Below are 56,923 nucleotides of genomic sequence, written 5' to 3' on the forward strand. Positions count from 1 at the left end.
CGGCCCGCGCCGAACATCTACACCGTCTCGGCTGATCCCTATGTCATCGCCTACAATAAGCTGTTGCTGCCGGAAGCGCAGTGGCCGAAGACGGTCGGCGACATTGTCAAGCTGGTGAAGGACAATCCGGGCCAGTTCGACCGCAAGATCGCCACCGGGCAGCCGATGGCCAGCGCGGCCAGCCAGAACATGATGGCCCACTACGTCAATGCGGTCGGCGAGGAGCGCGCGCTGGCGGAGTTCGCGGCCCTCGGACCGATCTCCGACCTGTACCGCTCGGCCGGCCCGATCATGGAGAAGATCACCACCGGCGAGTATCTCATCGGCTACCGTCTGTCGGGCATCCAGCTGTTCCCGCTGATCGCCGACCCAACCCGCGCCAGCGTGCTCGGCTGGGCATTCCCGGCCGACGGCACGCTCATGCTGATGCGCCACATCGCCATGGCAAAGACGGTCAAGAACCGCAATTCGACCCGGCTGCTGATCGACTTCATCCTGTCGCGCGACGGGCAGGTGGCCCTGGCTTCCGGCGGCCTGATGCCCTACCGCAGCGATGTGAACCTGCCGGACGGGCCGAACGGCTACACCTACCAGAAGATCGCCCAGCAGATCGGCGAGAAGAACATCATCCGCACCACCTTCGAGCCCCGGCTGCTGCGCCCGCCGCAGGAGCTGGTCGACAAGGTGAACGCCGCCTACAAGGTCCAGGGCTGAGCGGCGGGGCCCGGTCGTCATGGCACAGGTTCGACCGGTGGGCGCCGGCTATAGCGAGGCGCCAGGCCTCGGCACGCATCGCGACATGCCGGGGGCCCGGCTCTGGCGCTTCTGGCGCAACCGGCTGCCGCTGGCGGTGCGCTGGGCGATCGCCCTGTTCCTGCTGGCGCTGCTGATCTCCCCGATGCTGCCGCTGCTGTACCAGGCCCTCATCGACCGTCCGCTCTATGAGGACGGCCAGGTTTGGACGCTGCAGAACTTCCGGGAGCTCGTCTCCGACCCCAACTTCCAGTCGGCCTGCGTCAACACGCTGTGGTTCGCAATCCTCGGCACCGCGATCTCGACCACGACCGGCTTCATCGTGGCCCTGGGGCTGGAGCGGTTCGACCTGCCGTTCCGCCGCGCGCTGAAGATCCTGTTCCTGTCGCCGATCTTCATCTCGGCGCTGATCCTGGCTTTCTCCTGGTCGATGCTGTACGGGCCCAGCGGCTATGCCGCGATCCTGCTCAAGGCGTCGCTCGGGATCAGCCTGCCGAACCTCAACTCGCTGGTCGGGATGAGCGTGCTGGCCGGGGTGTCTGCGGCGCCGATCAGCTACCTGTTCTTCGCCGCGGCGATGCGGAACATCCCGCCGACGCTCGAGGACGCGGCGCGGACGGCCGGCGCCTCGCCGCTGCGGGCGGTGCTCGGCGTTGTCCTGCCGCTGATGCGGCCGTCGCTGATCTACTGCATCCTGCTCAACCTCGTCATGAAGTTCGACCAGCTCGCCGTGCCGCTGGTGGTGGGCGAGCCGGCGCGGATCAAGGTGCTGGCGACCTATCTCTACGAGAAGGGGCTGCAGACCCAGTCCGACTACGGCATCGTCAGCGCCACGGCGGTGGTGATGCTGGTCGTGGTCCAGGTCGTGATCGCCCTGCAGAAATACACGCTGGGCGACGTCCGCCGCTACACCACGATCGGCGGCCGCAGCATGAAGCGCGGCATGATCCGGCTGGGCGCCGCCGGCTGGGCCGTGTCCGGCGCGCTCCTCGTCTACACGCTGCTGACCACCGGCATCCCCAGCGCCTTCCTGATCCTGCGTTCCTTCTGCTCCTTCATGTCGCCGCTGATCCCGATCAGCCAGGTGCTGACGTTGGACAATTTCCGGCTGGTGCTGGGCTACGACGCCTATGTCCGCAGCATCATCAACACCATCATCATCGCCACGGTCGGCGGCTTCGGCGCCCTGGTCCTGACCTTCGCCTCCAGCGTCGTCGCCTACCGCTCGCCGCCGCTGCTGCGCCGGGTGGTCGAGCAGACGGCCTTCATCCCGCGCGCCATCCCCGGCATGGTGGTCGGCATCGGCATCTTCTACGCGGCGGTGATCCTGCCTGGCGGCGGCTATCTGCGCGGCAGCCTGGCGATCCTGATGATCGCCTTCACCATCCGCTACTTCTCGGGCGGCTTCGCCGTGCTGGGGCCGTCCTTCCACCAGATCGGCCAGGATCTCGAACGTGCGGTCCGGGTGGCGGGCGGGGGCGAGATGCGCTCGATCCGGGCCGTCACCATCCCGCTGCTGCGCCCGGCGCTGGTGGGCTGCTTCCTGCTGTACTTCGTGCAGTTCTTCAAGGAATACGCGGCCGCATCCTTCCTGTTCGGGCCTGACACGGCCGTTGTCGGCACCACGATGCTGCAGCTCGACCTGATGGGTAATCTCGGCCCCGTCGCCGCGCTGTCGGTCATCGTCCTGGCGCTGACGCTGCCGATCGCGGTGCTCGTCTATGCCAAGGATTGAAGGGGGCCAGGGATTGAACGCGATCACCCAGATGGATATCGCCGTCGGCCTCTCCGGCATCAGCAAATCGTTCGGCAGCCTGACGGTGCTGGACGACGTCACCCTGACGGTCAAGGAAGGTTCGTTCACCTCGCTGCTCGGTCCCAGCGGCTGCGGCAAGACCACGCTGCTCAACATTATCGGCGGCCTCGACCGGCCGACCGCCGGCGAGATCCGGTTCGGCAGCGACCCGATCTATTCCGACCGGCAGGGGATCAACGTCCCGACCGAGCACCGCAACATCGGCTATGTGTTCCAGAGCTACGCGCTGTGGCCGCACATGACGGTGCTGCAGAATGTCGGCTACGCGCTGAAGATCCGCCGTGCGCCGGCCGCCGAGCGCCAGCAGCGGTCGCGCGAGATGCTGGAGAAGCTGGAGCTCGACGCGCTCGCCGACCGCTACCCCTTCCAGCTGTCGGGCGGCCAGCAGCAGCGCGTCGCCATCGCCCGCTCCCTGGTCTACCGCCCGCGCCTGCTGCTGCTGGACGAGCCGCTGTCCAACCTCGACGCCCAGCTGCGGGAGCGTGCGCGGGCCTGGCTGCGCTCGGTGCACGAGAGCTTCGGCCTGACCACGATCCTGGTGACCCACGACCAGAGCGAGGCGCTGTCGATGAGCGACCAGGTGGTCCTGCTCAGCCGCGGCTCGGTCGAGCAGGTCGGCGCCGCCGCCGAGGTCTATGAGCGGCCCCGCACCGCGCATGTCGCGGAGTTCGTTGGCGGCGCCAACTTGATCCACGGCCGCATCGGCGCCTCCGGCACCGAGGTGATGGCCGAGGCCGGCATCGTCGTGGCCGTCCGCACGACATCGGCCCTGGCCGAGGGTACGCCGATCTGCGTCGCCATTCGGCCGCAGAAGATCCGGCTGCTGGCGCCCGGCGAGGTGGCCGGGGGGGCGGGGACGGTGCTGCCCTTCACGCCCAAAACGGTGCTCTACCTGGGCTCCAGCTTCGAGATCACCGGTTCCACGCCGCTGGGCGACCTGCGGGTGCTGGCCGACCGGGCGCCGCCGGTCCAGGACGCCCGGGTCCTGCTGCCGACGGCAGACTGCCTCTGCGTCAACCCCTGAGGGGCGAGCATGACGATGAAGATCGCAACCGTCGAACCGCTGCCGATCGGCCGCTACCTCTATGTCCGGATCACCACCGAATCCGGCCTGACCGGGATCGGCGAATCCGGCGCCTGGGGCCATCTGGAGGCCAGCGCCGCGGCCATCGCCAAGTTCGGCGCCTATCTCGTCGGCAAGGATGCCCGCCCGATCGAGCATCACTGGAACGTGATGCACCGCTCGCACCACTTCACCGGCGCGGCGATCACCGGCGCGATCTCGGCGATCGACATCGCGCTGTGGGACCTCAAGGGCAAGCAGCTCGGCGTGCCGGTCTACGAGCTGCTGGGCGGCCCGATGCGGCAGAAGGCCCGGCTCTACGCCCATGTGAAGGGCCGCACCATCGATGAGCAGGCGGCGCATGTCTCGGCCCTGCGCAAAGCCGGCTTCACCGCTGTCGGGCACCTGAACCCGCTGCTCGACGAGAGCATCGAGGACCCGTATTTCCGCGCCCATGCCCGCAAGATGCGGGACGCGATCCGCAACGTCGCCCGGCTGCGCGAGGCGGCGGGCGAGGACATGGATCTCTGCATCGAGATCCACCGCCGGCTGACGGTGCCGGAGGCGGTGACCTTGGCGCGGGGGATCGAGCCCTACCACCCGATGTTCTTCGAGGATCCGCTGCCGCCGGCCAATCCGGACGCGATGGCATGGGTCGCCGACCATGTCCCGATCCCGATCGCGACGGGCGAGCGCTACACCAGCCTGCACCAGTTCCAGACTCTGCTGGCCCGCCGCGGCGTGCAGTACCTGCGGCCCTGCATCTGCCTGTGCGGCGGCATCACCGGCGGCCGCAAGATCGCGGCTCTGGCCGAGGCGCATGACGCCCAGATCGTGCCGCACAACCCGCTCTCGCCCGTCAGCCTCGCCGCCTGCCTGCAGCTCGACGCCGCGATCCCGAACCTGGCGATCCAGGAATACCCGTCGGCCAGCCCCGGCGCGGACGGTTCCGCCGCGTTGCCGGCGCATGATGTGGTGACCGGCCTGGACCAGCCGAAGGACGGCTTCATCCGCATCCCCGACGGCCCCGGCCTGGGCATCGAGCTGGTGCAGGGGATCGAGCATCGCGAGCCGGTGCGGCCCCGCCCCATCCAGATGCGTCCCCATGTCGACGGCAGCGTCGTCGACCAGTAGTCAACCATCCGAGGACCAACCGATGTCAGCCACAGAAGACGCCGCGCGCGGGGCGGTGAAGATCACCCGCGTGTCGACGGCCGACTACCAGTGGAAGCGGGCGCGGCCGATCACCAACGGCCTGCACACCTACACCACCTCCGACATGACCGTGGTCAGGATCGAGACCGATGCCGGCGTCACCGGCTACGGCGTCGGCCGCCCGCGCCCGGGCGAGCGCGAGCTGCGCGCCAGCTTCCTGGAGACCTTGGTCGGCCGCGACCCGACGATGACCGAGGCGATCTGGTCCGGGCTGTGGAGCCCCAAGCTGTCCGGCCGGCGCGGCTACGAGACCCGGGCGCTGTCGTCGATCGACCTGGCGCTGTGGGACATCAAGGCCAAGCTGGCGAACATGCCGCTGTACAAGCTGCTGGGCGGCTATCGCACCCGCATCCCGATCTACATCGCCGGCGGCTATTACAGCGAGGGCAAGGGCCACAAGGAGCTGCAGCAGGAGGTCGCCTCCTACGTGGAGCTCGGCGCCAGGGCGGTGAAGATGAAGATCGGCGCTGTGCCGATCAAGGAGGACGTGGCCCGCATCAAGGCGGTGCGCGAGGCCATCGGCCCCGACGTCAAGCTGCTGATGGATGCCAACTGCGCCTATCGCTATTACGACGCCATCCAGTTGGCGCAGCGGGCCGAGGAGTACGAGCCCTTCTGGTTCGAGGAGCCGGTGCAGCCGGACGATTATGACGGCTTCCGCAAGATCGCGGCGGCGACCTCGATCCCGATCGCGACCGGCGAGAACGAATACACCAAGCACGGCTTCCGCGATCTGATCGCCACCCAGGCGGTCGCCATCCTGAACCCCGACGCGCGCTACATGGGCGGGGTGACGGAGTTCATGAAGGTCGCCGCCATGGCCCAGGCGCACGGGCTGGACATCTGCCCGCATGGCGACCAGCAGGCCCATCTGCATCTGCTGGCGGCGATCCCGAACGCCCGGCTGCTGGAGTTCTATCCGAAGAAGGTCAACGCCATGGCGGGCGAGGTCTATCTGCACCCGCCGGTGCTGAACGACGACGGCACCGTCACGGTGCCCGACCTGCCGGGCATCGGGCTGGACCCGAACGAGGAGGCGCTGGCGCCCTACCGCATCGGCTGACGGCCCGGCTCGTCGGTTTCGGTGTCGAAGCCGCGGCCGGCGGCCCAGGCGCGGGCCAGCAGCCAGAACGCCTCGGCCTGGGCGCTCTGGCGCGCCCGTGGCCGGAACAGGCGGATCTCGATCGCGATCGGCGGCGTGGCCGGGCCGATGGCGGCCAGCCGGCCGGCAGCGAGGTCGTCGCCGCAGATGCTGCGCGGCAGCCAGGCGGCGCCGCGGCCGTTCCGCACCATGCTGTGCAGGACCGCGGCCAGGTGCGAGGTGAAGACCGGCGGCTGGCTCATCCTTCGGCCATGGACGCCGGAGACGATGCGGCCGAGCCCGGATTCGGCGCTGTAGGCCAGGTAGGGAAGGGTGGCCGGGTCCTGCGCGGCGAGGTCCGGCGCGACCGCCAGTTGCAGGGCGTCGTGGCCGATGGGCAAGGCCTTGAACAGGGAGGCGTCGAGCCGGTTCGGCACGGCGTGGTGATGGTGGCAGATCAGGAAATGGGCCTGGCCGTTGGCGAGCACCTGCTCGCAGCCCTGCATGCTGTCCGAGATCAGCCGCACGCTGCCGATCGCGGCGCTGGGGGCCAGCGAGCCCAGCCAGTCCGGGAAGAAGGCGAAGGACAGCGAATGGGTGGCGGCGAAGCGCAGCGCCGTGGCCTCGCTGCTGCCGGCCTCGCGCGCCGCGTCGCGGGCCTGGTGCAGCCGGCGCAGGGTCTCCGTGGCGGCCGGCCGGAACTGGCGGCCGGCCTCGGTCAGCCCGACGCGGTGCGTGGCCCGGTCGAACAGCGGCGTCCCGACCCAGTCCTCCAGCGACCGGATGCGGCGGCTGAAGGCCGGCTGGGTGACGTGGCGCGCCCGTGCGGCCCGGGAGAAGTTCCCGGTCTCGGCCAGGGCGACGAAGTCCTCGAGCCAGGTCAGCTCCATCGATGATGCCGGATGCACATGGTTTGACGCCGGATCGGCATTGGCCCGCGGCCGCTGCCACTCGTTATTGTGATGGTTGCGGGATCGCGATCTGCAAATGATCGGCAAGTGACGGCATGGCATAGACGGAAGGATTGCAAGTATGAGGATCGTCGATATTCGCGAGAAGACCGTGTCGATCGCGTCGTCGATCGCGAATGCTTACATCGACTTCTCGAAGATGACGTGCTCCGTGGTGGCCGTCGTGACCGATGTGGTGCGGGACGGGAAGCCGGTGGTCGGGTTCGGCTTCAACTCGAACGGCCGCTACGGCCAGGGGGCGCTGATCCGCGAGCGGCTGATGCCGCGTCTGCAGGAGGCGGACCCCGCGGCGCTGGTCGACGCGGCGGCGGACAACCTCGACCCCTTCGCCATCTGGGCGGCGATGATGGCGAATGAGAAGCCCGGCGGCCATGGCGAGCGCTCGGTCGCGGTCGGCACCGTCGACATGGCGGTGTGGGACGCCGTCGCCAAGATCGCGCGGCAGCCGCTGTGGCGCCTGCTGGCCGACCGGTATCGCGGTGGGCAGGCCGACGAGACCGTCTGGGTCTATGCCGCCGGCGGCTACTACTACCCCGGCAAGGACCTGACGCAGCTCAGGGACGAGATGCGCGGCTACCGAGACCGCGGCTACCGGGTGGTCAAGATGAAGATCGGCGGCGCGCCGCTGGCCGAAGATCTGCGCCGCATCGAGGCGGTCCTCGAGGTGGTGGGGGAGGGCGGGTGCCTGGCGGTCGACGCCAATGGCCGCTTCGACCTCGCCACCGCCCTCGCCTATGCCCGGGCGCTCGAGCCCTACGGCCTCCGCTGGTACGAGGAGGCGGGCGACCCCCTCGACTACGCCCTGCAGAAGGAGCTGTCTTCCGTCTATCCCGGCCGGATGGCGACCGGGGAGAATCTGTTCTCCCACCAGGACGCCCGCAACCTGCTGCGCCATGGTGGAATGAACCCGGAGCGGGACGTGCTGCAGTTCGACTGCGCCCTGTCTTACGGCCTGGTCGAATACCTGCGCACGCTGGATGTGCTGGCCGCCGCCGGCTGGTCCACCCGCCGGGTGGTGCCGCATGGCGGGCACCAGATGTCGCTGAACATCGCCGCCGGCCTGCATCTCGGCGGCAATGAATCCTACCCCGACATGTTCCAGCCCTTCGGCGGCTTCGCCGACGGTATCGCGGTGGAGGACGGCTTCGTCAGGCTGCCGGACCAGCCGGGCATCGGCTTCGAGGCCAAGCCCGCCCTCTATGCGGTGATGAAGGGCCTGGTCGACGCCTAGCACCGCGTCCCCGGTGTCGCGGCGATCCGGCGTCATGGTCTCGGCGAGAACGCGCCCTTCTCGGCGATGCGGGCCAGCAGGCGGTCCCGGGCCGCGGTGACGTGGTCGAACACGGCCTCGCCCGCCGCCGTCGGGTCATGGGCCTCGAAGGCGCGGATCATCTTTTCATGCTCGGCGATCACCGCGTCGTACATGTCCGGGGTGTAGCCGCCCAGGCTGTCCGCCACCGTCCGCACCACCCGGGTGCGTCCTTCCAGGATCTGCTCGGCCTCCGGGTTCCGGGCGATCTCGTAGATCCGCTTGTGGAAGATGATGTTCTCCCGCGACGCCACCATCGGCTTGCCGGACCGGATCAGGACGCTCAGATCCTCGTGCAGCCGGCGCAGCGTGGCGATGTCGGCATCCGTCGCCCGCTCGACCGCGCGATGGGCCAGCATCGACTCGATCCCGACGCGGATGTCGTAGATGTTGCGGATATAGCCCTCGGTGATGGATTCGATCCGGAAGCCGCGATGGGCCAGCGAGATCAGGATCCCTTCGCCCTCCAACTGGCGCAGCGCCTCGCGGATCGGCATGTGGCTGACGGCGTAGCGCGACGTCAGGGCCTCGATCGTCAGATGCGTCCCCGGGACGAACTGCCCCGACACCAGGTCCCCGATGATGGCGCGCTTGACCCTCAGATAGGTCGGCTCGTTCAGCGGGGCTTCGGGGGCGGGGCTCACCCATGGGTCCACGGTCTTCTCCTGCGCCGTTCGTCTGTCGCGGCAGAGTATCGGCGATGCGGCGTTGACGCGCAAATATATTTGCGCAAATGTATGATCCGACAAATCGAGGCGTCCATGAGGCGCCGTCGCCAGGGAAGGCTGGCCAAAGAAGGGGAGGAACGTCATGGCTCATTCCGACGATCGCTCGCGCTTCGGTTCGCAAGGCGCCTGGTCGCGCCGCAGGGTGCTGCAGGGAGGCGCGCTGGCCGGGCTGGGCGCCCTCGGCCTGTCGCTCACGGGGCGGTCCGGCCTTGCCCTGGCCGCGTCGCCGCAGCCGGATGCCGGGCTGGTCGCCGCGGCCAAGGCCGAGGGAACCCTGACCTACTATCACACCACCGCGATCGACCCGACCGGGGTCTGGACGAAGGTCTTCACCGACAAGTACGGGATCACGACGCAGAATGTCCGCGGCCCCAGCTACCCGCTGTTCGAGCGCTGGCTGACGGAGGAGCGGGTCGGGCAGCACATCGCCGACCTGGTGCAGATCACCGACACCGTGCTGATCGAATCCGCCCATGACGAGGGGCTGGTCGCGGAGTACGCGCCGGCCTCGGCGGCGGGCATCCGGCCGGAGATGAAGAAGGACGGCGTCTGGTACACGATCTTCGTCAACGCCATGGGGATCGCCTGGAACTCCGGCAAGGTGACGCCGGAGGAGGACAAGCTGATCCGCGAGGGCGGCTGGAACGTGCTGACCGACCCGCGCTGGGCGGGCCGCTTCGCCACCGGCACCCCGGCCTCCGGCGGCAGTAGCTACTCCTATGTCTACATGTTCCTCGGCGGGAAGCGCGACCAGTTCGGGCCGGGCTTCGTGGCCAAGATGGCGGCGCTGAAGCCGCAGGTCTATGACAGCAAGTCGCCGATGTACGACCGGCTCGCCGCGGGCGAGCACGCGATCGTCGACCAGGCCTCGCAGAGCGACATGGGCGGCCTTTACCTCAAGGGCGCACCGATCCGCTGGGTGTTCCCGAAGCCGACCCCCGCCAACCTGACGGTCCAGACGATCTCGGCCAAGGCCCCGCATCCGAACGCGGCCCGGCTGTTCCAGGACTGGGCGATGAGCGCCGAGGGCCAGGCCGCCTGGTTCAAGGTCGCCGGCGTCGCCTCGGCCCGCGAGGACACGGTCGACCCCCGCAAGGTGGCGAAGGCCGACTGGTACAAGGAGGACTGGTACGCGGATCCCGAGGAACTCTACATCAACTACCTGAACGACCCCGGCTACGTCGACCCTGCGAAGCCGATCATCGCCGAATGGAACCAGATCTTCGGCCGCTGAGGCGCAGGATGACGATCTCCGCGCCCGCGCTGAACGTGAAGGAGCCGGTGGCCGGCGGCTATGCCGCGCTGCGTCGCCGCCGCCGCGGGCTGGCCCTGCCGCTGGCGCTGGGCCTGCTCCTCGCCGTGCTGGTGCTGGTCCCGATCGTGCTGATGTTCGTCGGCGCGGTGCGGACCGGCACCTTCGTCGACCCGCGGGCCCAGTTCTCGCTGCGCAGCCTCGCCGCGGTCTACACGACGCTGCCCTATCTGAAGATCCTGGCGGTCACGGTCGGGGCGTCGCTGCTGGTGTCGCTGGTGGCTTGCGCCATCGGCATCGGGCTGGCCTGGCTGCTGGCCCGGACCGACCTTCCGGTCAAGGGGCTGATGGAGAACGCGGTGATTGCGCCGCTCTACCTGTCGCCCTTCGTCGGGGCGCTGGCCTGGCTGGTCCTCGCCTCGCCGAATGCCGGCCTGCTGAACGTCCTGGCCCACGACCTGCTCGGAATCGACGGGCCGGTGATCAACGTCATGACCGCCGGCGGGGTGATCCTGGTCATGGCGCTGTACAACGTGCCCTATGCCTACATGACGGTCTCGGCCGCGCTGAGGGGCATGGACCCGTCGATGGAGGAGGCGTCCTACCTCAACGGCGCCGGCACGCTGGCGACCGCCCTGAAAATCACCTTCCCGGTGGTCCGCCCGGCCATCGTCTCGGCCTTCTTCTTCGTCTTCGTGCTGACCTGCGGCACCTTCTCGATCCCGGCGGCGCTGGGCGGCACGCAGGCGCTGCCCTTCCTGGCGGTCGACATCTACCGGGCGGTCGCGACCTTCCCGCTGGACTACGCCCGGGCGGCGGCGATCGGCACGCTGCTGTTCTGGATCTCGCTGATCGGCGTGGTCTTCTACCGCTTCGCCTCCCGGGTCGCGACGCGCTTCGTCACCGTGACCGCCCGCGGCTACCGCACCCGCCTGGTCCGGCTGCGCGGCTGGCGGGGGCCTGCGATCCTCGCGATCCTGGTCTATGTCGTGCTGGCGATCATCCTGCCCTATCTGGCGCTGCTCTACGTCGCCTTCACCCGCTTCACCTCCTCCTCGATCCTCGACGCGGGCTTCACCCTGGACAATGTCCGGTCGGTGATCGGGTCGGTGGCAGTGCAGCAGTCGATCGGCAACACGCTCTTGGTCGGGGTGCTGTCGCCGACGCTCTGCGTGCTGCTGGGCATCGTCATCGCCTATGCGGTGCGGCGGCTGCGGGTGCGCGGCGGCGGGGTCCTCGACTACGTCGCCATGTTCCCGATCGCCGTTCCCGGCATCGTCTTCGGCACCGGCATCTTCTGGACCTATCTGATGACGCCGGCCTACGGCACGATCTGGATCCTGGTGATCGCCTTCGTCGCCTCCTACATCCCCTTCGCCTACCGCATGGTCGACACCTCGATCCTCCAGATCGACCGGTCGCTGGAGGAGGCGTCCTCGGTCTGCGGCGCCTCGCATTGGCGGACGGCGCGGCAGGTGACGTTCCGGCTGATCCGGCCCGGCGTGCTCTCCGCCTGGATCCTGGTCTTCATCTTCTCGATCCGCGAGATCAGCGCCGCGATCCTGCTGGCGTCGCCGAGCAACAAGGTGCTGTCGGTGATGTCCTGGGACTATCTCGAATTCGGCAACGTCCAGAACGCCGCCATCATCGGCCTGCTGCAGACGGCCATCCTGATCGCCGGGATCGTGGTGGGGCGATACGTCCTGCGCGTCCGGCTGTCCCAGGCCGTGTGAGCGGCGGCCGCAACCCCGGGGAAACGCCATGGCCAAGCTCAGCGTCGAAGGCCTCGTCGTCGCCTATGGCAGCGTCACCGCCGTCCGCAACGTCAGCTTCGACGTCGAGGATGGAGAGTTCGTGTCGCTGCTGGGGCCGAGCGGCTGCGGCAAGACCACGACCCTGCGCTGCATCGCCGGACTCGAAGGCTCCGCGGCCGGCACGATTCGGATCGGCGGCGAGGTGGTGGCGGCCGACGGGCGCGACGTGCCGCCCGAGAAGCGCGGCATCAACATGGTGTTCCAGTCCTACGCGGTGTGGCCGCACATGACGGTGTTCGAGAATGTCGCCTACGGCCTGCGGACGCGGCGCGAGCCGGCGGCGGCGATCGACGCCAAGGTCGGCGAGGCGCTGAAGATCGTCGGCCTCGACGGCTTCGCGGCGCGCTACGGCACCGAGCTCAGCGGCGGGCAGCAGCAGCGCGTGGCGCTGGCCCGCGCCGTGGTCACCTCGCCGCGCCTCCTGCTGTTCGACGAGCCGCTCAGCAACCTCGATGCCGGCCTCAGGGACCGCATGCGCTTCGAGCTGGTCGAGCTGCAGCGGCGGCTCGGGCAGACCTCGCTCTACGTCACGCACGACCAGTCGGAAGCGATGCTGATGAGCGACCGGATCATCCTGATGAAGGACGGCGAGATGATCCAGTCCGGCAGCCCGCGGGACCTCTACGAGCGGCCGGCCAGCCGCTTCGCCGCGGAGTTCATCGGCAACGCCAACATCCTGGAGGCCGACATCGTCCGCTTGGCCGGTGACGGCAGCGCCCTGGTGTCGCTTGCCGGCGGCCCGGCGATCGAGGGGCGGTTCTCACGGTCCGACGGCGTCCGGCCGTCCGGGCCGGTCCTGGCCTGCATCCGGGCCGAGAGCATCCTGCGGCTGCGGGACGGGGAGGATGGGCCCAACGGCTTCGAGGCCGAGGTCGCGTCGGTCAGCTTCCTCGGGCCGGTCGTCACCTGCCTGCTGCGCATCGGTGGGATGACCCTTCGCGCCGAGCTGCCGGCCCGCGGCTCGCCCGCGGCCGGAGACACAATCCGCGCCCGGATCGACCCGGACGCCGTGATCCTGATTCCGAACGGCCAGGCGCCGTCCGCCCAACACCCCTGAAGGACAGAGACATGCGTATCGAGAGCGTCGAGACCATCCTGGTGGACAGGTATCTGTTCGTCGAGATCCGGACCGACAACGGCCTCGTCGGGCTCGGCGAGGGCGGGGCCTGGGGCTTCCACGAGGCGACGGCCGGCGCCATCCTCCGCTTCAAGGACTATCTGCTGGGGCGGGATCCGCTGAAGATCGAGCACCATTGGCAGTACATGTATCGCTGGGCGCATTTCCGCGGCTCGGCGGTCATGGCGGCGATCAGCGCCATCGACATCGCGCTGTGGGACATCGCCGGCAAGCATTTCGAGGCGCCGGTCCACGCCCTTCTCGGCGGCAAGGTGCGCGACCGGGCCCGCGCCTATTATCACGTGTTCGGCGAGACCAAGGAGGAGCTGTTCGGCGGGGTGGAGGAGGCCAGGAAGATGGGCTTCACCGCCGTCGGCCACCTGACCCCGTTCCTCGACAGCCGCCGCGAGGTCCCGTATTTCCAGACCCATGCCGAGAAGATCGCTGACGCGATCGACACGGTGGCGGAATACCGGCGGATCGCTGGCCGGAAGATGGATCTGTGCATCGAGATTCACCGCCGGATGACACCGTTCGAGGCGGTGCAACTGGGCCGGGGCATCGAGCCGTTCCACCCACTGTTCCTCGAGGATCCAATCACGCCGGACAATCTCGATGAGATGGCCTATGTCGCCGACAAGATCTCGATCCCGATCGCGACCGGCGAGCGCATGACCTCGCTGTGGGAGTTCCAGATGCTGCTGGCCCGCAACGCGGTGCAGATGGTGCGGCCGGATGTCTGTATCGTCGGCGGCATCTCGGGCGCCCGCAAGATCGCGGCGCTGGCCGAGGCGTCGCATGCCGGGGTGGTGCCGCACAACCCGCTCAGCGCCGTGTCGACGGCGGCCTGCCTGCAGATCGCGGCGACGGCGCCGAACTTCGTGCTGCAGGAGTTCCCCAACGACACCTGGGACATCACCGACAAGCGGCCGGATTCCGACAGCCTGGTGGCCGGCGCCGCCCGGCATGACGGCGAGGGCTTCTTGACCATCAGCGACGAACCGGGAATCGGCGTGTCGCTGCGCCCCGACGCGGCCGAGAAATTCCCGTATCGGCCCCGCAAGATCCACACCCGGCTGCACAAGGACGGCTCCGTCGTCGACCAATAGGGTGGATCAGATGGCGGAACGGTTCGGGCCGGAGGAGAGAGCGAAAAAACGCGAGAGCGTGTCGCACGGCCGGCGCTGTCGATGACCGGCGCGGACACGGCCGCCACCTCCGGATCGCGCTCACCGCGGGAGACGGCCATGCCGGCGTCCCGGACTGGGGCCAGGGATAAGTCGCTCGGCTCGGTGAAGGCGAGCAGCACCCGGCCCGCGGCGCCTTGCCCCAAGGGCAGGCGGACACCTTCGTCGAGATGGTGCCGGGCCGATTTGGGCGAGTTCAGGCGGTAGAGGCAGACCCTCTGGCTCCCGTCGCGGATGTAGAAGGACGCGGTCTCCTGGGTCGCCTCCACCAGGGCGCGCAGCGTCGGCCGGACATATTCCCCCAGATCAAAGCCGCGCCTGTACAGCGATCCGAGCCGCCACAGCTCCGGCCCCAGCCGGAACGTGCCGTCGCCGCTGCGGCGCGGCTGTGCCGGAAACAGGGTGCCGGCCGGCTGGTGCCCGAGCTCGGCGGGACGGAAGGCAGGCGCGGCTAGATGTTTGATCCCAGGCTTTGATGGTGCACCGTTATCCTCCGAATCCAGGGAGGCTCTATGGGTCAGGTTCTGCATGGGAGCGCCACGACGACAGAGGCGATCCGTCGAGCGATACAACATAGTCATGTCGGCCGGGCGGCCGTGCAGGTGGACGGGAACGATCGCCTTGGTGCGCGGCGTGATCGCGGCCTCGACGGCCCCGGTATCGATCGTCCAGGCCCGAGGCTCGATGTCGACAAGGACCGGCCGCGCGCCGGTGTACTGGATCGCCGCGACGGTCGCCACGAAAGTGAACGCCACCGTGATGACCTCATCGCCCGGCCCGATCCCGCAGGCCAGCAGCGCCAAGTGCAGCGCGGAGGTCCCGGAATTGACCGCCACGGCATGGGACGTACCGCAATAGGCCGCGAAGGCATCCTGGAAGGCCTCCACCTCGTCGCCCAGCCCGTACCGGCCGGACCTGAGAACCCGCAGCGCCGCCTCTTCCAGCGGTTCGCGCAGCGAGGCGTTCTGCGCCTTCAGGTCGGCGAGCGGTATCGTCACGCAATCTGCTCCGCAAGTGGTGGTGGCCAACATCTCCGTCGCCCGACCCGCGCTTGGTACAGTATCTGGGATCCCGTAAATCGGGCTATCTGATGTTCAGACGAAAGCCTGCAATACCGTAGTACCCGCACTCAGCTCTGTATCCACAATGGATGCGAACCCAGCTCGCTTTCGTGGCTGGTGGGAGGTCTTCGGTCATGTCCGGTTCGGTGAGCGAACTGCGACGACCGGTTCCGGGCATCCTCCGCGAGTCGGAGTAGCCGCGAGCGCCCGGGATCATGCCGTCTTGAGCTAAGTCCGGTTTCGGAGCGGCGACCCAATGTCTCCTGATGGCGCCGACGGGCCGGGCTTAGTTGGCTGGGATCGGTCCGGAAAGTCGGCGAGGCTACTCCGCCACCGGCTCGGCCAGGGCAACCATCGCAGCGCAGGTGATCCGGAATTTTGCGGAATGGCGCCAACAGGTTCTGGAGCACTTGCACAATCAGGTGGAGGCATCCGGCAACTTGCTTGGTCACAGGTGATCATCCCGCAGAACGAGATGATCGCCTGCCGTATTGCTCGGAACGGCGGTCCGAGGACTTAGGGCAGCGGACCTTCAGATTAACATTTCTTGTTCCCACCAGCCGCGGGTGTTCACGTTAGCGGCGTCGGCAAGGACTTCCAGCTCCGCAATGTCGTCGCTGGTGAGCGTGATGCCGGCAGCTCGAACCAGACCCTCGATATAATGGGGCTTGGTGACACCGATGATCGGCGTCGCGCCCTTGGCGATGGCCCACGCCGCCGCGACATCGGGAACTGCAGCAGCCCGGCTCTGGCCGATCGAGGCGAGCTTGTCTGTCAGCGCCTTCAGCCGAGGCAGGATGCCGTTGTAATGTTCCGCCCGGTTGCTGCCTTCCGGCAGCGGGTTCTCCGGACTGTACTCGCCGGCCAAGGCGCCCTGTTCAAGCACCATATAGGCGAAGAATGGGATGCCTTGGTTGCGGCAGTAGTCCAGGATCCCAGCTTTTTCAGAGCTGTGATAGAGGAGGCTATAGTGGTTCTGGATAGCTTCGACCCGGAACCCGGCTTCGCCAAGGATTTGATCGGCGAGCTTGATTTCGCTCAGGTTGTGGTTCGAGACGCCGACATGCTTGACCTTCCCGCTCTTCAGCAACGGGATCAGGTGCGGAGTCCACCGCGGCACATCGGCCGGATTGTGAATCCAATAGAGGTCGATGTAGTCGGTGCCGAGGTTGGCCAGACTCTGCTCCAGCATGTCCGCCACCGGGTTATCGCTGGTGCTTGCGAGCTGTGGGGTGAACTTCGTGGAGAGCTGGTAGTCGCTGCGGGCATAGCGCTTCAGGACCTCCCCAAGGACGGTCTCGGAGCGGCCCATGCCGTACACCAGGGCGGTGTCCCACAGGGTGAATCCGGCCGCCTGGGCCTTGTCGACGACCTCCTCCAGACCAGCCTGAGTCAGGTGGGTGCCGAAGTAGCCGTCGCCAATCTCGCCGCTGTCGCCCCAAGCCCATGTGCCCAGCGCGACCGCGGGGATCTTCAATGTGTCGATTGCCATGTTTGCTCCATACGTGTTCTGCGGTCAGGTTGCTGTGACCCAGGCCCCGCTGACACTGTGATGCGCGGTGACGTCGGACCGTTAGCCTGATGCGCCGGAATTGCTGCCCAATCCTCCAAAAGCTATGGGCTCGCATTGCCGCCCTTCCGCGCACATGCGACGGTCGGATTCATGGAAACGCTGACCGAAATCGCGGCCCTGATTGCCCGGCACGTCTCTAAGGACGGCTTCCACGCCACCCCCATCGAACGTGTGACGCTTGTTCGATCCTCCACGGTGACGATGCCGATGCCGAATGTTTACCGGCCGCAACTGTGCCTCGTCGCGCAGGGGCACAAGGAGGTCACGCTGGGCGACCGCGTGTTCAGATATGCTCCGGGGCGGTATGGTGTGGTGACCTACGACCTGCCGGCTACGGGCCATGTGGTCGAGGCGACGCCTGACAAGCCCTACCTCTGCCTGTACCTCGATTTCGATCCGGTCATGCTGGGGGATTTGGCGTTGCGCGTGCCGCCGCCGCCGGGAGCGCCATCCCCGCCCATAGGCAAGACGGTGTCCGACGCCGGCCCCGGTCTGCTCGACGCGGCGCTACGCCTGCTGCGCCTGCTCGACGATCCGGCGGCGCTGCCCGTGCTCGGGCCGCTTGCCGAGCAGGAAATTCTCTACCGCCTGCTCGCCGGCCCCGACGGCGCCAGGATGCGCCACATCACCTCCAGCCAGGGTCGGGTGGCCCAGGTCGGCCGCGCCATCGCCTGGATCGGGAAGAACTTCCGGGAACGGTTCAGCATCGAGCGGCTTGCCGCGGAAGTCGGCATGAGCCCGTCGAGCCTGCACGAACATTTTCGCACGGTGACGGCGATGACGCCGCTGCAATTCCAGAAGCAGCTCAGGCTGCAGGACGCGCGCAGCCTGATGCTGGTCCAGGACATCGACGTCACGACCGCCGCCCTCCGCGTTGGTTACGAAAGCCCGTCGCAGTTCAGTCGCGAATATCGCCGCCACTTTGGAGAGCCGCCGGCGCGCGACATAGCCCGCTTGCGCGCTTCGCCGGGCTTGGCAGTGGTCGCTTGAGTTCAGGGCCTGCCGATGTCGGCACATCAGCGATTGGTTGAATATCGTCCCCTTGAGGACGTGGCCGAAATCCAAATGCGGCTGCTCTGAATAAGTCTTGCAAGGGACGCTTAGGTTTGGCGGGCCGGGCAAGATCACCATAAGGCCGCATGTCCGTCGTGGAGAGGTGACGAATGCTGATGTCGCTACCCTTCGAGAGGGCCTGGCCACCCGGCCGGCGATGATCGAAGGAGAGAGCCATGACGGAGCGCCGAATTCGATGACCGGCTTCAAGGGCCTTGCAGGGGACTAGGCCGGCAAGGATCAGCTTCTCCCAGCCAAGTTGGCCTGCGTCCGCTGCGGGTCCAGGCCGTGTGAAAAGCCTCTGGTCTGATAGACTGTGGGAGGGCTGAGCGGGGGGCAGGCGTGAAGCGTTTCGTCGAGGGTGAAGACCGCCGCCAAGTCGCGTTGCTGCCGGACTGCGTGGACGACTACGTCGGCGAGGACAACCCGGTTCGCGCCGTGGATGCCTTCGTCGAGGAGTTGGATCTGGCGGCGCTGGGCTTTGCCGGCGTGGTGCCGGAGGCGACCGGCCGTCCGTCGCACCATCCGGCCACGCCTATCTCTACGGCTACCTGAACCGGATCGCGTCGAGCCGCCGGCTGGAGCGGGAGGCCCAGCGCAACCTGGAACTGATGTGGCTGACCGGCCGGCTGATGCCGGACTTCAAGACCATCGCGGACTTCCGCCGCGACAACGGACCGGCGATCCAGGCGACCTGCCGGCAGTTCGTGCTGCTGTGCCGGAGATTGAGCCTGTTCTCCGAGGCCGTGGTCGCGATCGACGGCAGCAAGTTCAAGGCCGTGAACAACCGCGACAAGAACTACACCCCGGGCAAGCTGCAGAGCCGGATCGAGCAGATCGAGGCCAACATCGCGCGCTACCTGTCGGCGATGGATGCCGCCGACCGGCAGGAGGGCGAGGTGGCGCAGGCGAAGTCGGCGCGGCTGAAGGAGAAGATCGCGGTGCTGCGGACGCAGGTGCAGCAGTTCCGGGCGATGGAGGAAGCGGTTCGGGCCGCTCCCGACCAGCAGGTCTCGTTGACCGACCCGGATGCGCGCTCGATGGCGACCAGCGGCAAGGGCACCGGCATCGTCGGCTACAACGTGCAGGCCGCGGTCGATGCCAAGCACCACCTGATCGTCGCCCATGAGGTCACCAATGTCGGCAGCGACCGCGCCCAGCTCTCGAAGATGGCGCAGCAGGCGCGGGACGCCGGGGGCTTTGAGGCGCTGACCGTCTCGCCGATCGCGGCTACTTCAAGGGCGAGGAGATCCTGGCCTGCGACCAGGCCGGCATGACGCCGCTTGTGCCCAAGCCGCTGACCTCTGGCTCCAAAGCCGAAGGGCGGTTCGGCAAGCAGGACTTCGTCTACCTCCCCGAGGACAACGAATACCGCTGCCCGGCCGGGGAACGGCTGACCTGGCGGTTCGACAGCGTCGAGAGGGGGCAGACCCTGCACTCCTACTGGGCCAGCACCTGCTCCACCTGTCCGATCAAGCCGCAATGCACCACCGGCCAGGAGCGCCGCATCAAACGCTGGGAACATGAGGCCGTCATCGACGCCATGCAGGAGCGGCTGGATCAGACGCCGAATGCCATGCGGATCCGACGGCAGACGGTCGAGCACCCGTTCGGCACCCTCAAGGCCTGGATGGGTGCCACCCACTTCCTGACCCGAGGGCTACAACGCGTCAGCACCGAGATGAGCCTCTTGGTCCTCGCCTACAACCTCAAGCGCGTGATCTCCATCCTCGGCGTCGCGGGCTTGCTAGAAGCGATCCGGGTCTGACGCCCGATCAGTCGAACCATTCCCGACAAACACGCTCGACGAAAACCCACCTGCAATCATCGCACGCGCGTTTCCACACGACCTCGGTCGCGTCCGGTCATGTCCGCTTCGTAGAGCGCGCTGGGCGGCCGGTTTGGAGCGCTATCTGAAATCCGAGATGATCGGGACGGGCCGAATTCCGCGGGTTCGAGCGACGTCCGGTGTTGGAGCGCCAATGCGATGACCGCATATGGCGCACCTCAGTCTGGCCGCGCACTGCCAGGGAAGAGCGGAAAGAGGGCTTCGGTTCCGGTGACCGAAGCCCTCGTGCTCAGACGCTCAAGGTCTCATACCTGTGCCAGGCCGCCATCGACGAAATCCTCTCCGCCGGTCATGAAGTTGCTATCCGAGGAGGCCAGGAACGCGGCCACCGCCCCCGTCTCCGTCGGGTCGCCCGTGCGGCGTCGTGCTCCCGAGCGCATCCAGCGCTTCCTCGCCCACGATCTCCAGCGCCAGCTCTGTCTTGGTCGGCCCCGGGGATAGTACATTGACGCGGATGCCCGTTCCGCGGAGGTCCAGCGCCCAGTTGCGCGCCAGGTTGCGGATCGCCGCCTTGGTCGCGCTATAGACGCTGAATTGCGGTGTCTCCATCGCAGGCGCATTCGCATCGAGCACGGGCATCGGTGTGTCTTTGTAGGGCCGGCAACGGCCCCGAGAGCGCACCGCTCCCAGGGCGCACCGCCTCACAGGGCCGGATGAAGGCCACGCACCGGACTCACATCCTCGAGCAGCGATGCGATGTGCAGGATCGTCGACTCCGCGAGCCAACTGCCCACGAGTTGGACATTGATCGGCAGGCCGTCGCGGCTGGTGCCGAACCGCATCGAAATGCCGGGCAGACCGGTCACGTTCAGCGGCACGGTCGCGCCCTGGAGATAGGTCGCGTCCACCCTGTGGCCCTCGATAATGAACTCGTCGACGCCGTGCTTATGGGCCGGGATCGGCAGCACCTGCGTGATGAGGGCGTCGAAGCTGCGGAAGTACTCGGCGTAGCCGTCGCGCAGGCGCTCGGCCGCCTGTTCAGCCGCAATGTAGTCGTCCATTGATGTTTCCGGCAGCGACAGCATGGTCCTCGCCATCTTGTAGATCTCGTCGTCGTGGCGACCGGCAACAGCCTCGCGGAAGGCGGGCTTCATCTCCATGACGTGGAGCTTGTTGAACACGTCGAGCGCGAAGTCGCGCTCGAGCGCCGGGATGCGCACCTCCTCGACGTGAATGCCGAGCGCCTTCAGTGTCTCGGCCGCTGCCTTGACGGTCGCCGCCACCTCGGGATCGATCGGACCGTAACCCGGACCGGTCATCCAGCCCACACGGAGCTGACGATAAGGCTGGGGGCCGATGCCGGCGTCGAACGGCGCGGTACTGGTCGAGAAGGCATCGAGGCCGTCAGCGCCCGACAGCTGCGAGAAGGCGAGCGCCAGATCGCGGATGCTGCGCGCCATGGGGCCGACATGCCAGAAGCGACGCGGGGCACGCGGCCAGACTCCGGTCATCGGCACGCGCCCATGTGTCGCCTTAAGGGACACGATGCCGGTCTGGGCTGCCGGTCCGCGCACCGAGATGGCGAGGTCGGTACCGAGCCCGAGCGGCGACATGCCGGCGGCGATGGCTGCGGACTCGCCGCCGCTCGACCCGCCCGGCGTGCGTTCCAGATTCCACGGGTTGTTCGAGCGACCCGAGAGCAGATTGTCGCTCTCGACCCAGTACGAGAATTCCGGCAGGTTGGTCTTCGCGAGCAGGATTGCACCGGCCTTCTTCAGTCGGGCGACGCTGGTCGCGTCGGCGCCGGGCGTCCGGCCTTTGAAGATAGGCGAGCCGCGCTGCGTCATCACACCGGCGGTGTCGATTGAGTCCTTGACGGTGAACGGAACGCCATGGAGCGGACCGAGCTCCTCACCGGCCAGCACCGCTGCTTCGGCGGCCTTGGCGGCCTCGATCGCGCCGTCCGCGACGGTCACGATGGCGTTGACCCTAGGGTCGACCGCCGAGATCCGGTCGAGATGCGCCTGCAATACTTCAACCGGCGAGACGTGGCGGGTGCGGATCAGCTCGGCGAGTCGGGTCGCGTCGGAATAGAAGAGGTCGGTCATGTCGTGATCCTTACTGGTGCGCAAGGGAGGCTGTGCGCCGCGGCTTCGGCGCGCTTCGCGTCCTCCAGCGTGTCGTCCGCCAGGGGAACGACCGCATTCAGCGGGGAGTTACGATAGCGATGCGATCGAGATGGGGGCCGCACCACCTCCAGCGGCGAGAGAGCGCGCCTCCGGATCGGCTCACCCAGTCGGGTCGTGTCGGAGAAGAGGCTGTCAGCTTTCATATTGCAGGCTACCTAACGTTCGTTAGAATTGCGAATTAGGTTTTCTTTTTTGCGCTGTCAAGCTCTAACTAACGGCCGATAGGTGGCGGTGCCGAGCAGGATTACCAGGACAATGACGAGCACGAATTCGAAGGATGCGATTCTCGCCGAGGCGACCAGCATCGCCCAGGCGCATGGCTATAACGGCATGAACTACCGCGAGCTGGCGGAGCGGGTCGGCATCAAGGCCGCGAGCATCTACCACCACTTCCCGAGCAAGGCGGAGTTGGGCGCCGCGGTGGCCAAGCGCTACTGGGAGACCACCGTGACCGAGCTAGACGCCCTTGCATCGGCGGCAGGAGATCCGACTTCGGCCCTAAGAGAATACCCCAGGATCTTCCGACGGTCGCTTGAGCACGACAATCGGCTGTGCCTCTGCAGTTTCATGTCGGCCGAGTTCGACGACCTGCCGGCCCCAGTGAAGGCCGAAGTCCAGACGTTCGCCGACGTAAATGCGGATTGGCTGGCGAAGATGCTGGCGGCGGCGGATGGTTCGTCGGTGGAGGATAAAGCAGGCAAGGCCCGAGCGATTTTCTCGGCCGTTGCTGGCGCGCAACTATTCGCCCGGAGCCGGGCCGACATATCGGCGTTTGACGATCTCATCGAGAGCTATCGCGCGTCCGGCTTGCTACCGACGTGAGAGCACGACACCGCTGGCCTTCTGCAAGCACCGCTCAGCGGTTCAGCGCCTAGCTCTCCGCGATCCGGTGACGGAATGTCCCTGCATCTGAGATGCGCGATATTCCTCAGAATCCATCGCCGGATGGTTCCCGGTCTCAGCGCTTGGGCGCCTCGGGTGGCTGCTCCAGGAGCACACCGGGCGCAGCGTTCAACGCCTTAGCCAGCTTACCGATCATCGCGACCGTCGCGCTGTACTGTGCGCTTTCCAGTTGGCAGAGATACCGCGGTCCACTCCGGCCCGGAACGCCAGATCGGTCTGCGTCATCCGTCTCTCCCGGCGGAAGCGCCGGAGATTCAATGCGACGAGTCCCCGAATGTCGCTCACGGCGTCCCTATCGCGTGCTGCCGTCGTCAGCGCTCAAAACTCCCGAAGCCTCATGGCAATGCGGAGACCCTCCAGCTGGCGCTCCGCCACCGCCAGTGGGATGGTGTGGAACCCGGGATCGCATCCGGGCATGTCCGCTTCGTAGAGCCGGCACGGGCGGCCGCTTTCGGGCCTCCTTTGAGGTCGCTGCTGACCGAGAAGGCTGGATTCAATCGGTCCTAGCGATGTCCGGTGTTGCGGCGACTCAGCTATGGCCGGAACTGGCGCCCTTCGGCCCGGCTGGGCTGGTCGGGAAGTCAGAAATCTGGCGCTGGGCTAAGTTTGCCATGTTCGCGCGGGTTCGATATCCGACGGTGCCAGAGCGAACAGCTCCCGCAGCACTGAGCGTCGGCTGAGCAGGTCGGCGACGGTGTATTTGTCGAGCACGCCCAGGAAGGCGCGGGTCGCTTCGGCCAGGATGCCTGGGAGCCCGCAGGCGGGTGCGATCAGGCAGCCCCGGCAGTCAACGAGTTCAAAACCCGCTTCGGTGTGCCTGACGAGTTCGCCCAGATTGATCTTGTCGGCTGGTCGCGCCAACCGGACTCCACCATGGCGGCCGCGCACTGTCTCCACATAGCCGGCGTTCCCGAGGTCCTGCACCACCTTCATCAGGTTGGCGTGCGATATGTCGTAGACGCGCGCGATTTCGGCGATCGAGGTCAACTCGCCGTCGTGGGTGCCGAGGCGGATCATCACCCGCATCGCATAGTCGGTATAGCGTGTCAGCTTCATGGCGCTCGGTCCTGGCGCGGCGCATCCAAATTTATCATTCATCTTTGTTGCATGTTTTTCGCCGCGTCGATACATTCATATCAGATGAATGGTTGAGGTGACGCATGGATCCCGCGCATGCCTTGGACGAAGCCGCCCTCCCGGCGTTGCTTGCACGGTTCTACGAGAGGGTCCGGCGCGATGACGATCTCGGTCCGCTGTTCAACGACGTCGTCCACGACTGGGACGTCCACCTGGAGCGGATCTCGGACTTCTGGTCGTCGGTGATACTGGCCAGCGGGCGGTACAAGGGAAACCCAGTCGTCATCCATCTGATGCACGCGCACCGCATCACGTCGGAGATGTTCGAGCGTTGGCTGATGCTCTGGGAGGAAACCACCTCCGAAATGCTTCCTGACGCGGTCGCCGCAGCGATGCAAGCCAAGGCGCGCCGGATCGCCGACACCCTGAAGGTCGCCCTGCGAATGCGCGGAGCGCCGCTCACCAATCCAGTCCGGGAGCCATCCCCGTCGGTCGCTCTCCCCGGATAAGTCCTCCCAAGTTCGAAAGGAACATCGAGAATGATGAAGCCGCTCAACGCGGAAACGATCGCGCTCGTCAAAGCGACGGTGCCGGCCCTCGCCGCGCACGGTCCGGTCATCACCAAGACGATGTACCGGCGATTGTTCGTGCGTGAGGACGTCAGGGCGCTGTTCAATCAGGCGAACCAGGGCGACGGCGGCGCTCAGGTCCACGCACTGGCGGCAGCAATCCTCGCTTATGCGCAGAACATCGAGAACCTCGGCGCGCTCACGCCGGTGGTCGAGCGGATCGCCCACAAGCATGTCGGCTATCACATCCTGCCCGAGCACTACCCCTTCGTCGCCGAAGCTCTGCTCGGTGCCATCGCCGAGGTCCTCGGCGAGGCCGCGACGCCTGAGATCATCAAGGCCTGGGGCGAGGCCTACTGGTTCCTGGCGGAGATCCTGAAAGGGCGGGAGGCGGTGATCCGCGAAGAGATCCTGCAGATCGAAGGCGGCTGGAACGGCTGGCGCGAGTTCGTCGTCGCCGACAAGGTCCGCGAAAGCAGCGTCATCACCTCCTTCATTCTACGCCCTGTCGACGGGAAGCCGGTGCTGCGGCACAGGCCTGGCCAGTACCTCACCTTCCGCTTCGGCCCGGCCGGAGAACCGGTGATGAAGCGCAACTATTCGATCTCGTGCGCGCCGAACGGGGATCACTACCGGATCTCGGTCAAGCGGGAGGCCAATGGCAACGGCGGCTCGCGCTTCCTTCATGACCATGTCGACATCGGAGACGTGCTCGAGGTGACGCCGCCGGCGGGTGAATTCTTCCTGCCCGATGCCCCGCAGCGGCCGGTGGTGCTGCTGTCCGGCGGCGTCGGCCTCACGCCGATGGTCAGCATGATCGAGACGATCGCTGTGGATCATCCCGGGCTCGACGCGCACTACGTCCACGGAACGATGAGCAGCGCCACACATGCGATGGATGCTCACGTCAGGTCGCTGGCGCAGCAGCACGGACGGATCACGATCGCGAACTTCTACAGTGACCCTCAGGAGGGCGATGCGCCGGGCGAAACGCACGACGTTACGGGTTTCATCACGACAGATTGGCTGCGTGCCAACACGCCGCTTCACGCCGCGGACATCTTCCTCTGCGGCCCGAGGCCTTTCCTGCGGAACCTGGTGGGCGAACTGGCCGGGGCAGGGGTGTCGCCGGATCGTATACATTTCGAGCTCTTTGGGCCGACGGACGAACTGCTCGCGGCCTGACCGATCGGGCGGTCCCCAGCGGGGACCGCGCCTCACATGGCCGTCTCTGTGGCCCCTGTGCCTTCTACAACACCGCACTCTGCCTGATAGTCTCCGCGGAGCTTTATCATTCGGAATTGGGGGACGAGCGGAGGTCCGGTTTCAAGACCAGTTGGGCCAAGGCGGATGTCCGCTTCGGGGAGGCCACGAAGCCTCTCGAACTTACACAAAGGGGCTCGCGGCTGGCAGTCCGGCATAGGTCCGGTTTCGGGGGGCGGACCAAATGGTGGGTTATGGTGCGGGTCGGTCGGGGTAGGCGAACTACCCCGACCGTCGAGATCGATAAAGTTCGCATGGCGCGTTTCACAGCGCCGTCACAGGTCGAGTTGCTCGGAGATGCTCAGGGCGTCGTCAACCTCGATGCCGAGATAACGGACGGTGCTTTCGAGCTTTCTGTGATCGAGCAGGAGTTGAACCGCTCTTAGATTGCCGGTCTTGCGGGAGATCTGGGCCGCCTTGGTGCGTCGCATCGAATGTGTCCCGTAGGATGGGCTGTCAAGGCCAGCCTCAGCCACCCAGCCGTGGAAAGGCGAGCGTACTGGCGTGTCGAGAGATGGGCCTGGCTCCGGACGCGGCTGGGAAACAGGAAGCCGATCGGCCCCAATTTCGGGGCGCCCGTTGCGGTGTCGAACAGACAGCGCAGTGCAACGTCACACCAGCATCGGCAAGGACACGTCACCGACTTCTCGAACGGGGACGAGATGGACTGTCGGCGATCGACGCCGACGGCAATGCCAACAACGGTGACACCGCCTTCACCTTCGGAACACGCGCCTTCGCCGGCCATACGAGAGAGCTTCGGGTGGCGACCTCCGGCTCGATCCAGGTGGTCTATGTCGACGCCGGTGGTGGCGAGGCGCCCGACTTCGCCCTCAACGTTAGCTCCGACAATGTGCTGACGGCCGGCGACCTCGCGCTGTAGCCGTGGCGGCCCTGGCGCCATCCGCGTCCGGGCAAACATGCGAAAGGCCCGCTCGGCCCTCACTTCGGTTGCCCTCCGGACATTGCGACCGGCGTTGCAGCCTTGTTCGATCTTCCTATCCGGTTATGCGAGGCTTGTGATAAATCCTGCTTATTGATCCCTGCCCGGGCCAACCGGGCGCATTCGAAGCCCGGCCGCTCCCAACAGACACCGGCGGCGCCGACCAGCGAAGCGGGAGGACGATCGTGACCCAGATCCTCAACGGCACCGCCGGCAACGAGATTCTGACCGGGACCGATCCGGGCAACCCGGCCAACCCGGACGGCATCGACATCATCAATGGCCTCGCCGGCAACGACACGCTTCGCGGCCTCGGCGGGAACGATATCATCGAGGGCGGCGCCGGCGCCGACGCCATGGATGGCGGCGCCGGCATCGACACGCTCACCTACGCCAACGCCACCTCGGGTGTCTTGGTGGCCCTGAACGGCGGCGCCGCAGGGGGCGAGGCCCAGGGCGACACCATGAGCGGCTTCGAGAACCTGATCGGCAGCGCCTTCGACGACGCGGTCACCGGCGACAGCGGCCACAACGTGATCAGCGGCGGCGGCGGCAAGGACAACATCGAGATCAGCGGCGGCGGCGACACGCTGGACGGCGGCGCCGGCAGCTTGGACTCCATCGACGGCCGCTCATGGACCTCGGGCCTCACCCCCTGGGGCGCCGCCGCAGCGTCCGCCTATGGCGCGATTGAGCCAGGCAGCGCTGGCAGCGAAGGGTCGAAAGATGCCTGAGACGGTGCCACCCGCCGATCTCGCAACAGCGGTCAACCGAGAAGTCTTCGTTCGGGGCTGGCTTCACTCGACCGAGAGGACGATCTTGCCTTGGATATGACCCTTCGCGGCCCGTTCATGAGACTGACGCGCTTCGGAGAGGAGGAAGGTGCTGTCGATGACGACCCGGATGGTTCCATCATCCAGCAAGCGCCCGATATCCTCCAGCTGCGCGCCGTTCGAGCGGACCTGAGTCGTCGAAGCTGTGACTCCCAGCATCTCAGCCTCCTCCGCACCCGAGAAGCCCAGGGGGAAGATCGGAAACAGGGCACCGCCGCGCTTCAAGCTTCGCAGAAAACGACTGGAGTTTGGGCCGCCGACCGCGTCGACGACGAGGTCAGCGTCGCGGACCACGTCCTCGGGAGCGCTCCTGGTATAGTCGATGAATTCGTCGGCACCTAACTCGCGCATAAGTTTCTCATGCGTGCCCGAGGCCACGGCGACGACGTGTGCACCCCTCCATTTCGCCAGTTGCACCGCGAGGTGCCCTACGCCGCCAGCCGCCCCATTCACGAGGATGGTCTTGCCCTCGAGCGGCACTGGCACATGGAGGCTCGGCTGTAGCGGGTTCGGTTCGTCGTGCCCCAGCTCAATCATGAACTGCCATGCGGTCAGCAACGACATCGGGGCTCCGGCGGCGTGCACGTGATCGATGCCCGCGGGCTTGCGTGCAAGATCTGACGCCGGCACGCTGACGTACTCGGCATAGCCCCTGCTGTCTCCCGCAAGCCCGCTGGGGAAGCGCACCATGGAATAGACTTCGTCGCCGACTGTGAACTGGTCGACGTCCGCGGCCACGGCTTCGACCACGCCCGAGATGTCTGTTCCAGGTATAGCAGGGAACGACACCGGCGGTTGCCACTCCGAAGGCAGCATTTTGTAGCCCTCTCGCAGATACCAGTCGGGCGGATTAAGGCCGACCGCGTGAACACGGACGAGAACCTCACCGGCCGCTGGGTCGGGCCTCGGCGCGTCCTCGTACCGCAGCACCTCAGGACCGCCGAATACATGAAATCGGACTGCCTTCATCATATTGCCCACTAAAACCTCCGGGGAACGCATCGTCGTCTGTGCGTCAATGTATTCAGTCGTTTGGACGTTGATAATCAGGCAGAAATTCGCTTCTATAATGCCATGAAGGAACAAGTGGCATTCGAGAGGCTGACCGGCTTGATCGCCTTCGCGCGCGCCGGATCGATGGGGAGCTATAGCGCTGCTGCCCGCTCGTTATCGATCTCGCCTTCGGCTGTCAGCAAGAGCGTGCAGCGGCTTGAGCAGCGACTGGGCATATTGCTCTTCACCCGCACGACGCGTTCGCTGACGCTCACGCCAGAGGGCCGTGAGCTGCATGACCGTGCGCTCAAACTGCTGCGCGATGTGGAAGAGATCGAACAGGCGGCGCTGACGGCGCGCGCTGAGCCGTCGGGCACCTTGCGGATTGCGGCGTCGTTGCCAATCGGGATGCATGTGATCGCGCCCGCGCTGCCGAATTTTCGCAAGCTCTACCCGAAGGTGACGATCGATCTACGGCTGAGCGACCAAATCATCGACATCGTCGAGCAAGGAATCGATATCGCGGTGCGGATCGGCGACCTGGCGGACTCGCGGCTTTTGTTGCGCCGGCTCGCACCACATCGCCTCTGTGCGTTCGCATCGCCAGCCTATCTGGCCGCGCGGGGTATCCCGATGCACCCCGATGAACTAGAGGGGCACGACACGGTCAACCTCCGCTACCAGAGCACGGGCCAGGTATTTCGCTGGCCTTTTCGGATCGGCGAGCGAGTGGTCGAGATCGTGCCGCCGTCCGGCGTGATCGTGGACGCGAGCGATGCGGTAGTCGCGACGCTCGCGGCCGGCGGCGGCATTGGTATCAGCGCGGGCTTCATCGCATCCCCCTATGTGGCGCGCGGGGAGCTGGTGCCGGTACTGTCCGAGTTCGCCGTTGAGCGGCACAACATCACTGCGCTCTGGCCGGAAAGCCGCCGCACCAACCCCGCCGTCCGCGCATTTCTGGCTCGTTTACAGGAGATCTTCCAAGAGCGGATGAGCGCTGCGGATGGATCGTAGGTCTGATCGCGCGCACCCCTACCGGGCGCTCGGCTGGCTAGCGAATAGTCGCAGGTCAAGGCCGTGTCGGGCATTTCTCACTGGTAGTTCGTCACGTCATGAGTAGGATCGGGCATCGGCTCCCGCCCGAGTGATCCTGCTCGCGCTCCTGGCCCTGCTCTGGTGGTGCCAACCGCTCCACGCGCCTCGCCGACAAGCCAGTCAACGAAGCCGCCGACCAAGCTTCCGGCATCGGCGTGCCGTGGCGTGACCGCGACATAACCGGTTCGGGAGACCCGGATGTCCGGCAGCGGCGTCATCAGTCTTCCATTCGCAACATCGACCTCCAGCATCGGCAGCGGACCGATGCCAATACCGAGCCCGTCTTCCACCGCTTGGCGCGCCACGTGGAAGTGATCGAAAATCTGGCGAGGGAGTCCTGCGAGATGTTGGAGTCCTGCTGCTTCGAGCCAGTCCGTCCAATCGCCACCGCGCGTCTCGGCCGCAAAGAGCGTGTGTCCCTCGATGTCGGCCGGCTTCAGAATCGGGCGCTCCGCGAACAGGGCCGGGCTCATGATCAGCGTGTCGATATCCTCCAGCACCGGGACGACGCGATGCTGAGGCCATGCATCCTCCCGGGCAGCACCGCGGCGGATCGCGACGTCGACGCCGCCGCGTAAGTCGTCGAGCACGCATGAGACTGTCGTCACCGCGACTTCGACATGCGGATGATCCGCGTGATAACGGTTGAGCCGTGGGATCAGCCAGCGCATCGCGAAGCTAGTCGGTGCGCTCACCCGCAGGATGCGGCGAGCGCCGGGCCGGCCGCAAGCCTCTGCCGCGAGCGCCAAGCGATCGAACGAAAGACCGACCTCAGCGGCGAAGATTTTCGCCATCGGCGTCGCGACCATCCGGCGGCCTTCTCTCGTGAAGAGCCGCTGCCCTAGCCAGCCTTCGAGCGCCGAGATCTGTCGGCTGACCGCGCCATGGGTGAGGCCGAGCTCGGCTCCGGCGTCGGCATAGCTGCCCGTCCGGGCAGCGACCTCGAAGATACGCAAGGCGTTCAAGGGAGGGAGACGGCGCATATGAACCCGTGAGAAAAACAAACGATACTCGTGACCATTGAGAGGCTAGTCGATAAAAACTCACGCGTATAGCTTTCGGTGGTTAACGAGGCCAACCGGACGATGCAGACCGCGCATTCTGAAGACCCGTCGAAGGTGATTGAGAGAAGCGCACGAACGCTGCAAAAGCGCAGTCTGGTTGGGGCAAGTCTCGCCCACGCGCTCCATGACGGCTACACCGACGCTCTTTATGCCTTCCTGCCCATATGGCAGGCGCAGTTCGGTCTTGGCTACGCGGCGCTGGCAGTCGTTCGCGCCCTCTATTACGGCACGATGGGAGGCTTCCAGATCCTGGCGGACCGTGCCCTTCGCGCTGTGTCGCCGCGCGCGGCGCTGGTCCTATCGACCATCCTCGCCGCATCGGGCTTGGCGATCATGGCACTGCCATTCGGCTTCGCCGGTCTTTGCGTCGGCCTCGTTGTCGCCGGCATCGGCTCGAGCATCCAGCACCCACGCGGCCCGATGCTCGTCACAGACAGCTATGGAAGGGCTGCGCGCGGACCGCTTGGCATCTACAATTTCGCGCGCGACCTGGGAAAGGCCGCGTTGCCGGCGCTCGTCGCGGCGCCGCTGCCGATTTTCGCCTGGCGACCGCTTCTCGGCATGATCGGCGCGCTGGATACCGCAACCCGCATGGGCTACCTGCTGTTTCTGCCCTTCCTCATCCATGGACAGGGCGGTGGCTCGCCAATGGTTGGAATAGCACTCGCCCTGCTGTTCGTCGGTGGCGCACTCGGGAAGGCGACGTGCGGTTGGCTCGGCGAGCGTCTGGGTGTCGTTAGCAGCGTCATGGTGACCGAGGCCGCGACAGCCCTGCTGATTGTAGCGACGCTGTTCACGCTACTGATGCCAACGTTCATCCTGTTGCTGGTGCTCGGCATCATGCTCAATGGGACCTCTTCGGTGCTCTACGGCACCGTGCCGGAGCTGTCAGATGGCGATACCGGCCGGGTCTTCGCAACCTTCTATACGAGCGTGATCGGATCAGGTGGGATCGCGCCGATCCTCTATGGTCTGATCGCCGATCACAGCACTCGAACGATCGGCATGCTGGCCTCGGCGGCGACCGCCGCCCTAATCATTCCGCTCGTGCCGACGCCGCGTCCCCATCTGCGCGTCTCAACCGCGGGCTCGTGACCTTCACCTGGACCGGCAAAGGCCGCCACGTGCAACCCGCATTCAGTCGGTCCCTGCCTGATCGAAATCTCACGACCACGTGAAAGGTTCGCCCGATGGATACCGTCTCTCAAACTCCGCTGATTCTAATAACGGGTGGAAGTCGTGGCGTAGGCGCAGCAACCGCTCGGCTTGCAGCGGCTCAAGGCTATGATGTCGCAATCAGCTTTGCCTCTAATGAGTCTGCGGCCCGTGCGGTGGCAGACGTTGTGAAAGCGACCGGGCGCCGGGCTCTGGCCGTGCGTGCCGACAGCGCCGATCCAAAACAGGTCGCTCAACTCTTCGCCGAGATCGATCGGGAGTTTGGCCGGATTGATGTACTGGTGAACAACGCCGCGATCATCGCAAAGCAATCCCGGATAGAGGATCTCGAGTTCGAGCGGATGCAGCGCATTTTCGCGATCAACGCGATCGGTCCCATCCTTTGTGCACAGCAGGCGGTCAAGCGGATGTCGCATCGTCACAACGGGCGGGGCGGTGTCCTGATCAATATTTCGTCGGCATCGGCCCGGCTCGGCAGTCCGAATGAATATGTAGACTACGCCGCGTCGAAGGGTGCTCTCGAAACATTTACGACCGGATTGGCGAAAGAGGTTGCGCGGGACGGAATACGAGTTTGCTGCATTCGCCCCGGGCACATCTACACCGAAATGCATGCCAGTGGCGGAGAGCCGGGACGGGTGGACCGCGTCAAAGATTCGATCCCGATGGGAAGGGGTGGTCACCCTGAAGAGGTTGCAAGGGCGGTCCTGTGGCTGGCAAGCGCCGAGGCGTCCTTCATCACCGGCACGTTCCTGGATGTCACCGGCGGAAAGTGAGCACGGGTCGGACCGCCGCCGCTCCTGCGTGGCATGTTCAACTTAGCAGCGAACCATCATTCGAGAAAGCGATCACGATATCTCATGATTGTTGCCTTGCGGTCATTCTTTGCGGCAAGCCGACCATCGATCGTCCCGGGATGGCAGCCGCGCACCATGAGCGCGGTCTGCACGGGCATGCGGCGGTTCGCTCAATGTCCGCTGTCGGGGCGCTGAGTCGATGACCGCATATGGCGCAGCACAGGCGGCCCCGGAGATGGGATCCCAATTACCGGCGGTTCGTCCCTTGTGCGGCTGACCTGACGATATACAGTGCATTTGAAGCGTTTTAGCTGCGCAGCGCCCGGCTGGCACGAATGGACCGACAGGGGGGAGAGATGATCCTGAGAATTTCACGGCGATTCGCTATGGGAGTGGTCGCGGCCATTGCGGCGTCGTCGCTGCTGGGAGCTCCGGCCAGAGCCGCTGAGTTCATCAACATCCTCACCGGCGGGACCTCGGGCGTCTACTACCCCCTCGGCGTCGCCCTGTCGAAGATCTTCACCGAGAAGATCCCGGACAGCCGGCCCTCGGTGCAGGCGACCAAGGCCTCGGTGGAGAACCTGAACCTGCTACAGCAGGGCAAGGGAGAGATCGCCTTCACCCTCGGCGACAGCTTGGCCGACGCCTGGAACGGCAAGGAGGAGGCGGGGTTCAAGGGCAAGCTCGACAAGCTGCGCGGCATCGGCGCGATCTATCCGAACTACATCCAGATCGTCGCGTCGAGCGAGTCCGGCATCAAGACGCTGGCCGACCTCAAGGGCAAGCGCTTGTCGGTCGGGGCGCCGAAATCCGGCACCGAGCTGAACGCCCGCACCATCCTGGCCGGCGCCGGCATCAGCTATGACGATCTGAGCAAGGTGGAGTACCTGCCCTTCGCCGAATCGGTCGAGCTGATGAAGAACCGGCAGCTCGACGCGACGCTGCAATCGGCCGGCCTCGGCGTCGCCTCGTTGCGCGATCTCGCGTCCTCCGTCTCCGTCGTGGTGGTGGAGATTCCGCAGGCCACGGTCGAGAAGGTCGGGCTGCCCTATGTTCCGGCCAGCATCCCGGCCGGAACCTATACCGGCCAGGACGCCGCGGTGCCCACCGCCGCCGTCGTCAACTACCTGGTGACGCAGTCGGAGGTCAGCGACGACCTCGCCTATGCCATGACCAAGGCGGTGTACGAGAGTATCGACACCCTGGCTGCGGCGCACAGCGCGGCCAAGGCGATCAAGCTCGAAACGGCGCTGTCCGGCCTGCCGGTGCCGCTGCACCCGGGCGCGGCGCGTTATTTCAAGGAGAAGGGGCTCAACCCCCCGCAGTGATCGGCGATCCGATCGCTTTGAATGGGGGAAGCGGGCGCAGGCCCGCTTCCCGCTTTGAGGGCGGCGGCGAGGGGCGGAGACCCCGGGGCCGGCCGGAGGCAAGAGAGGGACGCAACGATGGCGCAGGCGCAACAGATCGGCGAAACCGTCGTGCCGGCGGTGAATGCCGAGCACGGCCTGCCCGAGAATTTCGGGGCCGGGACCGCCGGGCGACTCCTGTTCTGGATCGCGGTGGCGTTCTCGGCGTTCCAGATCGTCACCGCCTTCGGGCTGCCGCTCGACCGGCCGATCGTCCCCGGGGTCGACCTGCTGCGGATCATCGGCGCGGCCTTCGTGCTGTGGGCGGTGAAGATCGCCGCCGACGGGCTGCGCGGACGGCCGGTGGCAGAGGCTCTGTTCGCCTTCCTCTGCCTGCTCGGCACCTATCTACTGGTGGCGCGCTTCAGCGGCGGGGTGCCGAGCCAGATCGTCCGCGGCCTGCATGTCGGCTTCCTGTGCCTGGTCGCCGGCGGCATGCTGGCCAACCACCGGGCCGGCGGCGCGATCGGGCGGCTGTTCGGCTGGGGCCTGGGCGTCTGCGGCTTCCTGGTCGGGCTGTACCAGTGGGTCTTCTACTTCGACCTGGTCAACCGCGCCGGTGAGCTGACCGAGCTCGACTTCGTCGTCGGCATCGCCGCGCTGGTGGTGCTGTTCGTCCTGGTCTGGCGGGCGATGGGGCCGGCCCTGCCGATCGTGGCCGGCCTGTTCCTGGCCTATTGCCTGCTGGGCCAGTACTTGCCGGCGCCGTTCGACCACCGCGGCTACACCGCGGACCAGGTGATCGAGCACATGTCGTTCGGCACCGAGGGGATTTACACCACCCCGACCGCGGTGTCGGCGACCTACATCTTCCTGTTCATCCTGTTCGGCTCGTTCCTGGAGCGGGCCGGGATGATCAAGCTGTTCACCGATATCGCGATGGGAGCCTTCGGTGGCGCCCAGGGCGGTCCGGCCAAGGTGGCGGTCTTCTCCTCCGCCCTGATGGGCACGATCTCGGGGTCCGGCGTCGCCAATGTGGTCTCGACCGGGCAGTTCACCATCCCGCTGATGAAGCGCTTCGGCTACCGCCCGGCCTTCGCCGGCGGCGTCGAGGCGACGGCGTCGATGGGCGGGCAGATCATGCCGCCGGTGATGGGCGCGGTCGCCTTCATCATGGCCGAGACCATCGGCGTGCCTTATGCCGACATCGTCCAGGCCGCGATCATCCCGGCGATCCTCTATTTCGCCTCTGCCTTCTGGGCGGTGCATCTCGAGGCCGGCAAGCGCGGCCTGGTCGGCATGCCGCGCAGCGAGCTTCCGAGCGCCCGGGCCGCGCTCCGTGAGAGGTGGTTCCTGATCCTGCCGCTGGCGGCGCTGGTCTATCTGCTGTTCGCCGGCTACACGCCGCTCTATTCCGGCTCGGTCGGCCTCGCCCTCACCGTCGTCCTGATCCTGGGCGGTGCGGTCGCCGCCGGCCTCACCCAGCAGGCCGTCCGGCTGGTGTTCTGGGTGGGCTTGGGCCTGCTGGCCGCCAGCTTCCTGGTCGCCGGGGTGATGGTGGTGGTCGGGCTGGTCGTGGCGCTGGTGATCGCCAGCCTGTTCGTCCGCGGCGGCAAGGAGACGTTGGAGGCCTGCCGCGACGCGCTGGGGGACGGCGCAAGGCAGGCGCTGCCGGTCGGCCTGGCCTGCGCCACCGTCGGCATCGTCATCGGCACCATGACCCTGACCGGCGTCGGCACCATCTTCGGCAACTGGGTGGTCTCGATCGGCAAGGACTCCCTGGCGCTGTCTCTGGTCCTGACCATGCTGGTCAGCCTGTTCCTCGGCATGGGCATCCCGACGATCCCGAACTACATCATCACCTCGTCCCTTGCCGCGCCCGCGCTGCTCGAACTCGGCGTGCCGCTGATCGTCAGCCACATGTTTGTGTTCTACTTCGGTATCATGGCGGACCTGACGCCGCCGGTGGCACTCGCGGCCTTCGCCGCCGCGCCGATCGCCAAGGAGAGCGGCTTCAAGATCGGCTTCGAGGCGGTGCGTATCGCCATCCCGGGCTTCGTCATCCCCTACATGGCGGTGTACGACCCGGCGCTGATGCTGCAGCCTGCGCCCGGCCTCGAGGGCTCGGGATACTGGCTGGTGGTCGCCTATATGGTGGTCAAGGCGACGTTCGCGATCGGGCTCTGGGGCATGGCCTCGGTCGGCTACCTCCGCATCCGGATGGCGGTGTGGGAGCGGCTGGTGGGCGCTGCGTCCGCCCTGTTCCTGTTCGCGGCGGCGCCGATGACTGACCAGATCGGCTTCGCGCTGGGGGCCGTCGTGATCGGCAGCCAGATCTGGCGCGCCCGCCGCCCGGTTCCGGCGCGCTCGGCGTGAGCCTGTGCCTGGCGGCGCTGGGGCTGGTGGTCCAGCTCGGCACCGACCGCCTGACCCTGGCCTGGACCCATTCGGTCGAGAAGATCGTGTGGGAGGAGGATTGGCGCGACACCCCGGCCGGACTGGTGATTGACGAGGCCCGGGTGCGCGGTTCGGGCGCCGGCATGGACCCGCCGCCAGAGGCGCGGTTCGACGGCCGCGACTGGCGCTGGAAGCCCGTGCTGCCGCCATTGACCGGTGTCGATTTGCGCCGCTCAGGGGCGACCGCGGACTGGCGGATCTGCATTGCCGGCCACTGCCGGCCGATGGGGGATTACCTTCCGGCAGACGCCGACCCGGTCCGCCTCGCGAGCTGCCAGACTGTGGAATAGCGCTATCTGAAATCCGAGATGATCGGGACGGGCCGAATTCCGCGGGTTCGAGCGACGTCCGGTGTTGGAGCGCCAATGCGGTGACCGCATATGGCGCATCCAGGCCCGACGCGTAGGGCGGCTCTGGGAATGGCTATCCTGCAGCACGGACGACGCGTGTGCCGGCTCTTCAGCCCGAGACGGGCTCCTGCCGCCTCAGTCGGGTGCTATAGCTGAAGCGATCGGCAGGATGGACGCTGATGGTGACCTCGATTAGCGTGCCGGGGCTGAGGACATATTGCCGGCGGATCTTCAGTGCATGGCTTCCGGCCGGCGCCTGCAGCGGTTTCGCCAAGGAGTCCGGAACGCCGGCGGCTCTGATGTCCTGGCGGATCTCGACAATGCGTCGCCCGGTCGTCTCCTCGATCAGGTCGCCGAAGATCCCCCGGTAGCCCTCGATCCGCCCCCTGATGTCGCCGGCCACCGACGCGGCGATGTACACGTCGGTCCAACAGATCGGGAGGGTGTTCGGCCGGTCCGGCAGGCGTCGGAGGCTCGAGATCCTGAGCCACCGGCTGCCGGGCTTGCAGCCGAGCGTCCTGGCAAGCGCTTCGTCCGCCACCACGTCCTCGATCGATTGGACGTCGCGCACGGTCTCGAAGCCGAACTGCTGAATCGCCTCGATCGATGAGAGTGCCTGGGTGAAGCCACTGCCATTGGCCTGCGGGCTCGTGGCCTCGACGCGCGTGCCGGCGCTCTTCTTGCGGCTGACCAGACCCGACGCCTGCAGCTCCCGCATCGCAGCGCGGATCGTCGAGCGGCTCACGCCGAATTCCGCGGCGAGCTCCAGCTCGTTCGGCAGCACCGATCCCAAGGGGTAGCGACCCGTTCCGATCGCCTCGCTGAGTGTCCTGGCGACAAACGCGTATCTGGTTTCCAAGCCGTGTCCCTCGCGCTCCGTCCCATCAGAACCGCGTTCCAGGCCGGCTCGTCAAGCGCACTTGACGAGCGGTATGTACGATACATAAATTATGTACGAACATAGTATGGGTGGGAGGACGGCATGGCGAGCACCGTTTTCGATTCCGCACTGTTCCGCGACATGTTCGGCACGGCCGAGATGCGGGCCGTTTTCACCGATGAGGCGCTGGTCGGACGGTATCTGGAGGCCGAGGCGGCGCTGGCGCGCGCCCAGGCCCGCTCCGGCGTGGTGCCCGCGGAAGCGGCAGGGGCGATTGACGCGGCGTCGCGGTCCATTGTGGTCGACTACGAGACGCTCCGCCGTGAAACCGAGATCGTCGGCTACCCGATCCTGCCCCTGGTTCATCAGCTTGCCGAAGCCGCAGGGGAGGCCGGCCGCTACGTCCACTGGGGCGCGACCACCCAGGACATCATGGACACGGCCAACGTGCTGCAGATCCGGGCCGCGCTGCAGATCGTCGACCGGGACCTGAGAGAGCTCCGCGCGGTCCTTGCCGGAATGGCAAAGCAGTATCGCGATACGCCGATGGCCGGCCGGACCCATCTGCAGCAGGCGCTTCCCGTCACCTTCGGCTACAAGGCCGCCGTGTGGCTGTCCTCGATCGACCGCCATATCGAGCGCCTCGAGCAGGCTCTCCCTCGCGTGCTGGTCGGCGAGTTCTCGGGGGCGGCCGGAACGCTTGCCTCCATCGGCGCGGGCGGCCTGGAGATGCAGGGGCTGTTCTGCGAGGAGCTGGGCCTCGGCCGGCCGTCGATCACCTGGCACGTCGCCCGCGACGGCATCGCCGAGGCGGTGACGCTGCTCGGCCTCGTCACCGGCACGCTCGGCAAGATCGCGACCGATGTCATGATGATGTCGGCGACCGAGTTCGGCGAGGTCTCCGAGCCCTTCGTGCCGGGCCGCGGCGCGTCATCGACGATGCCGCAGAAGCGCAACCCGATCTCCAGCGAACTGATGCTCGCCGCCGCCAAGGCGGTCCGCCAGCACGTCGCGACCATGCTCGACGGCATGATCCATGACTTCGAGCGCGCGACCGGCCCCTGGCATCTCGAATGGGTGTCGCTGCCGGAGAGCTTCCTGCTCACGGCCGCCGCGCTCGCCAACGCGAAGTTCATGCTCGCCGGGCTGGTGGTCCATGAGGACCGGATGCGCGCCAATCTGGGCCTGACCCATGGCCTGATCGTCGCCGAGGCGGTGATGATGGCGGCCGCCCCAAGGCTGGGGCGGCAGCATGCCCATGACGTCGTCTACGAGGCCTGCCGCAAGGCGATCGAAGTGGGCGGCGATCTCGCGGAGATCCTGGCCGGCGTGCCCGAAGTCGTCGAAGCGCTGGGCGGTGTCGAGGCCGTCCGCCGCCATTGCGACCCGAGCAACTATCTCGGCCTGTGCGGCGAGATGGTCGACCGCGTGCTCGACGGCCCGTCGGCGCCCGCCCGGCGAAACGCCGCCTGACCTTTCATCCCGTCCGCAGGACCGGCCTGCCAAGGCGCCGCAAGAGCGCCGTTGCCCGTCACAATGCCCCGCTGGGGAGGATCCCATGGCCATGACCACGACAGAAAGCAGCGCACCCGCCGCCGCGAGAGACACGTCGACCAGGACGTCGATCTGGAGGAATCTCGGTTTCCAGGTCGCCGTCAGCATGGTGCTCGGCATTGCCGTCGGGCTGATCTGGCCGGAGGTCGGCGCGTCGCTCAAGATCCTCGGCGACATCTTCCTGCGCCTGATCAAGACGGCCGTGGCGCCACTCGTCTTCCTCACCGTGGTCGTCGGCATCGTCGCCGCCGGCGATGTGAAGCGGGTCGGCAAGGTCGGCCTGATCGCGATCATCTATTTCGAGATCGTGTCGACGGTTGCGCTCGCGCTCGGCCTGGGGTTCGGGAACCTGCTGGGCATCGGCCGGAACCTCGGCAGTCTTTCCGCTTCCGAGATCGCCGCCAAGGGCGCCGCGGCGGCCGTGCAGACGGCCGAGAGCTCACACACCACCTTCGCCCAGTTCCTGGCCAATATCTTTCCGGATAATTTCATCGGCGCCTTTGCCCGTGGCGAGCTGCTGCAGGTTCTCGTCATCTCGCTGATCTTCGGCTTCGGGCTGATGATGCTGAAGCCCGAGAAGCGCGCCCCGATCGAGAGCGGCCTCAACACCATCTCGACGGCGTTCTTCGAGTTCATCCACGTGATCATGAAGCTCGCGCCGCTCGGCACCTTCGGCGCGGTCGCCTATGCCGTCGGCGCGAACGGCACCGCCGTCCTGCTCTCGCTCGCCTATCTCGTCGGCGCCTTCTTCGTCCTCGTCATCCTGTTCATCGTGATGGTGCTCGGTACCGTCTGCACGCTGTTCAGGATCAACCTGTTCCACCTGCTGCACTACATCCGGGACGAGATCTTCATCCTCCTCGGCACGGCGTCGTCCGAGAGCGTCCTGCCGCGGCTGCTGGAAAAGCTGCCCGCCTATGGTGCCTCCAAGCAAACAGTCGGGCTGGTCCTGCCAACAGGCTATGCCTTCAATCTCGACGGCACGTCGCTCTTCATGTCGCTCTGCGTCGTGTTCCTCGCCAACGCCTACAACGTTCCGCTGAGCTGGGAGCAGGAGCTTGGCATCCTCGGCATTATGCTCCTGACGTCTAAGGGCGCCGCAACCGTCTCCGGTGGAACCTTCGTGGTGTTCGCCGCAACGGTGACGGCGACCGGCATCCTGCCGATCGAGGGGCTGGCGCTGATCTTCGGTGTCTATCGTTTCATGTCGATCGCGGTCGCCACCTGCAACGTGATCGGCAACACCGTGGCCGCAGTGGTCGTCGCCAAGATCACCGGTGAGTTCGACCCGTCGCGCCGACCTGTCCCAGGCCAGGAGGCCTGAGCGCCCCCTTGGGGGGCGCGTTCCGAGGATCGGTCCATAGCCGAAGGCCAACCGCATTGTCGTCAAGTCGTCGCGCGCGGGAGGTGCCGTGAACGTCCGATCGAGACAGCTGAGGCCTTCCGACCGATGTCCGCTATCGAGGAGTCGATTCTATGTCCTGAAATGGCGCTGTCGAGCCGCTCCGAGCCGCCAGGGAATGGGTGCTTGCAGCCATTCCCTGGCACCGCGGCGAGTGGCCGCTGTTGGCGGAAGAGCGGACATACTTTCGCTTTCGATGGGATCAGAGCTTGTAGCCGCCGCTCGCTTCGATCACCTGGCCGGTCACCCAACGGGCTTCATCCGAGGACAGGAACGCCACGACCGCAGCGATGTCCGAGGTTTCGCCGAAGCGTCCCAGCGCAGTATCGGCTTCGATCGCCTTCACCATGTCGGCATTGTCGCGGACGGCTGCGTTCATGTCCGTGCGAACCCAACCCGGCGCCACGGCGTTCACCGTGATCCGGCGCGGGCCGAGCGCGATCGCGAGCGAATGGGTCAGGTTGTTGATGCTCGCTTTGGCCATGGAATAGATCGGCACGACCGCCATCGGTCGCGTCGAGGCGCCCGACGAGATGTTGACGATGCGGCCGCCATCCGAAAGGCGGCTCAGCGCCGACTGAACCAGGAAGAAGGGTGCGCGCGCGTGAACCGCGAACATCGTGTTCCACGCGTCCGGCGTGGAGTCCGCAAGACCGCCCCATCCCGAATTGCCGGCATTGTTGACAAGAATGTCGAGCGCCTTGCTGCCCCTCCTTTCGGCAAGCTCGCGGTCGAGTTCGTCGAACAACGCCGGAATAGCCTCGGCATCGACCAGATCCGCGTGAAGCGCGAAGGCGCTGCCACCAGCCTTCTCGATGGCGGCGACCACGTCCTCAGCCCCCGTTTTGCTCGCGTTGTAGGTGATCGCGACGGTCGCGCCCTCGGCCGCGAGCCGCTCGGCGATCGCCCGGCCGATGCCTCGCGATGCTCCAGTCACGAGAGAGGTTTTCCCTGTGAGGGATTGCGGCATCAGATTCTCCTTCCCTGAGCGAAATGCGCTTCAGTGATCTTGCGGATGGGCTTGCGCGGGCGTTCAGGTGATCCGTGCGCGCATGATCGGGCCGGGGCTTGCCTCGGCCACCGCGAGAGCCAGGCGGACGAGATCGGCGTCACCGCCATATTCGTGGTCCGCGATGTGATGCAGGAGCACACCGACCTGTTCGAGCTGCCGGGCACCGCTGAGCCGTCCGGCATTGACGGGCTTGAAACCGGCGTCGGCGATCAGACCGCGCGTCACTTGCCCGGCCGCCACGTCGTCGGTCACGTAGAAGATGCCCGGCTGCACCGGCGATGCCGACCACGCCGCCGCCTCGAGCGCCGGAGCGGCCAGCAGATTGAACGCCTTGACGATCCGGGCCTTCGGCAGCCGCCGCTGGAGGTCTTCCGCGGTGGAGCTCTCGCGCATGAACTCCAGATCGTGGAAGTGTTGGAAGTCGGCGGTAACGCCGAGCGGGTTCATGGTCTCGATCACGATCTTGCCATCGAGCGCGTCGCCGACTTCGGCCACGATCGCTTCGACCCGCGGCCAATAAACGGAGAATAGAACGGTCTCGCCGAACTCGGCTGCTTCGCGGGTCGTGCCGAGCCGGGCCCTGTCACCCAGCTCCTCAAGCAACGGTGCGATCTTGCGGTCCTCACCGTCCTTCGCAACGACGAGATCATGGCCTGCTTCCGCCCACGCTCTCGCCAGGCGACTGCCGATATTGCCTGCGTTTAAGATTCCGATCTTCATTCGATATCCTGTTTACCTCAACTATGGCGCTTCCCCGGGGAGCGGTTCGGTTGGAAGGTAGGATATCGCTCGGGAATGGATTAGATGCCCCGCGAACCTCAGTCTGTTGTTCGCGCGAGCAACAATGATGGACGGGGATGGTCGAGCGCGACCACGGCTACGGGCGACTCGCTTCAGCCTGGGCTGGCGTCGCCTCCATCCCCGAAAGCATCGCGGCAGAGATCAACGAAGCCGCGCACCTTCGGGTCCATGTAGCGCGTGGAGGCGAAAACGGCGTGGACCGGCATCGGGATGCTCGCCCAACCCGGCAAGACCCTGATCAGGGTTCCCTCTGCCACATGTGGCTCAGCCATGAACCGCGGAAGTTGCGCGACTCCCAAACCGGACACCGTCAGGTTCTTGGCGGCAACGATGTTGTCGAGTGCGCAGCGTGGCGCCTGCGAGACCCTTTCCGTTGCCTGGCCGTTGACGAGGGTCCAGCTTGCGCGGCCACTGGACGTCTTCATAACCAGGTCATGGCACTTCAGATCGTCGACGGTGCGCAGCGCCGCAGCTTCCTTCAAGTAAACAGGGGAGGCATAGAGACCATAGGTTATCTCTCCAAGCTTGCGGGCCGACAGATCAGAATCCTGCAGGGTGCCGATGCGGATCGCGACATCGATCCCTTCATGAATGATGTCGACGAAGCGAATGGAGTATACCGCTTCCACAGTGACCTTCGGCCACCTGGACAAATAGGCGGCGATCCAGTTGTCGACCCGTGTGGTGCCGAACTCCGGAGTTGCCGTGATCTTCAAGCGGCCTTTCGGCTCTCGGCTCTGCTGCGCTACCGCGGCTTCGGCCGCCTCTGCGGCAGCCAGGATCGAAGAGGCGCGTTCGAAATAATCCCGTCCGACTTCCGTCACGCTCAGTCGCCGGGTCGATCGATTCAGGAGCCGTGCGCCAAGCTTTTCCTCGATCCGCTGCACGATGCGGCTCACCCGCGCCTTGTCGGTCTCGAGCCGCTCGGCCGCGGCGGTGAAGGATTCCTCCGTCACCACCGCGACGAAAACCTGCATCTCGGAAAAGCCGACTGTTGTCGTCATGGGCAACGTTCTGTCACGCGCTGCTCGGATGATCAATCGGCGAGACCGCAGGCTGGCCGGCCCCGGTCTGCAGCCGTCACCTCCTGACGGTATCGGCGCTGGCCTGCTCCAGGAACAGGTCTACATGGACCTGCGGCATGCCCTCCAGGGTCCCACCGATCGGGGACGGACGCACCGCCTCGTCGATGAGCGTCCGAGCTTCCGCGGGGGAAACGGGCTCGCCCCGCTGCTGATAGATCTCCTTGGCCTCATCGCCCGAAACACCCTCCGGAACGACGGGAGCGTAGCGCCAGAAGTAGATCGGCGTGCCGGGTTCGATGCGCCAGCTGTCGGCGAGCGAGCCGGCGTCGACGACATGATAGCCGATCGTCTCTAGGAAGCTCGTCACGGCACCTTTCGCGGCCGCGTCGTCGCCTGCGATCGGCAGCGTCGTCCGGGCGGCATCGCCCTTGGGCCGGGCATTGCTCTCCATGTGGATCCAGCTCAGGTTGTGGAGCCCCTTGACCAGCTTCGCGCCGCGGAGGTGCCGCTGCAGGAGTTCGCTCGACGTCAGCTCGCCCTTGTCGAGATCGGTCCTGTGGAACCCGCCCATGCCGGGATAATAGTTCGTCTGATCGAGAACCACCTTCCCGGCGAACTTGTCGGCCGGCAGTCTCTCGAACGACGCGAGGGGAACCGACAAGGTGACGATGTCCCCAGCCGCAATCACGTCGTCGACGGTTCCAGCGCGCGCGAGCGGGCCGAGCTCTTGAACGAGCGCGGAGATCGTGTCCGGACCGCGCGAATTGCTGATCACGACGTCATAGCCCGCCGCGATGGCCAGATGGGCGACTGCTTTGCCGACGAGGCCGGAGCCGATAATTCCGATTGTTCGTGTCATCAATATTGTCTTTCTCAGGGGACGGTGGCCGCCGACGGGATTCATGCGCTCGTATCGTCTCGCGCGCCCTTCGACGGCGGGGGCCACAGCGGTGGCACGAGCGAAAAATATGATCGGACGGAGGAGTTAACAGTTGGGCAGCAGACAACACACTGTTGCCCCTCAAACCGACAATAAAGCGCCAGTGCGCGGTGGCTGGTGTCGGCCGTGCGGATACAGGCAAACGTGGCCTGCGGAGGATGGGCACCTGTCGCTCAGACACCAGGCGCCATGACCAAATTGCTGCGACGCCGGATGCCGATAAGATGGCTCTCTCGCTTGGAGCCCAACTGCCGGCGGCGCAGCGGATCGTCTCAACTGAAGCCTTCGACATCACTCCTGAAGCCATCACGGCAAAGATCGACGAAGCCCCGCACCTTCGGGTCCATATAGCGCGTCGAAGCAAAGACGGCGTGGACCGGCACCGGGGTACGCGCCCAGCCCGGCAAGACGCTGGCGAGTGCGCCTTCGGCCACATGCGGCTCGGCCATATGTCTAGGAAGCTGCACGATTCCCAGGCCCGACAGCGCCAGGTTCCTGGCGGCCATGGTGTTATCGAGGGCGCAACGGGGTGCGTGCCACACCTTCTCCGACTTCTCGCCATTCACCAAGGTCCAGCCCGGGCGACCGCGCGGCGCATGCATGATGAGGTCGTGTCGCTTCAGATCATCGACCTCGCGGATAGGCGCGGCGCCCCGCAGATATTCGGGAGAAGCGTACAAACCATAGGTCAACTCTCCCAGCCTGCGGGCCGAAAGCTCCGAATCCTGCAACGGGCCGATGCGAATCGCCACATCGACACCTTCATGAATGATATCGACGAGACGGTTCGTGTATTCCGTTTCGACAGTGACCTTCGGCCACTTGCGCAGGAATGCGGTAATCCAGCCATCGACGCGCATCGTTCCAAATTCGGCGCCAGCCGTTACCTTGAGGCGGCCTTTCGGTTCTTGCGCCCGCTGCGCCACGGCGGATTCGGCCGCTTCGGCGGCCGCCAGGATCGAGGAGGCGCGCTCGAAATAGTCGCGCCCGACTTCTGTAACACTGAGGTGCCGCGTCGATCGGTTCAAAAGCCGCGCGCCGAGCTTCTCCTCCATTCGCCGCACAACGCGGCTCACCCGCGCCTTGTCGGTTTCGAGACGTTCCGCCGCTGCGGTAAACGACCCTTCCGTCACCACGGCGACAAAGACCTGCATCTCCAAGAAATCTACTGTTGTCGGCATAAGCAACGGTCTGTCACTTTTTTGATTGAATTTTCAATAATCGCGCAACTGTCATCATGTGCCAGTGGTTGTGAGCAGGCCGCTGGTCCAAGTGGCGTGCAAGGATGGACACCTCCGCTGTCTCTTCGGCGATGTGGTGGGTATAGTCGAGGCGTTTCCTTCAAAGAAGGATCTGATCACCGGTTCAGCGTCGAGTATGGAGCCACTCCCTAACGCCGAATGAAGCTGCTTTACGGGTTGGATAGGCCTCGGCCCAAAGTCGTGCGGTCATGTCGTTTCAAAGCCGGCTGCGACGGCCGCTTTAGGGGGTGCAAACCGGACTGCGCTGTAGCGGCCGGATTCTGGGGGGTGGAGGGATGTCCGGTATCGGGCCGTCGGCATGATGGCCGGAAATGGCTCACCTCGGCCCGGTCTAGCCGATCGGGTTCCAGATCAGGGCGAAGACATCGGGATCGTCCTGTCCGGCGGCGCGTCCGAGATTGGCGTAGAGCTTGCGGGGGCCGAACTCGGGAGCGGCGAGGGAGAGGCTGACATAGGTCTTGCCGGACGCCTCGCCGGTGCGGGTCCAGCCGGCGCCGATCTCGACGTCTTGGGTCAGGGCGCGGAAGTCGGGCTGGGTGTCGCCAGACTTGGCCTGGTTTGTCGGAGGACGGTCTAAACCGGGCGTTAGGGGACACGAAGATTCCCGCAGGCGGCGGGGATAAAACCGGTCCGGGAGGGCTTGTGGGCCGGCCGGCGCCGCCCGCAGGTCCATGAGCCGGAGCGCGGCGGGACAGGCCCCGGCCAGACAGTGGAGACACCATGCCGGCGTTGGCCGCACCGAGGACACCGAGGGCTGCCTGCCGGGCACGGCAAAACCGCTCCCGCGTGGCGGGAGCGGCTCCGGGAAGGGCAGGGACGGCGTCGCCGCCTCTGCTGCGATGCCCTCAGCGCGGTCGCTCAGCCCCATCCTGCTGCGCCGCGCCGCCGTCCTGTCGATCCGCAAGCGGTTGAAGTGGCCGCTCGCCCTCGACCACGCCGAGTTCGAGGCCTTCCTCAAGGGACTATGCCGCACCAAAGCCGCCCGGCCGGTGCGCAAGGCGGCGCTGCTCGAGCCGAACCTGCTCGCCGCCTCCCTGGTGCTGACGCCGGAGGCCCATGCCGAGCTGAGCGACCTCGGGGGTGGGGAAGGGGAGGGGCGCCGCACAGTCCGGGACATGCCCTTGCTCCTGACCGGCTTCCGCCGATCCAAGCTGGCCGCGCTCGACGTCCGCGACTGGCCTTTCTCGCCCAAGGGCGTCGTGCTGTTCGTCGGCCGGTCCAAGGCCGACCAGGAGGGCCACGCTCGCCTATCCGCTGTTGCCGGATTGCCATCGGAACTCTTCGCGTCCGGCAAGCGCTAACACTTTATTGCAGCGCCTAACGGGCGATCCGGGCCGGTCCCCTCTACGTTGATCCTGAAGCCGGCGACCCACGGACACGGGGGCGGTCGGCCCAGTACCGTCGATGGACCCTGAACGTGCGCCGGAAGGACTAACCGTGGTCGATCTCGATATCCCACGCGGCCGATCGGCGCCGCCGACTGCCCTCCCTCTCACCGGCCCAGTCGCCCGTCAGATCGGGGCGCCGCTCGCCGTGGTCGCGATCATCCTGGTCGCGGTCGGGCTACGGCCATCGATTGTGTCAGTCGGGCCTGTGCTGCCCCTGGTCATCCAGGATTTTGGGCTGTCCCATGCCACGGCGTCGCTGCTGACCTCCATTCCCGACGTTCTGATGGGGCTGTTCGCTCTGCCAACGCCATGGCTGGCCCGGCGGTTCGGGCGCGACCCGGTTCTGCTGATGGCTCTGGCCCTGCTGTGCTTCGCGACTTTCGCGCGGTCGTTCGCCACCAGCACGGCCGGGCTGCTCGCCGCGACCGCGGCAGTCGGCATCGGCATCGCCGTGGCCGGCGCACTGATCGCCGGCTTCATCAAGGCGCGCTTCGCCGCCCGCGCCGCCATGATGATGGGAATCTACGCGACGGCGCTGTCGACCGGCAGCACCATCTCCGCCGCGGTCACCAGCCCGGTCGCGATCGGCCTGTCGGCCGGCTGGCGTTGGGGCTTGGGGCTGTGGAGCGGCGTGGTGCTGGCCGGCGTCGCCATCTGGCTGGTGGTGACGGTGGCCGAACGGCGCCAAAACGCCGTGGTTCCGGCAGCAGCCGCGCGCCATGCCCTGCCGTGGCGCAGCGTGACCGCTTGGCTGGTGGCGCTGTTCTTCGGCGGCGTGAACATCCTATTCTACACCATCCTGGCCTGGACCGCCCCGATGTACCAGGAGGCCGGGGTGTCCGCCGCCACGGCCGGCCTGATCCTTGCGACCTTCACGGCCGTGTTCACCGTGGCCAACCCGGTGTTCGGCGGCCTGAGCCGGTCGGAGGACCGCCGCGCCTGGCTGGCCCTGGCCGCCGGCCTCACCCTGGCCGGGTTGGCCGCGCTGGCCCTTGCCCCGACCACGGCACCGTTCCTGTGGATGTCGGTTTGCGCCTTCGGTCTGGGTGGAACGTTCACGCTCGGCATGACCCTGCCCCTCGACAACACCGCCAGCCCGGGCGAGGCCAATTCCTGGAACGCCTTCGTCCTCCTGGTCGGTTACGTCATCGCCGCCGCCGGTCCCCTGGTCGCCGGTCAACTGCGCGACGTGACCGGCAACTTCCACCTTTCACAATGGCTGCTTGCCGCAATCGCGGCGCTGATGCTGGCTGTCACCCCGTTTCTGAAACCGCTTCGGCGTCACGGCCTGGACAGACCGTGATGGTGCATGCGGCCCTGACCTCCGATGGCCCACATCCAGCAGGAGACCGCGAACGCCTCTGATCGCTGAACCCCGGCCCGGAGCATGGTGGGGAGAGCCCCGGGTCGGGGTAGGCGCATCACAAACATCAATGCATCCCGCCACATTCAGGCCCGATCTGAGGAAGCCGTCATCCCCCAGATGGGGGACGTCGGGGCCGGTCACTGTACGGATCAAGCCGCAGTGTCTCCTGTGCCGGGAGCGCGAGATCGTTGAACCCCTTCGCATATGCTGCCTCCGGCTTCATTCTTGACCGTTCGTTCCAGAATTCCTATATCCCCGCTCATGGCACGCCCCAAGGAATTCGACAGCGAGAAGGCCCTGGACGCCGCGATCGAGGTGTTCCGCGAGCATGGCTTCGACGGCACCTCGACCGACATGCTGGTGCGTGCGATGGGGATCGGCCGCCAGAGCCTCTACGACACGTTCNGCTCATGGCACGCCCCAAGGAATTCGACAGCGAGAAGGCCCTGGACGCCGCGATCGAGGTGTTCCGCGAGCATGGCTTCGACGGCACCTCGACCGACATGCTGGTGCGTGCGATGGGGATCGGCCGCCAGAGCCTCTACGACACGTTCGGGGACAAGTGGCAGCTCTACTGCGCGGCGGTGCRCCGCTACGCCARTGCCGAGACGCAGGAGCATGTCGCAGCRCTGCGAAGCCGGCATCGGGCCGTCGACGGCATCAAGGCCATGATCGATCGGGTGGTCGCGGAGGCCGGCAAGGCCTGCCTCGGCGTGAACGCGATCTGCGAGTTCGGCCGCTCGCGCCGCGAGCTTTCGGACATACAGGACGACGCGGGTCGGGCCTTGCAGGCCGCGATGGTCGCGCGCATCCGCCAGGCGCAGGCCGAGGGTGACGTCGCATCTCAGATCGATCCGGACGGAGCCGCGGGATTCCTGTCCGCGAGCTTCGCCGGAATCCGCATCGCCGCCCGCGGCGGCGCAGGAGGCGGWCAGCTGCAGGCCCTCGGCGCATTGGCGCTGCGCGCCCTGCAATGAGCCGCGGTCTTTTTTTGCCGAATTCTGGAATGAACGATCAAGAACGAGAGATGTGATCATGAAAGCAATCGTGATGAGCCACCCCGGCGGTCCGGAGGTGTTGGAGCTGGTCGAGCGACCGGAGCCCGTCCCCGGGCAGGGCCAGGCACTGGTCGAGGTCGCCGCCGCCGGTGTCAACTTCATGGATATCGGTGTCCGCCGCGGCCAGTTCTGGCCCCGGGAAGCGGAGCCCGTGACCCTCGGCGTCGAAGGGGCCGGCCGGGTGCTGGCGCTGGGGGCGGGTGTCGATGGCGTCGAGGTCGGCCAACGGGTCGCCTGGGTCTATGTTCCCGGCAGCTACGCCGACCGCATCCTGGCGCCGGCCCCGGCGCTCGTCGCGATCCCGGACGAGATCGACGACCGCACCGCCGCCGCGGTCATGATGCAGGGCCTGACGGCCAGCCATTTCGCCACGGATTTCTATCCGGTGCAGCCGGGCGACGTGGCGCTGGTGCATGCCGCGGCAGGCGGCGTCGGCCAGATCCTGACCCAGATCATCAAGCTGCGCGGCGGCCACGTCATCGCGCGGGTGTCCAGCGCCGACAAGGTCGCCGCGGCCAGGGAAGCCGGCGCCGACCATGTCATCATCGACACGGAGGGGCAGTTCGCCGAGGAGGTGATCCGTCTGACCGGGGGCGACGGCGTCCATGTCGTCTATGATGGCTCCGGCCCCAAGACCTTCCAGGCCTCCCTCGCATCGCTGCGGCGCTCGGGCACCTTCTGCTGGTACGGCCCGGTTCTCGGCGGACCCGAGCCGCTCGACATCATGAGCCTGCCGAAGAGCATCAAGATCGGCTACGCCACCTTCTCCGACCATATCCACACGCCGGAGCGGCTGCGGGCCCGGGCGCGGCTCTCCATGTCGGAATGGGCCTTCGCGGCGTCCGCCAGGTCGTAGGTCCCGCCGATCCTGATCGTCAGCTGGCCTCCGATGATCCAGTCGAACAGCTGCCGCGCCACCACCGGCAAGCTCCTGCTGATCCCATGATCCGTCCCGCCGTTTGGCCATCTCGCGCTTCTGGCGCTCGAGATCCGGCCATGGTCGACCTCGATCGCCTGGTCGCCATCGAGGCCATCCGNCTCGCATCGCTGCGGCGCTCGGGCACCTTCTGCTGGTACGGCCCGGTTCTCGGCGGACCCGAGCCGCTCGACATCATGAGCCTGCCGAAGAGCATCAAGATCGGCTACGCCACCTTCTCCGACCATATCCACACGCCGGAGCGGCTGCAGGCCCGGGCGCGGCAGCTGTTCGACTGGATCATCGGCGGGCAGCTGACGATCAGGATCGGCGGGACCTATCCGCTGGCGGACGCCGCGAAGGCCCATGCCGACATGGAGAGCCGCGCCACCACCGGCAAGCTCCTGCTGATCCCATGATCCGCCCGGCGGTGCCGCCGACCAGGCCCGGTCGACGAGACCGCCGAAGGTCACTATGTCATCGCCCGGGCGACGAGGTTGCGGACGATCCCTGACGTCTCGCCCCGGCGGGCGGCCAGTGCCAGCCGTGCAACCGGCGCGTCCCCCGCAATGCCGCGATAGACGACGCCCTTGACCTGAAGCTGCATCATCGAGGCCGGGTGCGCGGGCGGCTTCCGCATATGGCGCCCTCGGGCCAATCCGATCAGCGGGCCTGGATTTACCGTCGTGGCAGGGATACATCCGGCGCGAGCCGTGTCTGTGCCGCCAGGCGGATCGGGGCGTTGGCGGCGCCGAAGCCGGCATAGCCCCGGCGCTGCACGATCTCGAAGAAGAAGCGGTCGGCGAAGCTGGTGGTGTAGAGCTGGAAGAACTCGCCGCCGCCGTCGCGGTCATACAGGATGCCGGCCTCGCGAAGCCGGTCGACCAGCTCCGGCTCCAGCCCGAAGCGGGCCTCGATGTCGTCATGATAGTTGGCCGGGATCGGTAGGAACCTGACACCGGCCTGGCGCATCCGGGCCGCGGCGGCGAGGATATCGTCAGTCTCCAGTGCGATATGCTGGATGCCGGAGCCGAAGAACTCCGACAGGAAGCGGGCCGACAGGGTGCGGTGGCTCTGCGAGGCGTTCAGCACGACGCGCAGCGTGCCCTCGGCGTTCTGCACCACCTGGCTGCGCACCAGACCGGCAGGGTCGGGGATCTCCAGCTCCGGCGTCTTCGCCAGATCGAAGATCGCGCTGTAGAACAGCAGCCAGGACAGCATCTCGTCATACTGCATCGACTGCGACAGGTGGTCGATCCGCGCCAGCCCGGCTTCCGGCGCCGCGTCCTCGACCGGGACGAAGTCGACATCGCGCCAGCGCGCCAGCGTGCTGTCGGGGTCGACGAGATAGATCAGGCTGCCGCCGACACCGCGGATCGCCGGGATCTCCAGCTCGCCCGGCCCGACCTCCTGGCGGAAACCGGTCGCCAGCAGGGCGCCGGCCCGCGCCATCGCCGCCCGGGCGTCGTCGACCCTGAGGCAGATCGCGCAGGCGGCGGGTCCGTGCATGATGTAGGCGGCATGGGCATAGCCCTCCTTCTCACGGTTGACGAGAAGGGCGATGCCGCCCTGCGACCACAGGGTCACGTCCTTCGACCGATGGCGGCCGCGCCGGGCGAAGCCGAGGGCGCCGAACAGCGCCTCCAGCTCGATCGCGCCGGCATCGTCGACCGCGAACTCCACGAACTCGACGCCCAGGCAGCGGGCGCGCTCCGGCAGCAGCGGCCGGGTCCGCTCGGCGGCGGGCTTGCGCCGCTCCAGCGTGTCGGCCAGCTGCAGCAGCGACCGCCGGCCGTCGATCGCGACCGACCGGGCCGAGCCGGCGCGGAAATGGTCGTTGAAGATCTCCAGCGAATAGACGCCGTCATAGCCGGTCGCGGCCACGGCCTCGGTGAAGGTGGTCACCGGCAGGTCGCCCTGGCCCGGCAGGTTGCGGAAATGCCGGCTCCAGGACAGCAGGTCCATCTCCAGCAGCGGCGCGTCGGCCAGCTGGACCAGGAAGATCCGGTCGGCGGGGACGGCGCGGATGCTGTCCGGGTCGATGCCGCGCGACAGGGTGTGGAAGCTGTCGAGGATCAGCCCGATACCCGGATGATCGGCGCGGCGCACGATCTCCCAGGCGTCGCGGTGGTCGTTGACGTGCCGGCCCCAGGCCAGCGCCTCGAAACCGACCCTGAGGCCGCGCTTCGCCGCCCGTTCCCCCAGCTCGCGGAAATCCGCGGCGGCGCGGTCGATGCCGCCCAGCGCCGCCGGCGAGATGTTGGAGCAGACCAGCAGCAGGTCCGCGCCGAGCTCGGCCATCAGGTCGAACTTGCGCTCGGCCCGGTCGAACACGCGCATACGCTGCGGCTCCGGCATGCCCTCGAAGTCGCGGAAGGGCTGGAAGGTGGTCACCACCAGCCCGGCGTCGCGCACCATCCGCCCGACCTCGCGCGGCGCCGCGTCGAAGGACAGAAAGTCGTTCTCGAAGATCTCGACGCCGTCGAAGCCGGCGGCGGCGATCGCCTCCAGCTTGTCGCGCAGGTCGCCGCTCAGCGACACGGTGGCGATCGACGTCTTCATCGGAGTGACCCCCGGCTCACTTCTTGCGCAGCTTGTCCAGCTCGGCCTGCAGCAGCGAGATGGTGTCGTCGCCGATCTTGGGGCGGAACTCCTCGACCACCGGCGCTGTGGCGGCGCGCAGCTTGGCCACCTCCTCGGGCGGCAACTCGGTCACCTCCATGCCGTTGGCGCGGATCTCGTCCAGCGCCCTGGCATCCGCCTCGCGCGACACCTGGCGCTGATAGTCCCGCGCCTCGGTCGCGGCCGATTGCAGCACCGCCCGCTCCTCGTCGTTCAGCTTGTCCCAGAACGCCTTGCTGACCAGGACGATCTGCGGGTTGTACTGGTGGCGGGTCAGGGTCAGGTACTTCTGCACCTCGTAGAACTTGGCGTTGATGATGTTGGCCGACGGGTTCTCCTGGCCGTCGACGGTGCCGGTCTCCAGCGCGCCGTACAGCTCGGGGTAGGGCATCGGCACGGCGTTGGCGCCGAGGGCATTGAACAGCGCGATCGGGATCGGCGACTGGATGGTGCGGATCTTCAGCCCCTTGATGTCGTCGACCTTGGCCACTGGGTGCCGGTTGTTGGTCAGGTTGCGGAACCCCAGCTCCCAATAGGCCAGGCCGACCAACCCCTTGGCGGGCAACAACTCCAGAAGATGATTGCCGAAGGCGCCGTCCATCACCGCGTCGGCCTCCTGCGGCGTGTCGAACAGGAAGGGCAGGTCGACCGCGCCGAAGGCCGGGGCGTTGCCGGCCAGGATGCCGGCATTCATCACCGTCATCTCGACGATGCCGCCCTGCAACCCTGACAGGGTCTGCACGTCGCCGCCCAGCGTGCCGCCCGGGAACAGCTGCACCGTGATCTTGCCGCCGCTCTTCTCGGCGACGATGGCGGCGAACTTCTCCATGCCCATGACCTGGGGATGGCCCTTGCTGTTCGCCGCCGCGAACTTGATGTGCTGCTCGCGGATCTCGGCCTGTGCCGCCGGGGCCAGCAGCAGCGCCGCCGACAGCGCGGCGATCAGGCCGGTCAGGGTCCTGGACATGGTGATCCTCCCTTGTTCGATTTCGTTGGTCTCGGCCGGCCCGGTCATCGCGCCAGCCATTGGGCCGGAGCCATCACCAGCTCCGGAAACAGGATCAGCAGGACCAGCACCGCCAGCTCGGCCAGGAGGAAGGGCCAGACGCCCTTCATCAGGTCCTCCATGGTCAGCTTCGACACGCCGCAGACGACGTTCAGCACCGTGCCGACCGGCGGGGTGATCAGGCCGATCGAATTGTTGATGATGAACAGCACGCCGAAATAGACCGGGTCGATGCCCGCCTGCTTGACCACCGGCATCAGCACCGGCGTCAGGATCAGGATGGTCGGTGTCATGTCCATCGCGGTGCCGACCGCCACGACCAGCAGCATGATCACCGCCATCAGCAGCAGCTGGTTGTCCATGAACGGGTCGAGCATGGCCGCAAGCTGGCCCGGCAGGTCAGCGACGGTGATCAGCCAGGCGGAGACGCCGGCGGCCGCCACCAGGAACATCACCACGCTGGTGGTCTTGGCGGCCGAGACGAGCACGTCGAAGACCTGGCCGGGGCTCAGCTCGCGGTACACGACCATCGCCACGAACAGGGAATAGACCGCGGCGACGACGCCGGCCTCGGTCGGCGTGAACACGCCGAACTTCAGCCCGACGATGATGATCACCGGCAGGAACAGCGCCCACAGGCTGTCGGCGAAGGCGCGGATGCGCTCGGGTCCGCTGCGGCGCGGCGGCAGCTGGATGTCCTCGCGCCGGACCACCAGCAGCCAGGCGATGCAGAGCGCCAGCGCGATCATCAGGCCGGGCACGATGCCGGCCAGGAACAGCTTGGTGATCGAGACGCCGCCGATGACGCCGAACAGCACGAAGCCGATGCTGGGCGGGATGATCGGGCCGATGATCGCGGCCGAGGCGATCAGCCCGCCGGACCGGCCGGCGCCGTGGCCCGACTTCAGCATCATCGGCATCAACAGCGCGCCGAGCGCCGCGGCATCGGCCACGGCCGAGCCCGACAGGCTGGCGATCAGGCAGGCGGCGAGGATGACGACGAAGCCGAGCCCGCCGCGGATATGGCCGACCAGCGCCATGGCGAGGCCGACGATCCGGCGCGACAGGCCACCGGCATTCATCACCTCGCCGGCCAGCAGGAAGAAGGGTACGGCCATCAGCGGGAAGCTGTCGGCGCCGTTGATCACGTTCTGGGCGACGATCTGGGAGTCGAACAAGCCGAGATGGATCATCAGCGCGACGCCACTGAGGATCAGGGCGAAGGCGATCGGCATGCCGATCGCCATGGTGCCCAGCAGCGACGACAGGAAAACGGCGACGACCACCGCTCAGCCTTTCCGCGCAGCGTGCGGGGCATCGGGACCGGCGAGCTCCTCGGAGTCCCGGACCAGGATCAGCTCCCCCGGTCCGGCCCGGCCGAGCAGCAGGCGGACGAGGTCGGCCAGGATGATCAGCGCGGCCGGCACGGCGAAGGCGATTCCGGCGCCGTACAGCAGGGCCATCGGAAAGCCCACGGCCGGCGAGGCGACGTCGAGATTGATCATCGCCTGCTCGACGCTGCCCTTGAGCAGCAGCCAGATCGCCAGCAGCGCCAGTGCTCCGGAAAGGGCCAGGCAGGCCTTGGCGGCCGGCCGGGGCAGGTGGCGCAGCAGCGTGTCGACGCCGATATGGCCGCGTTCGCGCAGCGCCACCACGGCACCGAGGAAGATCAGCCAGACGAAGAACAGCCGCGACAGCTCCTCCGACGCGGTCAGCCCCTGGTTGAAGGCGTAGCGCAGGACGACGTTGCCGAAGACCAGCACCACCATCCCGGCGAGCAGCAGGGCGATCAGGACCTTCAGCAGGGCAAAATAGCTTTCGACGACAAGACGCATCGGGCTCTCCCTGTGGTGGTCGCCGGCCGCGGCTTCGCCGGTTCTGAATTCTTCTTCCTCACAAATGTACGAACTGGTACGTATAGTCAAGCGTCGCGGCTTGATCCGGCAAGGATCGGTCGTTCGGGCGCGGCAAGGGGAGGGGAGCACCATGTGCCCACCGGGCTGCCTGGAGACGATCTGCCGCCATGTCAGCCGGCGCGGCGTGCTGAAGGGCGGCATCGCCATGGCCGCCGTCGCGGCCGCTCCTGTGGCCAGCGCCGCCACGGCACCGGCCGCACGGTCCTTCACCGACGTGCAGGACCTGACCCATTCGCTGTTCGAGGGCTTCCCGACCTTCGACGGCTCGAAATGGTTCACCATGGAGCCGGTGTTCCGCTACGCGAAGGACAAGCTGAACATCAACCGCTGGACGCTGATGGAGCACACCGGCACGCATATGGACGCGCCGCTGCACTTCTCGGCCGACGGGCGCAGCGTCGACGAGATCCCGATCGGCGACCTGGTGGTGCCGCTGGCGGTGATCGACATCTCGCAGCGGGCGCAGGACGACCCGGACAGTGCGGTGACGCCCGACGACATCAAACGCTGGGAGGCCGCGAACGGCCCGCTGCTCGAGGGCTGCTGCGTGGTCATGAACTCCGGCTGGCACCGGCTGCTGCACACGCCGCGCTTCGCTGGGCGGGACGATGCCGGCAAGAACCACACGCCCGGCTTCCACGGCGAGACGGCGCATATGCTGCTGACCGAGCGCAGCGTCAAGGGCATCGGCGTCGACACGCTGTCGCTCGACCTCGGCATCGAGACCGGCCGCTTCCCGGTGCACTACTCCTGGCTGCCGAGCGGGCGCTGGGGCGTCGAATGCCTGGCCAATCTCGACGGGCTGCCGGCCAAAGGTGCCCATCTCGTCCTCGGCGGCCCCAAGGTGAAGGGCGGGAGCGGTGGGCCGAGCCGGGTGCTGGCGCTGGTGTAGAAGGGGACGCGGCCGCGGCGCGAAAGCGCTTGTTTGCCGTCGTGAA

The 56,923-nt window shown here is 66.8% G+C and carries 49 protein-coding genes and 5 pseudogenes (1 of these 54 cut by a window edge); 31 read left to right on the forward strand and 23 right to left on the reverse strand.

Annotated elements, in window-relative coordinates; translation table 11 throughout:
* The 5 genes in view from BWR60_RS01580 to BWR60_RS01600 are tightly spaced (at most 22 nt apart) and all read left to right on the forward strand, a layout consistent with a single transcriptional unit that may run on beyond the window.
* A protein-coding gene (locus tag BWR60_RS01580; RefSeq protein ID WP_179221588.1) for an ABC transporter substrate-binding protein crosses the window boundary here: on the forward strand, window positions 1-714 show its 3' portion. It extends 417 nt beyond the left edge of the window; 714 of the gene's 1,131 nt are visible here — the last part of the coding sequence; its start codon lies beyond the left edge, outside the window; it ends in the stop codon at window positions 712-714.
* A 19-nt stretch (window positions 715-733) separates the two neighbouring features.
* Window positions 734-2,488, forward strand: a complete 1,755-nt coding sequence (locus BWR60_RS01585; protein WP_218823282.1) for an ABC transporter permease — start codon at window positions 734-736, stop codon at window positions 2,486-2,488.
* A gap of 13 nt (window positions 2,489-2,501) precedes the next feature.
* Complete coding sequence (locus BWR60_RS01590) at window positions 2,502-3,593, forward strand: ABC transporter ATP-binding protein (protein ID WP_218823283.1); 1,092 nt, start codon at window positions 2,502-2,504, stop codon at window positions 3,591-3,593.
* A 15-nt stretch (window positions 3,594-3,608) separates the two neighbouring features.
* Entirely contained in the window at window positions 3,609-4,766 is a 1,158-nt protein-coding gene (locus BWR60_RS01595; protein ID WP_088149397.1) for a mandelate racemase/muconate lactonizing enzyme family protein, read from the forward strand.
* 22 nt (window positions 4,767-4,788) lie between these two features.
* On the forward strand, window positions 4,789-5,910 hold the full coding sequence (locus BWR60_RS01600; protein ID WP_088149261.1) for a mandelate racemase/muconate lactonizing enzyme family protein: 1,122 nt from the start codon (window positions 4,789-4,791) through the stop codon (window positions 5,908-5,910).
* Here BWR60_RS01600 and BWR60_RS01605 read toward each other — a convergent pair.
* Window positions 5,895-6,818, reverse strand: a complete 924-nt coding sequence (locus tag BWR60_RS01605; RefSeq protein WP_088149262.1) for a LysR family transcriptional regulator — start codon at window positions 6,816-6,818, stop codon at window positions 5,895-5,897. The two genes, BWR60_RS01600 and BWR60_RS01605, sit on opposite strands and share 16 nt — an antisense overlap.
* A gap of 142 nt (window positions 6,819-6,960) precedes the next feature.
* Here BWR60_RS01605 and BWR60_RS01610 point away from each other — a divergent pair, with 142 nt between their 5' ends.
* Complete coding sequence (locus tag BWR60_RS01610; RefSeq protein WP_088149263.1) at window positions 6,961-8,130, forward strand: mandelate racemase/muconate lactonizing enzyme family protein; 1,170 nt, start codon at window positions 6,961-6,963, stop codon at window positions 8,128-8,130.
* Window positions 8,131-8,162: 32 nt separating this feature from the next.
* On the opposite strand, the gene BWR60_RS01615 is transcribed toward BWR60_RS01610, so the two are convergent.
* Window positions 8,163-8,864 (reverse strand): GntR family transcriptional regulator, encoded by a 702-nt coding sequence (locus tag BWR60_RS01615; protein WP_179221589.1) that lies wholly within the window; start codon window positions 8,862-8,864, stop codon window positions 8,163-8,165.
* A gap of 154 nt (window positions 8,865-9,018) precedes the next feature.
* Between BWR60_RS01615 and BWR60_RS01620 the strand changes: the two genes are divergently transcribed.
* Genes BWR60_RS01620 through BWR60_RS01635 form a run of 4 tightly spaced genes read left to right on the forward strand, consistent with a single transcriptional unit; the run spans window position 9,019 to window position 14,228 of the window.
* Entirely contained in the window at window positions 9,019-10,170 is a 1,152-nt protein-coding gene (locus BWR60_RS01620; protein ID WP_088149265.1) for an ABC transporter substrate-binding protein, read from the forward strand.
* Window positions 10,171-10,178: 8 nt separating this feature from the next.
* Window positions 10,179-11,921, forward strand: a complete 1,743-nt coding sequence (locus BWR60_RS01625) for an ABC transporter permease (protein ID WP_088149266.1) — start codon at window positions 10,179-10,181, stop codon at window positions 11,919-11,921.
* 28 nt (window positions 11,922-11,949) lie between these two features.
* Window positions 11,950-13,059: an ABC transporter ATP-binding protein gene (locus BWR60_RS01630; protein ID WP_088149267.1), complete on the forward strand. Its 1,110-nt coding sequence runs from the start codon at window positions 11,950-11,952 to the stop codon at window positions 13,057-13,059.
* Between the two features lie 11 nt (window positions 13,060-13,070).
* Window positions 13,071-14,228, forward strand: coding sequence for a mandelate racemase/muconate lactonizing enzyme family protein (locus tag BWR60_RS01635; protein ID WP_088149268.1), 1,158 nt, complete (start codon window positions 13,071-13,073; stop codon window positions 14,226-14,228).
* A gap of 182 nt (window positions 14,229-14,410) precedes the next feature.
* Here BWR60_RS01635 and BWR60_RS38880 read toward each other — a convergent pair.
* The 3 genes and pseudogenes from BWR60_RS38880 to BWR60_RS01645 all read right to left on the reverse strand — a co-directional run.
* Window positions 14,411-14,836: pseudogene (locus BWR60_RS38880) on the reverse strand (IclR family transcriptional regulator domain-containing protein); the annotation flags it as partial.
* 99 nt (window positions 14,837-14,935) lie between these two features.
* Window positions 14,936-15,337, reverse strand: a pseudogene (locus tag BWR60_RS01640) (DegT/DnrJ/EryC1/StrS family aminotransferase); the annotation flags it as partial.
* A 562-nt stretch (window positions 15,338-15,899) separates the two neighbouring features.
* Window positions 15,900-16,859 carry an aldo/keto reductase gene (locus BWR60_RS01645; RefSeq protein ID WP_088149269.1) on the reverse strand — a complete coding sequence of 320 codons (960 nt, stop codon included), beginning with the start codon at window positions 16,857-16,859 and terminating at the stop codon, window positions 15,900-15,902.
* Window positions 16,860-17,030: 171 nt separating this feature from the next.
* On the opposite strand from BWR60_RS01645, the gene BWR60_RS01650 reads away from it, so the two are divergent.
* Together BWR60_RS01650 and BWR60_RS01655 are read left to right on the forward strand one after the other, a co-directional pair.
* On the forward strand, window positions 17,031-17,930 hold the full coding sequence (locus BWR60_RS01650) for an AraC family transcriptional regulator (protein WP_088149270.1): 900 nt from the start codon (window positions 17,031-17,033) through the stop codon (window positions 17,928-17,930).
* Between the two features lie 405 nt (window positions 17,931-18,335).
* A pseudogene (locus BWR60_RS01655) lies at window positions 18,336-19,761 on the forward strand (IS1182 family transposase).
* 326 nt (window positions 19,762-20,087) lie between these two features.
* On the opposite strand, the pseudogene BWR60_RS01660 reads toward BWR60_RS01655, so the two are convergent.
* Window positions 20,088-20,421 (reverse strand): annotated as a pseudogene (locus BWR60_RS01660) (SDR family oxidoreductase).
* A gap of 62 nt (window positions 20,422-20,483) precedes the next feature.
* The gene (locus BWR60_RS01665; RefSeq protein ID WP_088149271.1) at window positions 20,484-21,890 is read right to left on the reverse strand and encodes an amidase; all 1,407 of its coding nucleotides are present in this window, start codon (window positions 21,888-21,890) and stop codon (window positions 20,484-20,486) included.
* Window positions 21,891-22,226: 336 nt separating this feature from the next.
* Here BWR60_RS01665 and BWR60_RS01670 point away from each other — a divergent pair, with 336 nt between their 5' ends.
* On the forward strand, window positions 22,227-22,793 hold the full coding sequence (locus BWR60_RS01670) for a TetR/AcrR family transcriptional regulator (RefSeq protein WP_088149272.1): 567 nt from the start codon (window positions 22,227-22,229) through the stop codon (window positions 22,791-22,793).
* Window positions 22,794-23,474: 681 nt separating this feature from the next.
* Here BWR60_RS01670 and BWR60_RS01675 read toward each other — a convergent pair.
* Window positions 23,475-23,930, reverse strand: a complete 456-nt coding sequence (locus tag BWR60_RS01675) for an Rrf2 family transcriptional regulator (protein ID WP_088149273.1) — start codon at window positions 23,928-23,930, stop codon at window positions 23,475-23,477.
* Between the two features lie 104 nt (window positions 23,931-24,034).
* Between BWR60_RS01675 and BWR60_RS01680 the strand changes: the two genes are divergently transcribed.
* Together BWR60_RS01680 and hmpA are read left to right on the forward strand one after the other, a co-directional pair.
* The gene (locus tag BWR60_RS01680) at window positions 24,035-24,460 is read left to right on the forward strand and encodes a group III truncated hemoglobin (protein ID WP_088149274.1); all 426 of its coding nucleotides are present in this window, start codon (window positions 24,035-24,037) and stop codon (window positions 24,458-24,460) included.
* Between the two features lie 30 nt (window positions 24,461-24,490).
* Complete coding sequence (gene hmpA / locus BWR60_RS01685) at window positions 24,491-25,705, forward strand: NO-inducible flavohemoprotein (protein WP_088149275.1); 1,215 nt, start codon at window positions 24,491-24,493, stop codon at window positions 25,703-25,705.
* Between the two features lie 353 nt (window positions 25,706-26,058).
* Here hmpA and BWR60_RS38885 read toward each other — a convergent pair whose 3' ends face one another.
* Window positions 26,059-26,382: a tyrosine-type recombinase/integrase gene (locus BWR60_RS38885; RefSeq protein WP_429912998.1), complete on the reverse strand. Its 324-nt coding sequence runs from the start codon at window positions 26,380-26,382 to the stop codon at window positions 26,059-26,061.
* Window positions 26,383-26,911: 529 nt separating this feature from the next.
* Here BWR60_RS38885 and BWR60_RS01695 point away from each other — a divergent pair.
* Window positions 26,912-27,460: a calcium-binding protein gene (locus BWR60_RS01695; protein ID WP_088149276.1), complete on the forward strand. Its 549-nt coding sequence runs from the start codon at window positions 26,912-26,914 to the stop codon at window positions 27,458-27,460.
* Window positions 27,461-27,523: 63 nt separating this feature from the next.
* Here the strand turns inward: BWR60_RS01695 and BWR60_RS01700 are convergent, their stop codons facing one another.
* Window positions 27,524-28,531 (reverse strand): NADP-dependent oxidoreductase, encoded by a 1,008-nt coding sequence (locus BWR60_RS01700; RefSeq protein WP_218823285.1) that lies wholly within the window; start codon window positions 28,529-28,531, stop codon window positions 27,524-27,526.
* Between the two features lie 138 nt (window positions 28,532-28,669).
* Between BWR60_RS01700 and BWR60_RS01705 the strand changes: the two genes are divergently transcribed.
* A complete protein-coding gene (locus tag BWR60_RS01705; protein WP_230982918.1) occupies window positions 28,670-29,566 on the forward strand; it encodes a LysR family transcriptional regulator in 897 nt (298 codons plus the stop codon).
* 77 nt (window positions 29,567-29,643) lie between these two features.
* On the opposite strand, the gene BWR60_RS01710 is transcribed toward BWR60_RS01705, so the two are convergent.
* A complete protein-coding gene (locus tag BWR60_RS01710; RefSeq protein WP_230982919.1) occupies window positions 29,644-30,603 on the reverse strand; it encodes a LysR substrate-binding domain-containing protein in 960 nt (319 codons plus the stop codon).
* Between the two features lie 129 nt (window positions 30,604-30,732).
* On the opposite strand from BWR60_RS01710, the gene BWR60_RS01715 reads away from it, so the two are divergent.
* The 5 genes from BWR60_RS01715 (at window position 30,733) to BWR60_RS01735 (ending at window position 36,777) form a co-directional block, all read left to right on the forward strand.
* Window positions 30,733-31,806: an MFS transporter gene (locus tag BWR60_RS01715; protein WP_218823286.1), complete on the forward strand. Its 1,074-nt coding sequence runs from the start codon at window positions 30,733-30,735 to the stop codon at window positions 31,804-31,806.
* A gap of 95 nt (window positions 31,807-31,901) precedes the next feature.
* A complete protein-coding gene (locus tag BWR60_RS01720) occupies window positions 31,902-32,663 on the forward strand; it encodes a glucose 1-dehydrogenase (RefSeq protein ID WP_088149279.1) in 762 nt (253 codons plus the stop codon).
* A 407-nt stretch (window positions 32,664-33,070) separates the two neighbouring features.
* Window positions 33,071-34,012 (forward strand): TAXI family TRAP transporter solute-binding subunit, encoded by a 942-nt coding sequence (locus BWR60_RS01725; RefSeq protein ID WP_088149280.1) that lies wholly within the window; start codon window positions 33,071-33,073, stop codon window positions 34,010-34,012.
* 117 nt (window positions 34,013-34,129) lie between these two features.
* Window positions 34,130-36,406 (forward strand): TRAP transporter permease, encoded by a 2,277-nt coding sequence (locus BWR60_RS01730; RefSeq protein WP_088149281.1) that lies wholly within the window; start codon window positions 34,130-34,132, stop codon window positions 36,404-36,406.
* Window positions 36,403-36,777, forward strand: a complete 375-nt coding sequence (locus BWR60_RS01735) for a DUF1850 domain-containing protein (RefSeq protein WP_088149282.1) — start codon at window positions 36,403-36,405, stop codon at window positions 36,775-36,777. The genes BWR60_RS01730 and BWR60_RS01735 overlap by 4 nt, the downstream gene beginning before the upstream one ends.
* A 169-nt stretch (window positions 36,778-36,946) precedes the next feature.
* Here BWR60_RS01735 and BWR60_RS01740 read toward each other — a convergent pair whose 3' ends face one another.
* Window positions 36,947-37,696 (reverse strand): GntR family transcriptional regulator, encoded by a 750-nt coding sequence (locus tag BWR60_RS01740; protein ID WP_088149283.1) that lies wholly within the window; start codon window positions 37,694-37,696, stop codon window positions 36,947-36,949.
* Between the two features lie 123 nt (window positions 37,697-37,819).
* Here BWR60_RS01740 and BWR60_RS01745 point away from each other — a divergent pair, with 123 nt between their 5' ends.
* Entirely contained in the window at window positions 37,820-39,190 is a 1,371-nt protein-coding gene (locus BWR60_RS01745) for a class-II fumarase/aspartase family protein (protein ID WP_088149284.1), read from the forward strand.
* Between the two features lie 85 nt (window positions 39,191-39,275).
* Window positions 39,276-40,595: a cation:dicarboxylate symporter family transporter gene (locus BWR60_RS01750; RefSeq protein ID WP_230982920.1), complete on the forward strand. Its 1,320-nt coding sequence runs from the start codon at window positions 39,276-39,278 to the stop codon at window positions 40,593-40,595.
* A gap of 280 nt (window positions 40,596-40,875) precedes the next feature.
* On the opposite strand, the gene BWR60_RS01755 is transcribed toward BWR60_RS01750, so the two are convergent.
* The 6 genes from BWR60_RS01755 to BWR60_RS01780 form a co-directional block, all read right to left on the reverse strand.
* Window positions 40,876-41,643, reverse strand: a complete 768-nt coding sequence (locus BWR60_RS01755) for an SDR family NAD(P)-dependent oxidoreductase (protein ID WP_088149285.1) — start codon at window positions 41,641-41,643, stop codon at window positions 40,876-40,878.
* Window positions 41,644-41,706: 63 nt separating this feature from the next.
* A complete protein-coding gene (locus tag BWR60_RS01760) occupies window positions 41,707-42,405 on the reverse strand; it encodes an NADPH-dependent F420 reductase (RefSeq protein ID WP_088149286.1) in 699 nt (232 codons plus the stop codon).
* Between the two features lie 173 nt (window positions 42,406-42,578).
* Window positions 42,579-43,490, reverse strand: a complete 912-nt coding sequence (locus BWR60_RS01765; protein WP_179221590.1) for a LysR family transcriptional regulator — start codon at window positions 43,488-43,490, stop codon at window positions 42,579-42,581.
* 76 nt (window positions 43,491-43,566) lie between these two features.
* The gene (locus BWR60_RS01770) at window positions 43,567-44,415 is read right to left on the reverse strand and encodes an NADPH-dependent F420 reductase (protein ID WP_088149287.1); all 849 of its coding nucleotides are present in this window, start codon (window positions 44,413-44,415) and stop codon (window positions 43,567-43,569) included.
* 308 nt (window positions 44,416-44,723) lie between these two features.
* The gene (locus tag BWR60_RS01775) at window positions 44,724-45,605 is read right to left on the reverse strand and encodes a LysR family transcriptional regulator (protein WP_218823288.1); all 882 of its coding nucleotides are present in this window, start codon (window positions 45,603-45,605) and stop codon (window positions 44,724-44,726) included.
* Window positions 45,606-46,044: 439 nt separating this feature from the next.
* A complete protein-coding gene (locus BWR60_RS01780; RefSeq protein ID WP_088149402.1) occupies window positions 46,045-46,386 on the reverse strand; it encodes a DUF736 domain-containing protein in 342 nt (113 codons plus the stop codon).
* 166 nt (window positions 46,387-46,552) lie between these two features.
* On the opposite strand from BWR60_RS01780, the gene BWR60_RS01785 reads away from it, so the two are divergent.
* The 6 genes and pseudogenes from BWR60_RS01785 (at window position 46,553) to BWR60_RS01810 (ending at window position 50,860) form a co-directional block, all read left to right on the forward strand.
* Entirely contained in the window at window positions 46,553-47,014 is a 462-nt protein-coding gene (locus BWR60_RS01785) for a hypothetical protein (RefSeq protein ID WP_088149289.1), read from the forward strand.
* A 136-nt stretch (window positions 47,015-47,150) separates the two neighbouring features.
* Window positions 47,151-48,404, forward strand: a complete 1,254-nt coding sequence (locus BWR60_RS01790) for a CynX/NimT family MFS transporter (protein ID WP_218823289.1) — start codon at window positions 47,151-47,153, stop codon at window positions 48,402-48,404.
* Between the two features lie 324 nt (window positions 48,405-48,728).
* A pseudogene (locus tag BWR60_RS38890) lies at window positions 48,729-48,824 on the forward strand (TetR/AcrR family transcriptional regulator); the annotation flags it as partial.
* 53 nt (window positions 48,825-48,877) lie between these two features.
* Complete coding sequence (locus BWR60_RS01800; protein WP_088149291.1) at window positions 48,878-49,444, forward strand: TetR/AcrR family transcriptional regulator; 567 nt, start codon at window positions 48,878-48,880, stop codon at window positions 49,442-49,444.
* Between the two features lie 58 nt (window positions 49,445-49,502).
* The gene (locus tag BWR60_RS01805) at window positions 49,503-50,381 is read left to right on the forward strand and encodes a quinone oxidoreductase family protein (RefSeq protein WP_088149403.1); all 879 of its coding nucleotides are present in this window, start codon (window positions 49,503-49,505) and stop codon (window positions 50,379-50,381) included.
* Window positions 50,382-50,638: 257 nt separating this feature from the next.
* Window positions 50,639-50,860 (forward strand): zinc-binding dehydrogenase, encoded by a 222-nt coding sequence (locus BWR60_RS01810; protein WP_429912999.1) that lies wholly within the window; start codon window positions 50,639-50,641, stop codon window positions 50,858-50,860.
* Window positions 50,861-50,913: 53 nt separating this feature from the next.
* Here the strand turns inward: BWR60_RS01810 and BWR60_RS36810 are convergent, their stop codons facing one another.
* From BWR60_RS36810 to BWR60_RS01830, 5 genes are read right to left on the reverse strand one after another with little or no spacing between them, the layout of a single operon-like run.
* Window positions 50,914-51,081, reverse strand: a complete 168-nt coding sequence (locus BWR60_RS36810; protein WP_179221591.1) for a hypothetical protein — start codon at window positions 51,079-51,081, stop codon at window positions 50,914-50,916.
* Between the two features lie 38 nt (window positions 51,082-51,119).
* Window positions 51,120-53,003: a bifunctional sugar phosphate isomerase/epimerase/4-hydroxyphenylpyruvate dioxygenase family protein gene (locus BWR60_RS01815; RefSeq protein ID WP_088149293.1), complete on the reverse strand. Its 1,884-nt coding sequence runs from the start codon at window positions 53,001-53,003 to the stop codon at window positions 51,120-51,122.
* Between the two features lie 16 nt (window positions 53,004-53,019).
* Window positions 53,020-54,030, reverse strand: a complete 1,011-nt coding sequence (locus BWR60_RS01820) for a TRAP transporter substrate-binding protein (protein WP_088149404.1) — start codon at window positions 54,028-54,030, stop codon at window positions 53,020-53,022.
* 44 nt (window positions 54,031-54,074) lie between these two features.
* Window positions 54,075-55,355, reverse strand: coding sequence for a TRAP transporter large permease subunit (locus BWR60_RS01825; RefSeq protein WP_088149294.1), 1,281 nt, complete (start codon window positions 55,353-55,355; stop codon window positions 54,075-54,077).
* A 3-nt stretch (window positions 55,356-55,358) separates the two neighbouring features.
* Window positions 55,359-55,904, reverse strand: a complete 546-nt coding sequence (locus tag BWR60_RS01830) for a TRAP transporter small permease (protein WP_088149295.1) — start codon at window positions 55,902-55,904, stop codon at window positions 55,359-55,361.
* Between the two features lie 151 nt (window positions 55,905-56,055).
* On the opposite strand from BWR60_RS01830, the gene BWR60_RS01835 reads away from it, so the two are divergent.
* The gene (locus BWR60_RS01835; RefSeq protein ID WP_088149296.1) at window positions 56,056-56,877 is read left to right on the forward strand and encodes a cyclase family protein; all 822 of its coding nucleotides are present in this window, start codon (window positions 56,056-56,058) and stop codon (window positions 56,875-56,877) included.
* Window positions 56,878-56,923: the final 46 nt, after the last annotated feature.

The organism is Inquilinus limosus (assembly GCF_002195995.1).
In the GTDB taxonomy this organism is placed as follows: Bacteria; Pseudomonadota; Alphaproteobacteria; order DSM-16000; family Inquilinaceae; genus Inquilinus; species Inquilinus limosus_C.

Excerpts from the sequence above, each read along its gene's own strand:
- BWR60_RS01585 (WP_218823282.1), top strand. The coding sequence starts at position 734 with ATGGCACAGGTTCGACCGGTGGGCGCCGGCTATAGCGAGGCGCCAGGC.
- BWR60_RS01595 (WP_088149397.1), top strand. The coding sequence starts at position 3,609 with ATGAAGATCGCAACCGTCGAACCGCTGCCGATCGGCCGCTACCTCTAT.
- BWR60_RS01600 (WP_088149261.1), top strand. The coding sequence starts at position 4,789 with ATGTCAGCCACAGAAGACGCCGCGCGCGGGGCGGTGAAGATCACCCGC.
- BWR60_RS01605 (WP_088149262.1), bottom strand. The coding sequence starts at position 6,818 with ATGGAGCTGACCTGGCTCGAGGACTTCGTCGCCCTGGCCGAGACCGGG.
- BWR60_RS01610 (WP_088149263.1), top strand. The coding sequence starts at position 6,961 with ATGAGGATCGTCGATATTCGCGAGAAGACCGTGTCGATCGCGTCGTCG.
- BWR60_RS01620 (WP_088149265.1), top strand. The coding sequence starts at position 9,019 with ATGGCTCATTCCGACGATCGCTCGCGCTTCGGTTCGCAAGGCGCCTGG.
- BWR60_RS01625 (WP_088149266.1), top strand. The coding sequence starts at position 10,179 with ATGACGATCTCCGCGCCCGCGCTGAACGTGAAGGAGCCGGTGGCCGGC.
- BWR60_RS01630 (WP_088149267.1), top strand. The coding sequence starts at position 11,950 with ATGGCCAAGCTCAGCGTCGAAGGCCTCGTCGTCGCCTATGGCAGCGTC.
- BWR60_RS01635 (WP_088149268.1), top strand. The coding sequence starts at position 13,071 with ATGCGTATCGAGAGCGTCGAGACCATCCTGGTGGACAGGTATCTGTTC.
- BWR60_RS01645 (WP_088149269.1), bottom strand. The coding sequence starts at position 16,859 with ATGGCAATCGACACATTGAAGATCCCCGCGGTCGCGCTGGGCACATGG.
- BWR60_RS01650 (WP_088149270.1), top strand. The coding sequence starts at position 17,031 with ATGGAAACGCTGACCGAAATCGCGGCCCTGATTGCCCGGCACGTCTCT.
- BWR60_RS01665 (WP_088149271.1), bottom strand. The coding sequence starts at position 21,890 with ATGACCGACCTCTTCTATTCCGACGCGACCCGACTCGCCGAGCTGATC.
- BWR60_RS01670 (WP_088149272.1), top strand. The coding sequence starts at position 22,227 with ATGACGAGCACGAATTCGAAGGATGCGATTCTCGCCGAGGCGACCAGC.
- BWR60_RS01675 (WP_088149273.1), bottom strand. The coding sequence starts at position 23,930 with ATGAAGCTGACACGCTATACCGACTATGCGATGCGGGTGATGATCCGC.
- BWR60_RS01680 (WP_088149274.1), top strand. The coding sequence starts at position 24,035 with ATGGATCCCGCGCATGCCTTGGACGAAGCCGCCCTCCCGGCGTTGCTT.
- hmpA (WP_088149275.1), top strand. The coding sequence starts at position 24,491 with ATGATGAAGCCGCTCAACGCGGAAACGATCGCGCTCGTCAAAGCGACG.
- BWR60_RS01700 (WP_218823285.1), bottom strand. The coding sequence starts at position 28,531 with ATGATGAAGGCAGTCCGATTTCATGTATTCGGCGGTCCTGAGGTGCTG.
- BWR60_RS01715 (WP_218823286.1), top strand. The coding sequence starts at position 30,733 with ATGCAGACCGCGCATTCTGAAGACCCGTCGAAGGTGATTGAGAGAAGC.
- BWR60_RS01720 (WP_088149279.1), top strand. The coding sequence starts at position 31,902 with ATGGATACCGTCTCTCAAACTCCGCTGATTCTAATAACGGGTGGAAGT.
- BWR60_RS01725 (WP_088149280.1), top strand. The coding sequence starts at position 33,071 with ATGGGAGTGGTCGCGGCCATTGCGGCGTCGTCGCTGCTGGGAGCTCCG.
- BWR60_RS01730 (WP_088149281.1), top strand. The coding sequence starts at position 34,130 with ATGGCGCAGGCGCAACAGATCGGCGAAACCGTCGTGCCGGCGGTGAAT.
- BWR60_RS01745 (WP_088149284.1), top strand. The coding sequence starts at position 37,820 with ATGGCGAGCACCGTTTTCGATTCCGCACTGTTCCGCGACATGTTCGGC.
- BWR60_RS01750 (WP_230982920.1), top strand. The coding sequence starts at position 39,276 with ATGGCCATGACCACGACAGAAAGCAGCGCACCCGCCGCCGCGAGAGAC.
- BWR60_RS01755 (WP_088149285.1), bottom strand. The coding sequence starts at position 41,643 with ATGCCGCAATCCCTCACAGGGAAAACCTCTCTCGTGACTGGAGCATCG.
- BWR60_RS01760 (WP_088149286.1), bottom strand. The coding sequence starts at position 42,405 with ATGAAGATCGGAATCTTAAACGCAGGCAATATCGGCAGTCGCCTGGCG.
- BWR60_RS01765 (WP_179221590.1), bottom strand. The coding sequence starts at position 43,490 with ATGACGACAACAGTCGGCTTTTCCGAGATGCAGGTTTTCGTCGCGGTG.
- BWR60_RS01770 (WP_088149287.1), bottom strand. The coding sequence starts at position 44,415 with ATGAATCCCGTCGGCGGCCACCGTCCCCTGAGAAAGACAATATTGATG.
- BWR60_RS01775 (WP_218823288.1), bottom strand. The coding sequence starts at position 45,605 with ATGCAGGTCTTTGTCGCCGTGGTGACGGAAGGGTCGTTTACCGCAGCG.
- BWR60_RS01780 (WP_088149402.1), bottom strand. The coding sequence starts at position 46,386 with ATGGACCTGCGGGCGGCGCCGGCCGGCCCACAAGCCCTCCCGGACCGG.
- BWR60_RS01785 (WP_088149289.1), top strand. The coding sequence starts at position 46,553 with ATGCCCTCAGCGCGGTCGCTCAGCCCCATCCTGCTGCGCCGCGCCGCC.
- BWR60_RS01805 (WP_088149403.1), top strand. The coding sequence starts at position 49,503 with ATGAAAGCAATCGTGATGAGCCACCCCGGCGGTCCGGAGGTGTTGGAG.
- BWR60_RS01810 (WP_429912999.1), top strand. The coding sequence starts at position 50,639 with ATGAGCCTGCCGAAGAGCATCAAGATCGGCTACGCCACCTTCTCCGAC.
- BWR60_RS36810 (WP_179221591.1), bottom strand. The coding sequence starts at position 51,081 with ATGCGGAAGCCGCCCGCGCACCCGGCCTCGATGATGCAGCTTCAGGTC.
- BWR60_RS01815 (WP_088149293.1), bottom strand. The coding sequence starts at position 53,003 with ATGAAGACGTCGATCGCCACCGTGTCGCTGAGCGGCGACCTGCGCGAC.
- BWR60_RS01820 (WP_088149404.1), bottom strand. The coding sequence starts at position 54,030 with ATGTCCAGGACCCTGACCGGCCTGATCGCCGCGCTGTCGGCGGCGCTG.
- BWR60_RS01830 (WP_088149295.1), bottom strand. The coding sequence starts at position 55,904 with ATGCGTCTTGTCGTCGAAAGCTATTTTGCCCTGCTGAAGGTCCTGATC.
- BWR60_RS01835 (WP_088149296.1), top strand. The coding sequence starts at position 56,056 with ATGTGCCCACCGGGCTGCCTGGAGACGATCTGCCGCCATGTCAGCCGG.